Below are 57671 nucleotides of genomic sequence, written 5' to 3'. Positions count from 1 at the left end.
GGATGTGACCTTATTGAATGAGCTAGCGATTTCAGCACTCACCCGTGATGCGATACCCGTTTCACACGAGTTGATGGAAAATGGCCTGCCCAATACCTTCGTGCCCGGCCGTAATATTCTGTTTCTGACGCTTGCAGGAATTTATGCCTATCAATTAGGCGCACAGGCGATTATCACAGGGGTTTGTGAAACGGATTTTTCAGGCTACCCAGATTGTCGCAACGACTTTGTCAAAGCCATGGAGTCGGCCTTAGTCCAAGGTATGGATAAACAGCTTAATATTGTCACGCCGTTAATGTGGCTCAATAAGGCACAAACCTGGGCACTGGCGGATAAATATCAGCAACTCGATCTGGTTCGCCACCACACCCTCACCTGCTATAACGGCGTGATCGGCGATGGTTGTGGTGATTGCCCAGCCTGTCATCTTCGCAAACGGGGATTAGAGGATTATCTACAGGATAAGGCCGCAGTAATGGCCTCACTCGATGCCAGCGAGCCTAAAGCATGACACGTAGCCCCTATTGGGTCGCGCTGATTGTGAGTCTGATGTGTGCAGGTTTGTATGTCGCTGGCTTGGCAAATCCTGCTATCGACAACCTGCTCGCCTATCGCCGTAGCGCAATTGCAGAGGGTGAATGGTGGCGTTTGGTCAGCGGTAATTTACTGCACACCAACCATTGGCATCTGTTGATGAATTTAGCAGGGCTGTGGGTGGTGCTGTTTTTGCACCATTTCCACTACCATCTCAAAGGCTTGAGTGCGCTATTTCTCGTGTTATGTTTACTCGAAGGCATAGGCTTATATTTGGGCTATCCACAATTACTCGGTTATGTCGGTTTAAGCGGCATGTTGCACGGCTTATTCGCCTATGGCGCGCTGCAGGATATAACCCGTAAGATGCGCTCTGGGTATCTGCTGCTCGTTGGGGTTATGATTAAAGTCGGCCACGAACAGCTTTATGGTGCCAGCAGTGATGTCACCGCCATGATAGGTGCGCGCGTAGCAACCGAAGCGCATTTGGTCGGCTTAATCTGCGGGCTGATTTGCGCTTTAGCAATGTTCATCAAGCTTAAATTGGGTGACTCCAAAGTCACCGTTTAAACCAATCTGCAGACATTAAAAAGCCGTCACCACATTGAATGTTGGACGGCTTTTTATATTTAGCTCAACAATAAATCTACGCCTTGATCAACAAATCCCGTAGATGCTTCACTTCATCACGCATTGCCGCCGCTTGTTCAAACTCTAAGTTGCGCGCATGTTCATGCATTTTCTTCTCAAGCTGATCAATTTGATGACTGAGCTCTGCGGCGTCCGCATGGTGGTAATGGGACTTAGATTCCGCCACTTTGCCATAAACCGCTTTGCTTTCGCGGCCATCATCCACATCCATCACGTCGGTAATGCGTTTTACCACCCCCTTTGGCACTATGCCGTGCTTCAAGTTATGGGCACGCTGCCGCTCACGACGTCTATCTGTTTCACCTATCGCTTTTGCCATCGAATTGGTGATGCGATCGCCGTAGAGGATCACTTTACCATTGACGTTACGCGCTGCGCGACCGATGGTTTGGATAAGCGAACGTTCCGATCGCAAGAAGCCCTCTTTATCAGCATCTAAAATGCAGACCAGGGAGACTTCTGGCATATCTAAACCTTCACGCAATAGGTTGATACCAACCAAGACATCAAACTTGCCTAAGCGCAAATCGCGGATGATTTCGACCCGCTCAACCGTATCGATATCCGAGTGCAAATAACGCACCTTAACCCCATGCTCATCAAGGTATTCGGTTAAATCCTCCGACATCCGCTTGGTCAATGTGGTGACTAATACCCGCTCATTGACCGCGACACGTTTGGCGATTTCAGATAATAAATCATCGACCTGTGTCGCCACAGGGCGTACTTCCAGCTCGGGATCGAGCAATCCTGTGGGCCGGACAACTTGTTCAGCTATCTCTCCTTCACTCTTTTCCAGCTCATAGAGGCTAGGCGTCGCCGACACATAAATAGTTTGCGGCATTAACTGCTCAAACTCTTCAAATTTGAGCGGCCGATTATCTAATGCCGATGGCAATCTAAAGCCATATTCCACTAAGGTGGTTTTACGGGAACGATCGCCTTTATACATAGCGCCAATTTGCGGCACAGTCACATGGGACTCATCAATAATGAGCAAACCATCGGCGGGCAAATAGTCGAGTAAGGTTGGTGGCCCTTCCCCCGGCGCGCGGCCAGACAAATACCGCGAGTAGTTTTCAATCCCGGAGCAATAACCCAACTCAACCATCATTTCCACATCGTATTGTACCCGCTCATGGATACGCTGGGCTTCAATCAACTTATTGTTATCGAGCAGATACTGCTTACGCTCGCGCAGTTCTTCTTTAATAAACTCAGTGGCGGCGATGATTTTTTCCCGCGGCGTGACATAGTGCGTTTTAGGGTAAACCGTGGTGCGGGCGATACGTTTAATGATATGACCAGTTAATGAGTCAAACTCACTTAAACGCTCAATCTCATCGTCAAACAACTCAACTCGGATGGCATTACGCTCAGAATCAGCGGGGAAAATATCGATCACTTCACCACGAACGCGATAAGTACCACGCTGTAGTTCAATATCATTGCGCTTATATTGCAATTCACTGAGGCGAATTAATATATCACGTTGCCCCATCACATCGCCTTGGCGTAGATGCAGCAACATTTTCAAATAGGAGTCGGGATCGCCCAGGCCATAAATTGCCGATACAGAGGCAATTAACACCACATCTTTGCGCTCTAACAGCGCCTTAGTGGCGGATAAACGCATCTGTTCTATGTGGGCATTGACTGAGGCGTCTTTCTCAATAAAGGTATTTGATGCAGGTACATAGGCTTCAGGCTGATAATAATCGTAGTAAGAGACAAAATACTCGACCGCATTATGGGGAAAGAACTCTTTCATCTCTCCATAAAGCTGCGCTGCGAGGGTTTTATTGGGCGCCATGATAATCGTTGGCCGCCCGAGCTTAGCAATCACATTCGCAATCGTAAAAGTCTTACCTGATCCCGTTACCCCAAGCAATGTTTGGCAAGCAAGCCCCGACTCTAAACCATCAACCAGCTTTGCTATGGCCGTGGGCTGATCGCCCGCTGGGGCGAATTGCGATTCAAGCTGAAAAACAGATTCTGACACGCGTACATATCCTTTTGGTTAGTCGAACCATTCTAATCAAGTCGCGGACTAAGCTCCAGCACTTATCCAAGATCACCTTCGACCCAAATGCCATGGCTAACTTGCTAAGATGACAACTTGATGGACAAAATATGAAACTTTTTAACCACAGCAATTTAGGGCTAAATATGTCTATAAAATGCGCTAAAACTCAGTAGAAATGCCAATTTAATACACAAGACAGGTGTTTCACTATATTACAAAAATGCAACGACGTTGAGAGTGGATGAAAATCACAGTTGCTTTTAGTATTTTATTGATTTTATTGATTTTATTTTTTAATAGCCAAAATAGTGCAATTTAAGCCTATCGCCCATAGCACAAGGCTTTGCCGCTTGTTTTTTCATACCACCCACAGGGTTATCCACAGAATTTGTTGATAAGTCGAAATAACCTAGAGTTCATGCGGGATTGAGCCCTGTTGCATTGTTCAATAACAGCAAAGCAACATTTGGTAATAAAATTACATTTGATAAATGTTGCCACTTTCTCAATTTCACAATCTGAAACGATGTCGAGTTTCTATGTATTAACGCACCCCAAACTGCTATTGAGCAGCATGCTTGGCTATGACACTATGCCTGCCCAACTGAAGCTTATTGCTATCAATTCCATCGCGAGTCATCGCCGCTATTTTTTCATTAAATTTCATCATTTCGAAGCGCTATCTTCCGAAAAGATAAGTTATTTCTTTAGGAAAATGTCGATTTCTACACCACGATGCACATTAGATGAGCACTTAACAGCATAATTACACTTTTTTTAGTAACTCGAGTTGACTCATCCAACTGGGCGTTTTACTATGCGCTCCGTTCTCAACGAGTCAATATGATCGAGCGAAATGATTCCCCTGTAGTTCAGTCGGTAGAACGGCGGACTGTTAATCCGTATGTCACTGGTTCAAGTCCAGTCAGGGGAGCCAATTTAAGCACGTCATAAAAATAAGTAAGAACAAGCAGTAAAAGTAATTATAAACGATTCCCCTGTAGTTCAGTCGGTAGAACGGCGGACTGTTAATCCGTATGTCACTGGTTCAAGTCCAGTCAGGGGAGCCAATTACACTGCTTAGCTGTTGTATTAAAATGATTCCCCTGTAGTTCAGTCGGTAGAACGGCGGACTGTTAATCCGTATGTCACTGGTTCAAGTCCAGTCAGGGGAGCCAATTACACTGCTTAGCTATTGCATTAAAATGATTCCCCTGTAGTTCAGTCGGTAGAACGGCGGACTGTTAATCCGTATGTCACTGGTTCAAGTCCAGTCAGGGGAGCCAATTTTAATCATAATAAGTCGATAGTATATCGCATCCTCTACTCCCCTGTAGTTCAGTCGGTAGAACGGCGGACTGTTAATCCGTATGTCACTGGTTCAAGTCCAGTCAGGGGAGCCATTTTTATCCCCATATTCATTTAAAACAATCCCCTCTTTAGTTATCCACTTCCAGCAATTCAATTTTGTTTTAAACCAAATGCAGTTACACTGTGATCAGTTTGTTAAATAAAATCATGAGTATCTTCACACAGAGTGTGGTGTTGGACTAAAATTCACCCAATAGACTGTTGCAAGACTCGCCTGAATTGAGAGCGGATTTTTATGACCATGTCAAAATCATATCCAGTCTTTTTATTACTGATCTTTTTAGCGCTATTGGCAGGTGTTTATCAAAGTGAAAATAGCCAATTGCAAATCCAGCAACAGCAAGAACTCGATAGTTTTAAAGCGGATTTAACGGCTTACTCCCAATGGCAAGGCAATGGTAAAGAACTCTTTAACGCCTTATCAACCAAGTATCAATTTCAGTTTTTTCAGTATATTGATGATACTGATGGTGAACTGAATCATACCGAAGGTAAGCTTACCACTCAGAATACGCACCCACTGGCTGGATTGTTCTCCCTCGATTTATCCCATACTCAGAAATTAGCCACAGGCCGTTTACAGGTAAAACTCAGCGCCAACGAGCAAATAGAACAAACCATCTCAAATACTGAAAAACTAGGGTTAATGCTCCTGGTGACCTTCATCATTTTGCTGTTAATTTTTACGTTTTTAATGGCAAAGCTCAAAGCGGCTATTCGATATGCCGCCGATTATATTTCGCATATTCCCGATATGAGCTTTTCCGCCCTCGCCGCCTCTAAGCTCAATGGCGAATTAAATCCCATTAAACTGGCGTTAGAAGATTGCCGTAATCAACTTAAAGTACAGATCGACAAACTCACCCAAGAGAACGAGAAACTGCATAAAGTCGCCTATCAGGATCCAATAACAGGCTTTGGTAGTCGACCACGCTTCACCAATAAGTTAGAAGCCATCAGTAATCGTGATATCCCACAGCTTGGATTGATGGTCATGGTCAAAGCGACCGAACTTGCCAATATCAACCAACAACAGGGGCGTTCCGCGGGAGATGACTATTTAGCTCGCGTAGCCAACTGTATCCGCAAAGCATGCACCAAATACCCTGACGCCCAATGTTACCGAGTATCGAGCGCAGATTTTGCCATATTTATCCCAGATACTGTGCTTAAAGATGGGCCTAAGTTTTTAGACCAATTAAAAGTATATCTCGATGAATATCAACAAATGACCAAAACAGAATCAGTGGCTCATATTGGTTTAGTTCCCTATCAACAGGGGGTAGATGCAGTTCATTTACTGACTCTTGCCGACACGGCAGTGAGTATTGCACAAACATTGGGCCCTAATAGCTATCACATTCAAGAAAAGCTCAACGGCAACGAGCAATTTGGCGATGATCGTTGGAAACTCGCTATCCATGACTTAATTAGTCGTAAAGCACTTAAATTCTATCAACAACCGATTCAACCATGCAGAACAGAAGTTGAGGTTTACCGTGAGCTTTTAGCGCGTTTTTATAACAGTGAAGGTAAATTTCTGCCGACAACAACAGTCATTGCCATGGCTGAGCGCCATGGAATGAGCATTGAGTTAGATAAATTAGTTGTGATCAGTACATTAAAGATGCTTAAGGAAAATCCAACAATAAATGGTAATTTTGGGGTAAACATTAGCGCCTTTTCGGCCCATCAAGAACTCTTTGTCGGATGGCTAAAGGATATTTTAGGCAAGCAAAAGTATATCGCTTCACGGCTAATATTTGAGATCAACGAATCAGGCATGCAATCCAATTTAGGCGCTAGCCACAAGTTTGTTCGTGAGGTGCATAGCGTGGGTTCTCGAGTCTCAATTGAGCGCTTTGGTATGAGCTTTACCTCCTTTAAATTTTTCAGCGAGGTACGTCCAGACTACATTAAGCTCGATGGTAGCTACACTTCAAATATCGATGAAGACAGCAATAACAAATTTTTCGTGCGTATGATGGTGGATGTGGCGAGGCGAATAGGTATTCGCGTGATAGCAACTAGTGTTGAGCGCCAAGAAGAAAAACTGACCCTAGAAAAACTCTTAGTCGATGGTCTGCAAGGCTATTACATTGCTCAGCCTCAAGCGATGACGAACCTAGATCAAATTTAGTTAAGCAATGGGTGAATTCATCAGCATTCTTTACAGTAAAGATGCTTAACCCTGCATTCTATATGTTGTTTATGCAAACGGAAAAGTCGATAATACGGCCAAGATCCGTTTAAACAAGTATTGAGATGACTGAATATCTCCTGTTGTTGATCAGCACTGTACTGGTCAACAATTTCGTTTTAGTGAAATTCTTAGGTTTATGTCCTTTTATGGGGGTCTCCAGTAAATTGGAGTCCGCTATTGGCATGTCTATGGCAACCACCTTTGTGTTGACCTTAGCCTCCATTCTCAGTTACCTAGTGAATCAATACCTATTATTGCCCTTTGATCTGAGTTACTTACGCACCATGAGTTTTATTTTAGTGATTGCTGTTGTGGTGCAATTTACTGAAATGGTGGTACAAAAAACTAGTGCTGCCCTGCACCGAGCCTTAGGGATTTACCTGCCACTGATCACGACTAACTGTGCCGTACTCGGAGTCGCCCTGCTCAATGTCAATGAGAAGCATGATTTTATTCAATCGGCTATCTATGGCTTTGGCGCAGCTGTGGGTTTCTCACTCGTGTTAATCCTATTCTCAGCCATGCGCGAACGGTTAGCCGCCGATGTGCCTTTACCTTTCAAAGGCGGCGCCATTGCCATGATCACCGCAGGTTTAATGTCTCTCGCCTTTATGGGATTCACAGGATTGGTTAAGTAAGATGTCCACAATTTTAATTGCAGTCATATTGTTGACCCTGCTGGCATTGGTCTTTGGGGTATTACTCGGTTTTGCCGCCCTTAAATTTAAGGTTGAAGGTAACCCAATTGTTGATGAGCTCGAAGCCATACTGCCACAAACCCAATGTGGCCAATGTGGTTATCCTGGTTGTCGCCCCTATGCCCAAGCGATAGCCAATGGCGATAAAGTCAATAAATGCCCGCCTGGTGGCACTGCAACCATGGAGAAGCTTGCGGATCTGATGGGAGTCGAGCCTGAACCCCTCAATGCAGAGGCGCAATCGCAGGTCAAAAAAGTCGCCTTTATCCGTGAGGATGAGTGTATTGGCTGCACTAAGTGCATTCAGGCCTGCCCCGTGGATGCCATTATCGGTGCAGGTAAACTGATGCATACCGTACTCACCACAGATTGCACAGGTTGTGATCTCTGTGTTGAACCTTGCCCGGTCGATTGTATTGATATGCTCCCCGTAACCCAAAACCTTAAAAATTGGAACTGGCGTTTAAATGCTATCCCAGTGACTCTGCTCCAAGAGACTGGGGACAAAGAGACAATGTTAGAAGAGGATAAGCGGTGCTAACTTTATTAGATCAATTAGATAAAGGAACTCTTTGGCGCTCGCACGGTGGTATACACCCTCCAGAAGTCAAATTTCTCTCAAATGGCACTCCCATCGCAAAACTGCCATTAGCGAAGACCTACTTAGTCCCTGTACCTCAGGTGGGTGAAAACTGCACACTTGCGGTCAAGGTTGGCGATACAGTGCTAAAGGGCACACCATTAACCCAAGGCAACTCCATTTGGCATTTGCCAGTGCACGCCCCGACATCGGGCACTATCGTTGCCATTGAACCAAGGGTCAGCAACCATGCCTCAGCCCTTCCCGTTAACACATGTGTGATTGAAGCCGACGGCAAAGACACTTGGTGTGAATTAGTCCCCAATGAGCTAGATAGCCTAAGTCATCAGCAAATCATCGATAAGATCCATCATTCTGGCGTTGCTGGCATGGGCGGCGCGGCTTTTCCAAGCCATATCAAACTCAATCCCGCGAGCGAAATTGATTTAGTCATTATCAACGGCGTCGAATGTGAGCCTTATATCAGCTCAGATGACAGATTAATGCGTGAATACAGCCAAAATATTCTGGCAGGTATTGGGATTATTTATCGGTTATTAACACCAAAACGCATCGTTATTGCCATCGAGGATAATAAGCCTGAGGCGATCAAAGCCATGCAAGTGGCCGTAGCGCAAAGTGCTCTACCTGCAGGCAGTGTTCGAGTCACAGTTATCCCAACAAAATATCCTTCAGGCGGTGAAAAACAGCTTATTCAGATCATTACTGGCCGTGAAGTACCCTCTGGCGCTATTCCTGCCAAACTCGGCATTGTTGTCCATAACGTCGGCACTGCTTTTGCTATCTATCAAGCCGTTGTTCAAGGTAAACCGCTGGTTGAGCGCGTTGTCACTGTGACGGGTAAAAATGTTGGCAAACCCGGCAACTATTGGATCCCGATAGGTACGCCCGTTGCACATGTGCTAGCGGAAACTGAGTTTAAGCCTGATCCAGAGCAAAAAATAATTATTGGTGGCCCCATGATGGGTCATGCGCTAGCCAATATCCACGTGCCTATTTTAAAAGGCACAAACTGTGTGCTTGTGCCTAGCAACCAAGAAATTGATACCACTCCTGACGAAAAGGCCTGTATTCGCTGCGGCGAATGCGCCAATGTCTGTCCTGCACTGTTGCTACCACAGCAACTCTTTTGGCACGCAAAAGCTGAAGAATACGATAAAGCCGCCACTTTTAACTTAAAAGATTGTATTGAATGTGGCTGCTGTAGTTATGTTTGTCCGAGTGATATTCCCTTAGTGGAATACTACCGCATTGCCAAGTCGGCCTTAAAACAAGCTGCCGATGAGAAGCAACAGGCTGAACGCGCGAAACAGCGCTTTGAAGCACGTTTAGCCCGCCTCGAGGAAGAAAAACTCGCCCGAGAAGCCAAAGCTAGAGAGGCGGCTGAACGCCGTCAGGCAACCATGACGGGCACAGATAAAAATGCCGTAGCCGAAGCGATGGCACGTATCGCCGCGAAAAAGGCTGCAGTACAAGCATCAGATAACACTGCAAATGTTGTTACCACTGCCGAACTTAAAGACGCTCCTCAAGGTAAGGCGGCCGTTGCTGCTGCGATTGCGCGCGCTAAGGCGAAGAAAGCCGCGGCAGCGAATGCCGAAGATTCAGATACGAGTAATGTGGTCACAGTCAAGGTGAGTGACGCACCAAGCTCACCAACAGGTGCCATATCGCAAGATGAACCATTGTCCCAGAAAGACAAAGTTGCCGCCGCGATTGCGCGTGCTAAGGCGAAAAAAGCAGCTCAGCAGACAGATAAGGCACAACTTGAGACAACAGACACTGCAGACACAGCTGACAACGCATCAGAGTTAACGGCTGCCGATGATAAAAAGGCCAAAGTCGCTGCCGCAGTAGCACGCGCCAAGGCAAAAAAAGCAGCCCAGCAAGCTGAAACAAAGACTGAAGATTCTTTAAGCCAAACCACTACCACAGAAGCCGAATCGACTTCCTACACACTAGGTGAAGTTAATGCTGATGCTGCTATTGACGATGCTGAAGCGATTAAAAAGGCTAAAGTTGCAGCAGCCGTTGCCCGTGCTAAGGCAAAAAAAGCCGCGCAGGCAGTATTAACAACGGCTGAGCCTAACACTGCATCGAAGGTCGAGGTCGAGCCAGAACTTGAATCGGTTGAAGATAGTCAAACTCAATCCAGTTTGGCATTGCCATCGGCGAAAGAAACCGTTGATAGTGTGGCAACTGGATCCTTAGCCGATGTGCAATCGGCTAAGCCCACTTCCGAGCCCATTGAAACTGCGTCTTTATCAAGCGATGAGCTGAAAAAAGCCCGTATTGCAGCAACGATCGCCAAGGCCAAAGCCAAAAAAGCCGCACAAGAAGCCCATGCTTCAAGTGACTCGAGCGTTAATGACTGAAGATTAGAATGATTAAAAGGAATAACGATGGCGTTTAAAATAGCCTCATCACCCCATGTAACACAAAATCTGCATACTTCTACTGTTATGCAGCGGGTGATTTTATGTTTACTGCCAGGCCTTGTGGTGCAATGCGCCTTTTTTGGTTGGGGTACGCTCGTGCAAGTGCTGCTGGCGATTATCGTTGCATTAAGCGCTGAAGCCGCGGTAATGAAACTGCGTAACCGCAGTATCAAAGCCAGCTTAAGCGATAACAGTGCCATGCTGACCGCGATCTTGATTGGGGTGGCCATCCCGCCACTCGCCCCTTGGTGGATGATCGTTATCGGGACCACCTTTGCCATCATCGTAGTTAAGCACCTTTACGGGGGTCTAGGCCATAACCTGTTTAATCCAGCCATGGCGGCTTATGTATTACTGTTGATTTCGTTTCCGGTACAAATGACCACTTGGATAGCGCCTAGCACAGTTGTAATGCACTCCCCGAGTGTCCTTGATAGCTTGCAGCTTATCTTCAATATCGGCGCCCATGTGAATATGGATCAATTTCGTTTAGGGATTGATGGCGTTGCCATGGCGACACCGCTCGATACCTTAAAAACCGATTTATCCATGGGATTAACCCGCACTGAAAGTATGACAAAAGCCATTTTTGATGGCGCTACAGGTGTAGGTTGGTTCTGGGTAAATTTGGCCTATCTTGGCGGTGGCTTAGTGCTGCTTAAACTTAAAGCTATTCGTTGGCATATCAGTACTGGCGTGTTAGCAGGACTGTTTGTCGCTTCCAGTGTTGGTTTTTTACTGTCACCCGATACTCAAGGCAGTCCACTGTTTCATTTATTTTCTGGCGCAACCATGTTAGCGGCATTTTTTATTGCGACAGATCCTGTAACAGCCGCAACGAGTCCCCGTGGGCGTATTATCTTCGGTGCTTTAATTGGTGTATTGGTGTATATCATTCGCACTCAAGGTGGCTACCCTGATGCTTTTGCCTTTGCCGTATTACTGGCAAACCTTTGTGCTCCCTTTATTGACTATTACGTTCGTCCACGTAGCTATGGTCATTCTACAAGCTAGGGTCACTCTACAAGCTGGGATCATTCTGTAGGCTAGTTATGCTACGAAAGAAGACTATTCTGCGGGCAACGAGAGCTTGAGGAAAAGATGTTGAAAAATCCAATGATTAAAAATGGTTTTTTGTTAGCACTGTTTGCATTGATTTGTACGGGTTTAGTGGCCATGGTCAATCAGCAAACCTTTGACAAAATTAAGCAGCAAGAGCAGCAAGAGTTAATGAAGGTGCTGCACCAATTGATCCCAGATGAAATCCACGACAACGAGCTCACCGCCCAATGTACTTTGCTGCAAAATAGGGAGGCTTTAGGCACTGAAAATCCAATGCCAGCCTATATTGCAACCAATGCGGGTAAACCTGTAGCGATTGCGCTAGAGGCCATAGCTCCCGATGGGTACAACGGTAATATCAAATTGATTGTAGGGATTAATACCCAAGGAGAAGTCCTTGGTGTTCGCACCCTATCACACCAAGAAACGCCAGGGTTAGGTGACAAAATCGATCTACGAAAATCCGATTGGGTGATGCAGTTTGTGGGTAAACTGCTGGATTCTGAAGATGACAAACAATGGCTTGTGAAAAAAGACGGCGGCGACTTTGATCAATTTACCGGCGCCACAATCACTCCACGCGCCTATGTCAAAGCGGTTAAACGTGCGGTATGGTACTTTAACAACAACCAAGCGCAAATTTTCAGTCAGCCACTGAATTGTGAGATAAAACATGACTAATTATCGCGAAATTGCTTGGCAAGGTCTGTGGAAAAATAACCCAGGCTTAGTACAACTATTGGGCCTATGCCCGCTCCTTGCGGTTACTGCCACAATCACCAATGCCCTAGGGTTAGGTATAGCCACCCTGTTGGTACTAATTAGCTCTAACATTCTTGTGTCGCTGGTGCGCGACTATGTGCCTAAAGAAATCCGTATTCCGGTGTTTGTGATGATTATCGCAGCGCTGGTAACCACAGTGCAGTTGCTGATCAATGCCTATGCCTATGGTTTGTATTTATCCCTTGGGATTTTTCTGCCGTTAATCGTAACAAACTGCATCATCATTGGCCGTGCCGAAGCCTTTGCCTCACGCAATAATGCCTTTAGCGCTGCCTTTGATGGCTTAATGATGGGACTAGGTTTTACTTTAGTGCTGGCAGCATTAGGGGCAACACGGGAAATCTTAGGTCAAGGCACCCTATTTGATGGTGCCGATCAACTGCTCGGCCCTTGGGCTAAATCCTTAACTATCCATGTATGGCAAGTGGATACCCCATTTTTACTCGCCATGCTGCCACCAGGCGCCTTTATTGTGATGGGCTTATTGATTGCGTTAAAGAATGTGATTGATAAAAAGCTCAAGGAGCACCAACCTCAAGTTGCCACCGAGCCTAGTGTGACACGCGCACGGATCACTAAGGTCAGTTAGTATGAATCAAGCAAAACGCATCCAGATCCTCAGCCGTCTGCGGGATAACAATCCCAAACCCGAAACTGAGCTCAACTTTTCTAGCCCCTTTGAGTTGTTAGTCGCAGTAACCCTGTCGGCCCAAGCGACTGATGTGAGTGTCAATAAGGCCACCGACAAGCTTTTTCCGTTGGCTAATACTGCCCACAGTATTTATGCCCTTGGCGTGGATGGTTTAAAACAATATATCAAGACTATTGGCCTCTATAACAACAAAGCCATCAATGTGATCAAAGCCTGCGAAATCTTAATTGAGAAATACAATGGTGAAGTCCCTGAGGACAGAGAAGCCCTAGAAGCGCTACCCGGTGTGGGGAGAAAAACCGCGAACGTGGTACTCAATACCGCCTTTGGTTGGCCGACAATTGCCGTAGATACTCACATTTTTCGCCTTGCCAATCGCACTAAATTTGCACCGGGTAAAAACGTGGTTGAAGTAGAAGAACGGATGCTAAAAGTCGTGCCGGATGAGTTTAAAGTTGATGTACACCATTGGTTTATTCTGCACGGCCGCTACACTTGTTTAGCACGAAAACCCCGCTGCGGCAGTTGCATCATAGAAGATCTGTGTGAATTTAAAGAGAAGGTTTATCCCGAAGAGTAAACCTATTGAACAGACAATCCCACTACACATGGGATTGCCTGCTAAATACCAATCGTATTAAATATCTGTTCATTTAGCGGGAGTTCAAAGCGCTTTAGACAAGGCCAAGGCTTGAAGGCATAGTGGTGCTCTGTCGAAAGCCTTAAACGCAGTATAAAGCGCTTAGAAACCCGCCCTTCGGGAGCAACACAGGCATCCCACTCCCTTGTTACATTGACTTAAAAGGGAATGCCATTTCTGCGTCAATGCGCCTTGGATTGAGATGCCTGTGAGGCTCTGAACTGATTAGATATTTAATGTGATTGGTATAAAATGCTAGATCAACAATTCTTTAGGTATTGGCCACTTTGCCACCAGCCACTCCCCCTGCCAATTTTGAATAGAGACCCACAAACTATCACTCGATGACAGTTTCACCCCTGCGATAGCATGCACGTGTTGCCCATACTTACTGCCATGGAGCACACCGTTTTCCCCCTGTTGTAATTGGCTAAGTGGTAATGCGACAGGGCCAATATTGGCATAGCCTTGACGAATTTGTTCTGTATCCCCTTTCTCAAAAATCAACATAAAATCTTTCACATATTCATCATGATGTTGATAAGGTCCCTTCATATTTAATGGCATAGGTGCAATTTTAAACTCGCCTAACTCCTGCGCTTGCCATGCAGCCGGAAAACTAGGGGTTAATGACTGATACAAAAATAGAAAGGGTAATAATAGAATCAAGCCATTTAGCTTATATTTGTTTTTTTGCCAAAATACTGAGCGATTAAAAGCCATTAACGTATCTCCCCTAACATGTCAGCGGCTAAGTCATCTGATCCCGCTTTTTTAAAGGCTCGCACATTGCGTAATCCCCACATCATAAAACCCGTAATCGACATGCCCGATAAAATTAAGCCAAACACAAACCAAATAAACTTAGTCCAAATCCCCCCAATAGTGCCGTAGTGCAGCGGATCGGCAATGTGCATCAGGGTTTGGATACCTGTCATTGTTTCGGGTGATGATGCTTTAGCAATTTCACCCGTCCAAGGGTTAATGCTAAGGCTGTAGGAATATTCATCATAAAAAATATGATCCCCACTACCGCTTAGGTGATACATATCTCGGTTATGTTCAGGCAACATCACATAACTGGGTTGGAAATCGGGAAAGCGCGCCAGTGCAATAGTAAGAGCTTGATTAAGCGATACTGCTGGAATGGGTATATTTGTCTCTCCGTCTTTAAGTAAAGGGACTTGCTCCGCCACAATTAAAGGCGCGTGTGGCTCGATATCAATATCGGCATGCCAAAAAACCGCTTGGACTAAATACCATAAACCCGTTGCGCTCATAATAGCGATAAACCAAATCGACCAAACGCCGGATAATTTATGTAAATCGGCTAACAGGGTCTTTTTGCCTTGCGTGACACGCAGTTTAGGGACAAAAAAACTGCGCCAGAAACGCTTATAAACAATTAATCCTGTGATTAAAGATGCCAGCATCAATACCGCCATAGAGCAGACAAGGTAATACCCCACGCTATAGCTACCAGGCCATGGGAATAACAACCAACCGTGCAATGAACGCATAAAACCAATAAAAGTCAGTCCTTCATTGATCTGTTGGATCTCGCCCGTGTACTGATTAACGTAAGCAATAGCATAGGGTTTATCCACATCGGTAAACATCACCGCATTCACAAGATAAGGCTCGAGGGTCATAACCCCTGTCACCTGTGCCGTAGGATGGGCATTTTCTACTGTAGCCACTAATTCATCAACGGATTTGGCAGGCAAATTGTCAGGATTAACGGCACGGGATGCAGGATTGCTGAGCCATGTAAGTTCATGACTGAGTACCGCAATCGTGCCTGTTAAACAAACAAAACAAAATAACAACCAGATTGGGAGCGATACCCAACCATGCAACATAAACCAAAATCGGTTACTAACCTTCGCCATATGTGATTACCCCAACACTTTTACAATTTGGTGAGTGTAAAGGTAATACGAATTGTTATCAATACAGTGTATTGATAATAGTTTTCAATTAGAATGCAGCTCACAAAAAAACACAGATGGGGAATCATGATGCAAAAATCGCTGTTAGCTACACTCATTTCAAGTCTTTTATTAGCGCCAAGCTCCTACGCCGATGAGACTCAGTCCGATGCCAATATTGAGGTCATCAGTATCAAGGGTAGTCGTTTAGATAAAGCCGCTACCGCAACGGGATTACCCCTAACGCTGCGGGAAACGCCGCAATCAGTGACCATTATAGATCAAGAGTTTATTCAAAGTTTCTCACTCAATAATGTAGCTGATTTAATGTTTTTAACCCCGGGGGTTTATGCACAAAAAGCAGAAACCAACCGCTATTTCTTTAGCTCTCGTGGCAATCCAATTACCAATTTTCAGTTTGATGGTGTGCCCGTTAACTATTCCAGTTTCTTTAACGATGCCTCAACCGACACCATCCTATTCGATCGCGTCGAAGTCGTACGTGGCGCAACGGGACTCTTAACAGGTGCAGGTGAACCCTCGGCGGCGATTAACCTTATCCGTAAACGTCCTAAAGCCACACCCGGCGGTTATGTCAGCGCAAAAGTGGGCTCATGGGATAGCTATCGCGTCGAAGGCGATGCCTCTGTGGATGTCACTAATGATGGTGATGTGCAGGCTCGCTTTGCCGCAGCCTATGAAAAATCAGATAGTTATGTTGATCTTGCCGAAGATGAAAACCTGCAAGTTTATGGCGTCATCACAGCAAAACTCAGTGACAATACCCTTTTCACCCTAGGCGCCGATTACAGTGACCGCGATCCTAAAGGTTCAACTTGGGGCGGCATACCTCTATTTTACGCCGATGGCAGCTTAGCCAGTGATTTGTCCCGCTCGACCACGACGGCTGCTTCTTGGTCAAGCTGGCAACGCAATGGCGCTAACGTCTTTGCAACACTTGAACATGGTTTTGATAATAATTGGGATGTTAAATTTGACGTTGAGCATCGCGAAGATGAGATGGACGGACACTTGCTCTATCTCTATGGTGCGCCGGATAAAACCACAGGGTTAGGTATGGGGGCATCGGCGATGATCTATCAATCAACCCGTAAACAAGATGCGGCGCGGCTATTTGCCTCTGGGCCATTCGAGCTCTTTGGTCGCGAGCATAAACTCACCGCAGGTCTACTCTACTCTAAGCAAGATATCACTGCTGACTCCTATTACCCATTGGATACGGTCACTGTTGGCAACTTCTTCGAATGGGATGGCTCAATTGCTGAACCGAGTTATCCGTCAACGCCAATAACACAAGAAGGTGAAGAAATCCAAAAAGGCGCTTATCTCGCCACACAAATTAATCTGCACGATCAATGGATGCTGTTACTCGGCGGTCGTATTAGCCAATATAAATATGAATCAAGTGCAGACGATGACTACAACAATAGCGATGTCATTACGCCCTATGCTGGCCTAGTGTACGATGTGACCGATAGCATCTCGATTTACACCAGTTATACCGAAATATTTCTGCCACAGGATGCAAAAGATGCTAACAATAAGCGCTTAGATCCCATGACGGGGAATAATATTGAACTGGGCGCTAAAGGCGATTTCTTCGATGAGAAACTGACCGCCAGTATCGCCGTATTTAAAGTGCAAAAAGAAAATGTGGCAGAACGCGATGATAACGCCCTTCCCTTACCTGGTGGCAATTATCCAATGCACTTGGTGGATGGGACCAGTAACCAAGGTTATGAAGTTGAGTTAAACGGTAGACCAACAGAAGACTGGGATCTGTTTTTCAGCTATACCCATAGTGAATCAGAAGATCAAGATGGTTCAGCCTTTAGCACCTATCTACCAAAGGATTTAGTTCGTTTATCCTCACTCTATCACTTTGATGGTGCACTAGAGCATCTGACAGTCGGCGGTAACTTAAGCTGGCAGAGTAAAATTTACAAAGATGATGCAGGTCCAAATGGCGAGCGCTCCGAGCAAGACAGCTATTACCTAGTGAATCTGATGACAAGCTATCAACTGACAGATGACGCAAAAATTCAATTAAATATTAGTAATTTATTCGATGAGAAATATTACTCCAGCATTGATTTTTACAACCAAGGTTTCTTCGGTGAACCGCGAAATATTGAGTTAAGCCTAAGCTATAATTTCTAGGACATGTTTCTAGCAAGTTAATCTCAATAATGCCGTGTCGTAACAGACACGGCATTTTTATGCTGAGTGAAATGATGACGTCTCACAATTTAGCTCACAGATAGCAGCCAGTTAGTGTACATATCGCCTAAGGCCGATATTGCAATTAAGGCTTTCGCAGCATGCATCATCGAATACACAAGAATTAGCGGCTTATTTTGCCAGCGCTATTCCCAGAGGTTCAAAATAATCGATCAACGCCGTAAAAATCCTCTGCCGATGTGACTCATCTGGATATGCGCCCTCCTTCGCCATTGCTGAAAAAGACGTTCCAGAGACTAAATAGGGATTTGAAATATCCCGATAGGATTCAATACAAGCTTCAAATGCCCTTGCCATCATTTCCGTCGGCCGTGAAAAATACTGTGTGCCATAGCGCTTATCCAAAGCTAATGCGTGGCGAACATAATCGCTCGGCTCTTTACCATCAGGGCTCAATAGGGTCACCTTAAAGATCTCCGCTAACCTTAAATTTAGCGGATGCTTAATCGGAGGTGCGTCGGCAAGCCAAAGATCGCTGCCACACAAAAATCGCCCGGCGGTAGCGTTAAACGCCTTAGGCGCAATGTAATGGTCAAACGCATGCCAAAACTCGTGGGCTAATGCGCCCGCCCCTGCATTTTTAGCTAACGCAAGTTCCCTTACCGCCGGAGCATAATGGGCCTGAACACCCTTTTGGCCGCCATGACCAAAGGCAAGGCTTAAGGTTTGTCGCAATCCTAAGGTTAACGGTGGCAATTTAAGGATAAAGGCAAGATCGGCAAGCGAGTCAAACACCAGATTAGCAGCAATACGGGACTCTTCCCGCGTTACCCAGCGGCCGACGCGAACATGGCTAAAGCCAAAGGTTTGTTTAATATCCAAAAAAGAAACCTGCTCACCAAAACGGTAATCAGGACCACTGCGGATATATTGTTGACGGATTAACACGGCTTTCCTTCAACCAGTTATAATGAGGTCATTAAGGCCGTCATTCTATGCGAAAAAGCGACGGAACAACACGCGATATCATTTCATACCAACTTACTTAAAAACAAATCCATATTAAAAGGCTTTTGCATAAAGCTCACTTCGGGGAATTGGTCAAACTCAGGGATTTCATGACTATCGTTAGCCGATAATAAAAAGAACCGACAAGTAGGCTCGCGCTCTGGACTACTCCTATTATCCTGCAAGAGTTGTTGCATTTGGCGGATAAGTTGTAAACCATTCGTTTCCCGTAAACGATAATCCACTATAACGATTTGCGGTAATTGCCGCCTGAATAAATCCAGCGCCTGTGCCGCATTATCCACGCAGAGAGTCTTAAAACCATCATGGCTTAGCATGGCTTTGCACACCTCAAGACTAAACAGATTGTCATCCACAATCAAAATATCTTGTTGAGCATATTCAATTGCTAAACGCATTTTTGTTTTGGCAAGCTGACAGGGAAAATGCAGCATCACTGTCGTACCTTTCCCCGGCTGACTTCGCAGCATAAATTGACCGCCGATCTGCTCAAGTAAGCGTTTACAGGTATAAAGCCCCAATCCTATGCCAGAGCTCGATGCCTGAGATGACGATGCATGGGGTGAATAGGCATCAAGCACAAAAGGATCCACTAAGGCACGTTTGGCGCTAACTGACATACCCTGACCAAAATCGCGGATCAATACCCGCAAAACCGGGCGATTTACCCCTTTAAAAGGTTTTAGGCGTAGATCGATATAACAATGCACTTCACTGCCTGTACTGTATTTAAAGGCGTTATTAATAATGTTGGTCATGAGTTGAAATAACTTGGTGCCATCGAGTTCAATAAATTTAGGCAATGTTTTGCTAACAACAATCTGTAAACTTTTACCCGATGTTGCACTAAACGCACGGTAATAATCCTGAATATTGCTCACATACTCGTGTAGATTGACTGAATACTGATTTAGCCGCAGTTGACCGACTTCAGCCTTGCTGTAGTTGAGGGTATTTTCCGCGACCGAATAGAGTAGATTTGCCGACCACATCATTTTGTCGATTAGTTTGTCGAATGCGAGCGGATCAGGCTGCGCCTCTTTTAGCATTCGGCTATAACCTAATATCGCATTAATTGGAGTTCTTATCTCATGGTTGATACTGGCAAGTACGGCTAATTTTGAGCGATTCTCTAACTGGATTTTTTGTACTATATGTTGATTTTTAACCTTAAAGTATAAAAGCGCAGAAAATGCCCCCCCAAGACCAGCGATCAATAACATAATAACAATTAGCTCAATCACATCCTTTTGGGGTACTTGATAGCTTATTTGTAAGTTAAAGCGAATTTGATGTTCGGCAATGTCCACATAACGGCTATCACTATCGCTAAACCAAGTAAAAGGCCAATGGGATGACATTAGCTCACAGGAGGCACTTTGTAGCAGTACGTGCTCAAATTGATAGCGGATGCATATTCCCTGCTCTTGTTCAATCCGCGCCATGACTTGCTCATGTGAAATGGCATAGACTAAATAGGGCATATTTGGCTCATCTATTGTGACAAAAGCCAAAGTATAACCCGCAAGACTGGCGTGCACATCTCCACTACTGGTACGGATTAATTTGAGCTGACTAAGCTCATCTTTCATTGTTGAATCAGATAAATAAGCTAATTGAAGCTCGGGCGTCAGCGTAAAAGCGACGGCGGATTTAATTTTAAGGAGATCCTTTCCGAAGAACTCAAATTCTGCTGGCGTAACTATCTCGGAGGCCTGAAAAAACGATTGCAACGAGTCCAACATGATCCTATGTTGCAAAAACATGTCCCGCGAGGAGGAAAATGCCGCCTCCGCTTTCTTGTTATAAATAGAATCAAACTCATAGAGTGAATGGGACAAGGTCAGCCAGAGCACCAGCATTGTCACTAACAGCCCACCCATCACATTAAAACACATACTGTATTTAAGGCGCATCGTAATGCTCGACTACAACATTGAGTAAGGATCTGACTTGAGATCTTAACAGCGCGGGATCGTCACTATCATGCTGCAACAGCACTTCCCTTAGCTGTAAATAGCCTGTAATCCCTATAAATTCATGTTTTAATCTCGAAAAATGATCATTGGACTTATGATCGCTGAGCTTAAGTTGTTCCAGCTCAAGTAAGATGCGCTGCAACTCTGCCAACAGGGTTTGGCGTAAATGCCGTTGCTGCTCTGGGTTATATTGATGTAAAAAAGTCACCAACGCCTCCTGCATGACTTTATTCATCAGTAACTTAGATTCCATCTTCTGGCCTGTTTTAGGAGCGATCATAGATACTCTCGATGATAATCGGGTTTGATATGTTGAGCCGAATATTCGGTTATCCAATCAATAAGATAACGCCCTTCTATTGGTGGGCTATACAGATAACCTTGGGCGATATCACAACCAAGATCCGATAAAATGGACTCTATCGCACTGGTTTCTACGCCTTCGGCCACCACTTTTACCTGCATCTTTTGGGCGAGCGCTATGGTCGATTCCACAATAAAATAGTGTTGATGGTTGATATCCATATCGGACACAAAACTCTTATCAATTTTGATTTCCTTAAAAGGAATGGCATCTAAGCGATCATAGGTGGAATAACTTTTACCAAAGTCATCGAGGGAAATATCAATATTGTTGATAATGAGCCGAGCTATTGAATTGAGGACTCGGTCTTGGTTGATGATTTCCTGCGATTCGGTTAATTCTAAAATAAGATGGATGTCAGCATATTCCCGGCGACACTGGATCAGATATTCAATAAGCTCATCGCAAGTAAGATCATCGGCAGTGATATTAATGGAGAGTGCAAATGTCATTAACAAGGGTTGGCGCGACCAACATTGCAACGCTTGGGAGATCACCAAGCGTGAAAACAGGGTATTGAGCCCATATTGATTGATTAAGGGCAAAAATACATCGGGATAAATATAGCCGTTGGATTGATCGCACAGGCGCGATAACACCTCGAAACCGACAATTTCCTTAGTATTAAGGTCTATCTTAGGTTGGTAACAGAGGATGAGTTGCTCATCTTTAAGTAACTGGTGAATATTCACGCTTGCTGCCATCCCCTGTGATACTGGTGGCAACTCAAGTGCAGCATTCCCCTTGATATTGGCTGCCAATAGCGGGGTTAAAATATCACTCACATTAATAGGTTTAGAAAACATCCCCACTAAATTTAGGCGTAAACTCGTGATAATACCGCCCACTAGCTCTAAGGTGCGTTTATCCGACGAACTGATCACCGCAATAGGAATATGGGCATAGCGCGTATCCGAAGCCAGCATATTGATCACCGCGATACCATCGCCCTGCTCCATTTTTAAATCGATAACGACCAAATTGAGCTTTTCCCCTAACTCAATAATTAATGCCATTCCCTCATTACCATTACAGGCCTCATTAATCGTCAATTCACTTTCAGTGAAACGTTTATGGATATCGGCCTTCATGGCTTCTCGAATAAATCGCTGATCATCAATGATAAGAATATTCATATATTGGTCTCTAACTGCATAAAAAAAATCGGATCGATCATCTGAGATTTTGATGATGGAATAACGGAAAGCTTAAGCAGATTACGGTTCGCCATCACTTCCGTGCGGCTACAGAAAAACGAGTAATTTTTGATAGGTTTATGGCCATCATCTAAGGTTCTCACCTTAAAGATCGGCAACTTAAAATGGGTCAGTTTTCGCTTAAGTGATTCATCACAAATATTAAAACTTAAAAACTTGAGTGAACGACTCTTTGCCAGTTCATTTAGATAAACGGACATCATATAGTTTTCGATATGGGGCGTGACCCCAAATGAAGAAAATACCATTAAGGTATCGGGTAAGGATTGGCTTTTGTGGTTAATGACTTCGAATAAATCCGCTTCATCATTCATAAATTCAAGGGCAATTTTCGCCTGAGTACGGCAAAACAAACTGTGCCCAACAATCTGATCCCCAAAGCTAAAAGCAACGACGAGTGAAAGTCCACAGAACAACGGCTGAGTTAATTTACGACTGACAAAGGATAAACGTGGGTTACTTTCATACACCAAACTCAGTTGTAGTAAGGTCATAAAGTTTTGGTGATGACTATCAATAAACTCGACGCGATAAGGTTTATTCCGATAGTAAGGGTGTTCGCTGCGATCTAGGTTCGATTCAAAGAGGTTGATCAGCGCCAAACCTTCGTTGATAAACTTTTTATCCTCACGATAAATATCAAACAGTTCAGAACCAAATATTTCGACAACTTCAGATTGTTTTGCCAAGGAAGGAATATTTACGCCCCGCTCCCAACGGCTGATCGTAATCGAATCTAAGGCGTCGAATAGGTAACTCTTTTGCCTAAGTAAGCCACAAAGATCTTCTTGGGAAAGATTATTTTCAGTGCGGGTATGTTTTAAAAAATTGGAAAATGTCTGTGGGCTTGTTTTGTTTGGATAAGAGGTAGGTGTACACATGATATCGCGTTCCATCGGTATTTTTTATTTGCTCTAGCAGCTCCATATACGTCTCATGGTCGATGTCATCTACCTGCTCTGGATGTCTAAATGGTTAAATAATCCAAATGCACTTCAGTTTTTCGATGGAGCAAACCCCAGTGATTTTATTGCCAACCACTACTGCGAGTTTTCACACCAACCTTGTATTCACCACGTTCTTGCTATAAGGAGGACCAGTATAATTGACATGGCGAAAATGAAACCATGGCACTCTTAAAGTACCATAGGTTAAAAAGTGCCTAGGAAGGTAAACCGAGCGCAGAACATAAAATTTATCAGCCACACAGATATATTAGTATTCAAGCTGCAATATTCCGAGCTAGACATCCCCTCAATATCAATAGACAGCAAATTGATTACTTATGCACTTGATATGCAAAATTAAAAATATAAACCCGAGATATTTTTAACAAAAATTCATTTTATAGAGTAATTATTCAAAATAAGCTTTATGGCGGCAAGAAGATAATTTCAATAGCAGGAAAATGGGGGATTAATAGGCGGCGAAATTAAGCTAGCCAGAAGCGGAAATAGGTAGGTAATTGTCCAGTCCAGCGTTTAAAGGAACGTCTAAAATTACTGGCATCACTGAAGGATAAGGACGTCGCAATACTGTGCGCATCCTGTTGCGGCGCAGCTAAATAATAGAGCGCTTTAATCAAGCGGGTTTCATCGGCAAGTTGGCCAAAGTTTAAGCCCATTTCCGCCAAACGGCGTTTTAAGGTAGCGGGACTCATGCCGAGTTTTTCTGCCATCTGCGGCAAACTCATGTTATTGTGCATTAAACACAATCGCACACCCGCTGCGAGCCCAAACTGAGACTCACTGGCGAGTAAGGCATATCGTGGTGACTGAAACTGATATCCCCCTTGGGCTTGGGCTGCAAATAATAAGGCTTGTTGCATAAAATCCTTTGCCATCGATACCCGGCACAGCGGCGCATCAAAGCTGATATCAGTGCCAAAGTATTTATAATACTGGGCCACATTGCTCGGTTCTTGATAGGGAAAACGCACACTGCCACACCAACTTCTCCCCATCAGTTGCTTACAACTGGCGGTAAGGGAAGACAAACTTAACTCGATAAAAAACTGGGCATGACGCTCAGCACCTAAATCGAGACTCAGTAAAAAATGCCACTCACTATCACCCTGCCAACGCCAACATTGTAACCAAGGTTGAGTTAACCAATGGTACTTATACCAAAAGCGGCCAAGCTCATTCAGATCCCGCGCGCAAAACAGCCCTGCGGTTAACACCCCACTTTGTGACGGCAGCCATAGTTGCCCTAATAGAAAGCCGAGATCGCCACTTGGCCACATGGTTAATGCATTATCCACCAGCTTAATCAATTGTTTAGGACTGATATAATGCCCGGGCTTGCGGATATCTGTGATAAAAATGCCCGTACCGCGCAGCAACTTGTCGCAATCCATTCCCCTTTGCTTAAACAAGCCCACTAGACTGGCCACCAGCAATTGGCTATCGATACATTTATCCTGCCAAGTAGCTAGGGGTTTCATCTATCTAGGCTCAGAAAAGCTGTGGATAGGGGGTGATGGCTGATGCAGAGTTCCTGCGGCAGACTGCGCCATTGTTTGGCTGCTTGGGACGGTTGCTGTCGCCCGCTGTGATTTTTGCTGTGATATTTTTTCATTAAGTGACTTGAGCAGGATCTGCGCCTCCCCTTTGAGTTGTTGCTGGCTTTGGTTAGCACAAACCGTTTTGGGTGAAGGTAATACCCAAGCCACGCAGGCCTCACAGCCAAAAGCACTCATCCCTTGTTGTAACTGCTCTGCCATGGTACTCACCAATGACGCAATCGCGCCATTAAGCAAGATCACAAAGCGGTCACCGGCATAGCGGCACACTAAGTCTTGGCTTCTAAGCTGCGAGCTTAGCCACTGGGCAACCTCTGAAAGCAGACGGTCGCCTTCTTCTGCCCCCTTAAGTTGATTAAATTGATGAAAATAATCGATATCAAGCATGATGAGCCCTAGGGGTTGCTGCCTAGCCAACTGTTTCACTAAATGGTGCTCAAACGCGTTGGCATCATTAAGCAAGGTTAAACTGTCGGTTAACTGGTGCTGGCGGTAAAATTGCTCGCGGGTTTGCAACTGACGATTCACCACATTTTGCTCATCCCGCCACTGCCAAAGTCCAGTGGTTAATATAACCAGTCCTATTGGGGTTGGCAGTTTTTCAAACCAGTTATATATGGGGAGGGTTTTAACGATAAAAATCTCATCGAGTAGGTCTAAGTAACACCCCAAACAATAACTGCTAAGGCCAATGACCAATAGGTGTGTAACCCGTCCCGAAGGTCGTACCGACACTATCACCATCAGCCAGCACATGCCCATGATAAAGAGTGCCCCTTCGGCGGCGATATCTAACCAATCGACTTGGGTAAAAACCTTGGCCGAGGTGTTCTGCCAGAGCAATAGCGGCACTAAAAACATCAGCAGCAAACTGAGGCCATAAACGATAGCCAGGCGAAATGATTTGGCTGGGTGTTCTAAGATGTTATGCAAAGTGTTTGCCCCTTTTAGCAATCAATAACTGCCTTAATGGCATTGAACGCTAACCCTGTTTGATGACAAATGAGTGACATAGCATTCGAGGATCAGGGCGGCATATTAGCTCAGCTATTGTGCTTAATAGCGGGCATAAATTTGATCTTTGTAGTCAAAATACGTCACACATTTTGCTTATAAACTCGATTTTATATTTTCAACTTTTTGTTTTAACTTAATTTATTCTAAAGCGAGCGATTCGATAAGTGGCTATCCACTAAAGGTCCTAAGCCAGTCAAGATACAAAAACCTCGGCGATGGTAAGAGTCATTTGGGCTCACCACAGCGCAAAAATGCCGATTTTAGAGGGCTATTTACATTCATCCAAACTTCTGGTCACAAATCTGACATTAACCTCCCCTAACGTGGCTGCAATTCAATCAGTCTCTTGATCCTTAATAGCTTCAAGGGACGAGCAATAAAACTGACGAAAACCCTTTAGCTTGTACTCTACATAGGAACTTAACATGCAATTTCGCACTCCCTTATCGGCCATTACCCTCGCGATTATGGCTGCTGGATTTAGCGCTAACGCCCTCGCTGTTGGCAAGCTCGAAGGCCATGTTCGCGATATAAGCAGCCAACAGCCCTTGCCTGGTGCGAGCGTCACCATTAAAGAACTGAATTTAAGTCAGCAGGCAGGACGGGATGGGCGCTTCTTTTTCGTTGGGATTGCCGATGGTCAGTACACCTTAGTGGTCAATTATCTTGGCGCGGCGCCGATGGAGCAGAAGGTTCAGATTGAGGACAAACAAACAACCCAAGTGGATATGAGCCTGAGTAGCCAAGATCTTGAACATATTAAAGTCGTCGGTCAGCAAGGTGCGCTGAGTAAATCCATGAACCGCCAACGGGGCGCCGATAATGTGCTTAGCGTAGTCAGTGCCGATGTACTGGGTAACTTCCCCGATAGCAATATCAGCGAATCACTGCAGCGCGTACCTGGGCTTTCAATTGAGCGCGATCAAGGCGAAGGTCGCTTTGTACGTGTGCGCGGTATGGCGCCGGATTACAACTCAGTGTCGATGAATGGCGCGCGTTTACCTTCCCCCGAGAGCGATCGTCGCGCCGTAGCACTTGATGTCGTGCCATCGGATCTATTGCAATCGGTGGAAGTCAGTAAAACCTTAACCCCGGATATGGACGCAGATGCCTTGGGCGGCGCAATCGAAGTCAAAAGCCTGTCGGCATTCGACCGAGATGACACTTACCTAAACCTCAGCGCCGAGGCCAGCCAAGACTCATTAACGGATAACACTAATCCCAAATTGGCGGCAAGCTACAGCGATATCTTTGGCGACAATTTTGGGGTAGCGATAGGCACCAGTTGGTATAACCGCGACTTTGGCTCAGATAACGTCGAAACCGGTGGCGACTGGGATTTTGCCGATGACTCAGGCTTTGACAACGCAGGCCTCAACTCGGTCGACCAACGGGATTATGAAATTAACCGTGAGCGTTTAGGCATAGGCGTTAACTTCGATTACCGCCCAACGGATGACACCGACCTTTACCTGCGCACCCTTTACAGCGAGTTCGATGATACCGAAACCCGCAACAGCGCCAAAACCAAATGGGGTTCAGCGCAACAGGAGGGCGAGTTAAGCCAAGGTAAAACCACCCGCTCACTTAAATCGCGCACCGAAAATCAAAACATCACCTCTTTTGTGCTTGGCGGTGAAACCCGATTCGAACGCTGGACCTTGGACTATCAAGCGAGCCACAGCACCGCCAGCGCCGAAAAACCGCAGGACATTGCTGGCGCAAAGTTTGTCGCTAAGATAAATGACACTGGCTTTACCGATAGCAAGACGCCACAACTCATCGCCCCAGAGAGCTATTATCAAGCGGAAAACTTTGAGCTAGATGAAATTGAAATTGCCGATTCTAAAGCCAAAGATACTCTCAACAGCGCGCAACTTGATTTTACGCGCCAACTGAGCCTTGGGGACTATCCTGCACAGGTGAAAACTGGGGTAAAAATCAGTCGTCGCGACAAAACCAATCGTGAAGATATCTGGATTTACAGCGACTTTAGCGATCAAGGCGTGAGTGACGATGCCCTTATCCTAAGCCAATACACTGGCAATGAAGTGGATTACAGCCTTGGGAGTTTTGGCCCAGGCATCAATGCCGCATCGATATGGCAACTGCTCAACGGCCTCGATGCCGATAGCAATCGAGATGAGATTGAATCTACTATCAATGACTTTGATATTACAGAAGATGTGAACGCCGGCTATTTAATGGGCCATGTGGATATCGACAAACTGCGCATTCTCACGGGTCTACGTTTTGAGCAAAATAAATGGGATTCCAAAGGTTATGGTTATGATGGCGTGAACGACGAGTTTATCAATATCGAAAATGATCGAGATGAAGACCACTGGCTGCCAGCACTGCACCTAACCTATCGCTACACAGATAACACAGTGCTACGCGGCGCGTGGACTAACACCTTAGTACGCCCGACATTTGGCCAATTAGCCCCCGGGTATTTGCGCGAGGAAGATGATGGAGATATCGATTTAACCTTTGGTAATCCTGATCTTAAATCGTTAGAGTCAATGAACTTTGACTTAAGTCTCGAGCATTACTTTGGCAATATAGGTTTGGTTTCTGCCGGATTGTTTTATAAGGATATAGATAACTTTATCTACAAAGCGGACTTAGCGGGACGGGGGGATTATATTGATGCCCATAGCGCCGTAACCTTTGTCAATGGCAACAGTGCCCACATTTTTGGCATCGAGCTCAGTTATGTGCAGGAGTTTAGCTTCTTACCTGAGCCCTTCAATGGTTTAGTGCTGAACTCTAACCTCACCTATACCGATTCTGAGGCCAATATTAGTTGGATAGACGAAGGTAGCGAACTGAGTCGTGACATCCCCATGCCAAGCCAGTCGGATATTACGGCGAACTTGTCCTTAGGCTATGAAAACAGCTACGCCAGCGTGTGGTTATCGGCGGCCTATAAATCTGAATATTTACAGGAAGTCACCGAACTGGATGATGCACGTTATGATCTGTACGAAGACAGTCATCTCCAGTGGGACTTTGTGGCTAAAGCCCATTTAACCACCCAGCTCACCTTATACTTTAAAGGCGTGAATCTTACCGATGAGCCGTATTACAGCTATGCGGGCAACAGTGACTATAACGCCCAGTACGAAGCCTATGGCCGTACCTTTCAACTCGGCGTGCAATACACTAACTACTAACTCATTAATTCACATATAAAAAGATAAACTAATAATGAAGATGAATATGAAAATAACCCCAATATTTTCCGCCGCTACAGTGCGCTGTGCCGCAATCTGTACCACCACAGCACTCTACCTTATGGCAAGTCAAGTGCACGCCAACATAGCCAAAGAGGATCACAGCTCAACAGATCATCGGCCTCGGACGGTTGCAGCCCATAAGGGCAGTCAGGCACAGCCACTGGTGTTTACCCATTCAGCCACTCAGGCTAGCAACTTGAACACAAACAGCATTAGCAAGCAGGATGCAAATCCCCCCACGAGCACTTGGCTACTAGCCAGTGAACGACAAGGGCTCTTGTTGCAAAGCGTACCCAGCTCAGGCAGCTTGCCAGCCCCTAAGGTATTGGTAAAAGGAGAATTCGAGCTGCTCGCCTTTAGCGATCCCTATGTACTGACACTCGACCGCAGGGCCGATCGCATTCGCCCTATTATGCTCAAACAAGTGAATGGCGAACCCACCACCAATGTGTTGCCTTTATTACCCATGGGATCCTTTGAGATCCATTGGATCTGTATTCAACCCCGCCAACAAGATGGCCATATCTATGCTTGGTTTGGGGGTGAGAATGGCCAGAGTGAACAATGGCTGCTGGGCAATGCGGGCAATTGGTCACCCAAACTCATGCGCCGCCAAGCAATCCCAGTAAACAGCACGGATTGCGCCATCGAAGGCGATAAACTCTATGTCAGTGAGCCAGAAGCTGGCGTATGGCAATTCGATGCCAGCCCCTTTGCCGACACCAGCGCACACTTAGTGTTAGCCGCAATCGACAATAAGATCACCGGGCTAAACCTTGTCAACGGCACGCTGCTGTTGACGGATAAAAAGGGCAAGATTACCGACACATCAGGCAATCAGCTTACAACGCTTTCAGCGAATAAAGCCAAGCGGTTAAGCTTGGCGGCAACTCACAATAAGCAAAATCAATCTGTGGCAACCCTAGCGGTATTTGACGATCAAACAGATCACTATCTGTTTGCCCAAGCATCATTACCCAGCGAAATCATCCGCACAGAGGCAACTCACACCGTCGATGATCAGATTGTTGAAATTCCCGCTTGGGTTGAAAGTGCGCCCTCAGACCGACCCTACGATACCATGGACGATCCCGCTATTTGGGTGCATCCCACAGCACCCGAAAAAAGCCTGATCTTAGGGACCAATAAGCGTTGGGGATTAGTCAGTTTTAATATGCAAGGTGAGCAAGTCCAAGGCCTGCCATCGGGACGAATTAATAACGTCGACTTGCGCCAGCAGGTGCAACTTGGCGGTAAAAAACGTGATATCGTCGTTGCCACCCTGCGCGATAACGAGAGTTTGGCATTCTATGAAATCGACAGCGCAGGCAAGATCACCGAATATCCTAACCAAGCCACTAATATGGTGGATATTTATGGCATGTGCCTCTATCAAGATGGACAAGACTTGTATGTGTTCGCCAATCAAAAATCTGGCCGCATTGCCCAGTACCACGTCGATTGGCACAACAATGCCCCTAGCATTGACTTAGTGCGGAACATTAACACCCCAAGCCAAGTTGAAGGCTGCGTAACCGATGAATCACAGCATGCGCTGTTTATCGGCGAAGAAGATAAAGGTATTTGGCGTTTCGATGCGAACCCTAAGGCCAGCCCTGAGGGCAAGCTTATCATCAAAGTTGAGGGCGATTTAGTCGCCGATGTCGAGGGGATCTCACTCTATCAAGGCGCAGAGATTAAGGGCAAAAAGCAGGATTTACTGGTGGTCTCAAGCCAAGGCAATAATAGCTACATACTTTATCAAACTAAGCCACCCTACGCCCAAGTCGGCCGATTTAGGATTGGAGTTAACTTACAGGGTATTGAAAATGGCCGTGAAACCAGTATCGATGGCAGCGCCGAAACCGATGGCCTAGCCGTAACCCATCTGCCCGTAGGTAAAGGCGCGTGGCAACAGGGTATGCTGGTGGTGCAGGATGGACACAACCATCTACCCGATGCGAATCAATCCTTTAAATGGCTACCTTGGAGTAGCATTGCGCAGCAATTACAGCTTAACTAACGTCTATTTTACCAATATCAATAGCAGCAGAGACTAGTTAGCGATAGGCATTAGCCCGTTCCTCCCTAAACTTGGGAGGAACGTATTCCCCCAAAAGACAAACACACGCAAACCCAAGCGTTTGTCTACTCGCATCTTACGCGGTTAATCTGTATACTCCGCGGCCTTATTATGTTGGCTTTGCGCTTAGTCATCTTGTTGTCTTAAGCTCGTTTATTGGTCTACAGCCCTTTACCTTTTTACCAAAACTAGGAACGCTCCTTTTGATCTCTACCGCAAATATCACAATGCAATTCGGCCCCGAGCCTTTGTTTGAAAACATCTCGGCAAAATTTGGCAACGGCAACCGCTACGGTTTGATCGGCGCTAATGGCTGCGGCAAATCAACCTTTATGAAAATCTTAAGCGGCGCACTCGCCCCTACCTCAGGCAATGTGTCTATCACACCGGGATTAAAGGTCGGCACCTTAAGCCAAGATCAATTTGCCTTTGAGCAATATACAGTGATCGATGCGGTGATCATGGGCGACGTTCAGCTTTGGAAAGTGAAACAAGAGCGTGACGCAATTTACGCCAAAGCCGACATGACCGAAGAAGACGGTATGCGGGTTGGCGATCTCGAAAGTGAATTCGCCGAAATGGATGGCTACAGCGCCGAAAGCCGCGCTGGTGAAATCCTGATCGAAGCGGGCATCGAAGAATCTTTCCATTACGGCTTGATGCAGCAAGTCGCACCTGGCTGGAAACTGCGGGTACTATTAGCCCAAGCCCTTTTTGCGAACCCTGATATTTTGCTACTCGATGAACCGACCAACAACTTGGATATCCATACCATTAGCTGGTTAGAAGCCGAGTTGAATAAACGCAAATGCACCATGATCATCATCTCCCATGATAGGCATTTCTTGAATGCCGTATGTACCCACATGGCCGATATCGACTACGGTGAACTGCGCATTTACCCTGGCAACTACGAATACTTCCTTGCCCAATCATCTTTGCTCCGCGAGCAACTATTATCGGGTAACGCTAAGAAAAGCGCCGAGATCGAAGAGTTACAAGACTTCGTAAACCGCTTCGGTGCCAACGCATCTAAGGCGAAACAAGCCAGCTCGCGCGCCAAAAAGATGGACAAGATCAAGCTCGATGAAGTGAAGTCATCCAGCCGTATCCACCCTTCTATTCGTTTCGACGCGGGCAAGAAAATGCATCGCCAAGCACTGATCTTAGAAGATTTAGCCCACGGTTTTGATGGTGAGCTGTTATTCCAAGGCGGCGACTTGATTTTAGAAGCGGGCGCTAAATTGGCGATTATTGGCGAAAACGGCGTCGGTAAAACCACTTTCCTACGCTGCTTAGTGAATGATTTAGAACATAATAAAGGCGTGATTAAGTGGTCCGAAAACGCCTCAATCGGCTACTGCCCGCAAGACAGCAGCGACGAGTTCGACAATGACTACAGCTTAATGGATTGGATGTCGCAGTGGCGCCAACCTAAGCACAACGATCTTATGGTGCGCGCCATGTTAGGTCGACTGCTGTTCACCGAAGACGATGCCAACAAGAAAGCCCGTAACTGTTCAGGTGGTGAGAAAAACCGCTTGTTATTCGGTAAGTTAATGATGCAAGACATTAACGTGCTGATCATGGATGAGCCGACCAACCACATGGATATGGAAGCCATCGAAGCACTGAACAATGCGTTGAAAGACTTTGAAGGCACCTTGATATTTGTCAGCCATGACCGTGAGTTTGTTTCATCACTGGCAACACGAATTATTGATATTAAAGACAAAAAGCTGATTAACTTCCAAGGTACATTTGATGAATACCTTTCAAGCCAAGCTGAAATGGAAGCGAGAAAGAGCGCCTAATGCTGTGCTTAGATAAGCCTTAATCGGCTATGTCAGCTTGATAAGCACAGTTTGATTAACAGCATTATCGAATTAAAAAAGTCGTCATTGGAGATCCCAATGACGACTTTTTTATCGATACCTAAAGAGCGATATGATTGGTAAAACATGAAGTGTTGCTGCTTTTTGGCTGGATACACAGCTGTCTATTCGCTATCTAGAGTGCTATAATTCATGCACTTAATTGAGGTTGATCCTATGAAAACTAAATCAAAAAACACAAATGTGACTCAAAGTCGACTCTATCGCGCCGTAGCCAGTTCAACCGCTATTGAGACGGGTAAAACAACGGCTGAAGTTGAAGCAAAATTGAAGGCCCAAAAAAGCCGTTTCAGTCATTTGACCTTAGCCTAAACTTCATTCGTTTTTAGCGCTGAGCACATCGTTTACCAAACGAGCCATATGTTGATAATCCCCACCCAACCCCGCTTGAATTGACTTAAAATAAAAATCTCTATGTTGTTCCCAAATCCCATAATCAAGTGGAAGATAACCCGCTTTTACTGCCATCACATCGAGCATCAAACGTGACAAACGGCCGTTTCCCTCTCTAAATGGGTGAATTAAGATAAATTCCACATGACTTTCAGCCAAGTAACTCACAACTTCGTCTCTAGAAAGTGAATTTAAGCTATTGAACTTGCTTAAATACTCCAACTCAAATTGAGCGAGGCACTTAGGTATTTGAGACGCTGCCGTAAATTCGAAACCACCTTTTCCCATATTAACTGTGCGTAACTCACCAGCCCAGTAATAAACATTACCGAGCCATTTTCGATGCCACTCAATGAGCATACCAACGGAGAGATGTTCACTTTCAACCACACCAGATTGAAACACGTACTCATAGAGCTTTAGTAGCAACTGAGTCTCTACCTCTGCCATATCCTCTTCATCGGTTATCGCGAGTTTGTTACGCAGTATATGACCGCCGGAACCTAGTTCGAATTCATCCTCTGTGGTACCAATATGATATTTCGACATAGCGTTCGGCTCGTTGATTGAATAAAGATAACTGCCAGCAATGCTAGGGATTTTTGTGTAGCATTAGGCTAAAGGTTACACCAACCCCCTGTGTCAAGATAGTTGTCACCCCTTAAAAGTGCATCAGGAGCTAAAAGTGCTTATCCATTCTTTAAACGATAAAGCCAGTCATCATTTTACGTTTCGAGATCTCATCGAATGCGGTGACACGGTAGAGACACTTCAATTATTTAACATCCCCAAACAGGCTAAAACTTGGTTGGCACTGAGCCAGCTTGCAAGCCAAATACTTGACCCAGTAGTAGAACAATTCGGCCCTATCACCCTCTCCTACGGTTTTTGTTCACCTGAACTCGCACGCAAGATAGCCAAAAATCGTCATCCACATATTGCACCGAGCCTCGATCAGCACTGCTCCCATGAAGTGAATCAAAACCAAAAAATCATTTGCGAGCGTCGTGGTGCCGCCAGCGACTTTACCGTTAACGATAAATCCTTCGACATGCAACAAGTGGGAGTTTGGATTTGCCGAAATCTAACGTTTGACCGCCTATATTACTATGGTAAAACATCCCCCATACACATTAGTTATGGGCCTGATATGAATCAATTTGTGCAATTGATGAAAAGTAATTTACTGACCAATCAAAGAGTCCCATCCCTTAAAGGGCGAATGGATAAAGCCACTCATATCATTGAACATGCGACGTTTTAGTCAGTAGGCAATTATTACACATGAACGACAACCAACCGACAACACGCAATGATAGTCAACGATGGCCCAGCAGTAAAACCACCATGGAATTGCTCAATATCAGCACCTATGAACTAATGCATCAGCGGCAAGCAGGTAAACTTGAGTATGAGAAACACGGAAATACTTATTTCTACTTAATCCCGCATAAAGTCAATTCCGCTGAAACTGAATCAAAGTAGAAAAACGCGTTAGGAGTTAAAGATGAATGCCACACAGTTTCAAGAGCTGGTCTCTAAGATGCCTATTGGAAAAAAACTGCCGGACGCAAACTATCTCCATAAAACGGGCTTCTGCGAAATCGCGCCTGAGCTAGCTCGATTCATTCATGCTGTTGCTAATGCACTAAAAATAGATGAAAACGACTGGCACATTGTCAAACTCAGCAAACATGAATTTAAGTTATCGCTGCTTTCTTATCCTAGCTTTTTTGACGAATCCTACCCAGCATTGACCCAAAGTGTCACTGTCGATCTGACTAAACTCAGCCATCGCGTAACCCAATATCAAGCGAGCGATAATCCGCCAATATTGCACCGCAAAGAGACCATGATCCCGGCGAATCATGAAGCCTATGAAATTAAGATTTATCCGTTAGGGATCTCAGGTTCAACTAGCCTCGCAAGCTACTCGAGTGACTCTTGCCAGCCTAAGTAACACATCTCCTCAGGGATCACAGAGGGGATACCTTGCTGAACAATACTCATACTAGTACCACAACAGACTGTCTTTAATTCGATAGAAACAAGCATTTCACCAGAGAGACTAGGGTCATCAAATTGGTCCGTATGTTGGATACGCTCACCGGGGATAAGCTCAGTAAATATTACGCGAAAGGAATGGCTGCCCCCACGACTAAAGTTTGTAAATGACATTCGATAGCCCCCGCCAACCTTTACATCGAACTCGTGGATCGTTCCTACACATCCATAGGGTGGCAACCAACGTTCAAGCGCATTTTTATCCGTAAAAGCGTTATGCACTCGAGAGGTGGGAGCGCGCAGAACTCTATGTAATCAAACCGTCCCTGTTTTATCTGACATATCATAATCTCCATGTTTAAAAATTTAGCGTGTATTAGGATGGTGAAAATAACAAGCTAACTCGCTGTTCTGTTTAAACAATCAAACCATTAACTTGTTTAGGCCTACTAATCTAGATAGAATATTCTGAAGCCATATTAAGGATCAGAAATGTCCACACTGCAATATTATGATGAAAATGCTCAAGACTTTTTTCTATCAACGATAGATGCGGATTTATCTGAACTCTATGCCCACTTTCTCCCTAGACTCAAAGCCAACTCACTGATCCTTGATGCAGGTTGTGGTTCAGGACGCGATAGCAAAGTATTTTTAGACAAAGGTTTTAACGTTGTCGCAAACGATGCGAGCCCTAAATTAGCCAACTCAGCAAACCAATATACTGGTCTTGAGATTCAAGTTTGCGATTTCCACAATATTCAAACGACAATACCATTTGATGCAATATGGGCTTGTGCTTCATTACTGCATGTAACGGCAATCGACTTACCTTCAACCTTTCAGGTTTTAGCCGCACAATTAGTTAGTAACGGTATTTTTTATTGCTCTTTTAAATATGGTACATCGAGTGGTATGAGAAATGGCCGTTATTTCACCGATGCCAATGAAGCATATTTAAAAGAGTGGTTAAAACACACCCCATTAAAAGTTGATGAAACTTGGATAACTAGCGATGTACGTTCTGGTAGAGAGACTGAAAAATGGTTAAATGCTATCTTGATAAAAGTTGCTTAATATGAAGTTATTACAATCACTTTCGAACGGTAAAAAATTAACCAGTGGTGGCGAATCTGATCCATTTTTACCCAAGCTAATCAATGCAATTAATCGCGCTACTTCTATACAAATTTCTGTTTCTTTTATTCAACAATCCGGCCTAAAACTCATTTTTGATGCATTGACAGATGCATTAAATAGAAATGTGAGTATTTCTATCTTAACCTCTGATTATCTCGGGATCACTGACCCTGTCGCTTTACGCGAGTTATCAGTATTACAAAATAGAGGTGCTAACACTAGAGTCTATGTTTGCAAGCAGGGACAAAGTTTTCATATGAAAACTTATATCTTTGTTCATCAAAAAAATGAAACTATTTCCCAAGGTTGTGCCTTTATCGGTTCTAATAATATCAGCAGAGCTGCGCTAACCCATGCTGTTGAGTGGTGTTTAAGACATGACTATAGCCATACTGGGGATAATAGTGATTTTGAACATATACAATCTGAGTTCAGTAAAATATTCAGTCATCCACAAGTACAAGCACTGACTTCAACATGGATCGATGAATATATCGAAAGACGTAAACCAGTCAGACATGCTTTAACACTATTAGATATGGAGTCGGATACCGAAAGGCCAGTACAGCCAATCCCCAACTCTGCGCAATTAGAAGCCCTTGATGCTCTCAATAATGCGCGAGATTTAAAGATGCAACGAGCTTTAGTTGTGCTTGCAACAGGTATGGGGAAAACTTGGTTAGCGGCCTTTGATGTTTTACAAACACAATCAGAAAAAATATTATTTGTCGCTCATAGAGAAGAAATATTATTACAAGCGGAAAGAACTTTCTTAACTCTTATCCCCAATACATCAACAGGCCATTATAATGGTCAAAGTAAGCAGTTAGATGCCAAGATGATTTTTGCCTCAATTCAAACTCTTGGTAGAACTAGTCACCTGAGAAAATTTGCGCCTGACTATTTTGATTATATTATTGTTGACGAATTTCATCATGCTGGTGCAATCAGTTATAAAAAATTACTCAATTATTTCACCCCAAAATTTCTACTAGGTCTAACTGCAACACCAGAACGGACAGATCAAGCTGATATTTTGTCACTTTGCGATAACAACCTGATCTATGAAAAGCGTATTACCGATGGCATAGAAAGTGGTATTCTCGTACCGTTCAAGTATTACGGTATTAATGATAAAACCATTAACTACCAAGATTTACCTTGGCGAAATGGCAAATTTGATCCAACTGCATTAGATAATGTATTTGCCACAGAGAACCGTGCAAAACATATATTAAAATACTGGCGTCAGCACAAGCAAACAAGAACCTTAGCATTTTGTACTTCACAAAAACATGCTGAATATATGGCAAAGTATTTTAGTCAACATGGTATCAAGGCTATCGCTGTACATAGTCATTCTGAAATCCGTCGTGCAGAAGCACTACAATTGCTATCGATGAATGAAGTAGATATTCTTTTTTCAGTGGATCTATTTAATGAAGGCACAGATCTCCCTGCCATAGATACGATACTAATCATTCGGCCCACTGAATCAAAAATTCTCTTTCTTCAGCAATTGGGGCGAGGATTGAGACAATCCAGGACAACGGGAAAATCCTATTTAACTGTTATCGATTTTATTGGTAATCATATTAGCTTCTTAAATCGGCCCATGGCATTACAAGGATTAGATACACCAGAAGAAGCATTGAAAAATATCACTATCCCATTAATAAATGTCAACTGTTTTATTAATATTGCGCCTGAATTGGTTGATTTTTGGCGTAAGCTAAGCCTGAGTTATAAAACTGCTGCCGATGTTTACCATGAGTTAAAAAACCAAATTGGTCGAAGACCAACAGCAACTGAGTTTTTCTACTCTAAGTATGATCTCACTAAGTTAAATAGGCAATATGGTAGCTGGTTTAATCTAGTGCTTTCCGAGGAGGAAGATCAAGAGTTAAACCTGGTTGCAACGTCATATTTGGACTTCCTTAATGAAGGAATTTCAAGCACTAAAATGACTAAATGTTTTAAAGCAATCTTATTAGAAGCTTTTATTTCACTTGATGGTTTTAATTTTCCACCCAATATCGATACTCTTTGTGAACAAAGTTGGCATGTTTTTAAACGCTACCCCATACTTTGGCAGCAAGATGTTTTATCTGAATTACTGAATGTCAGCTCAACGGATCCTAAATGGCATCAATATTGGAAAAGAAACCCTATTAATTTTTTGTGCAAAAAGGATACAAAGGATACAAAGGATACAAAGCCTTGGTTTAGAGTTGAGCAAAATAAACTAATGGCCAATATTACAATCATACCTGAGCATAGGGATTTATTAACTGAACTCGTAATGGAAATCACTGATCTACTACTTGCACGTTACAGTAATAGAAGTAAAACAATAACTACATCATTGCCAAAAATATTGAATAATGTGGTCACATCTGAGCAAGTAAATGTGATCAATCTTATTGAGAAGCAAGATCAAAATACTCAAATTGAACTTAGCTACTACCAAAATTTAAAAATTGCCTGCGGTCATTTTAAATCAGGATATTGTGATCAATCACTGACCAAAGAAATTCCCGATATTTATGGTAAGATTAACCCTGAAATTCATTTCCTCGCGCCAGCTAGCGGTAACTCAATGAATGGAGGGAAACAAGCCGTTTGCGATGGTGATCTCTTATTATTAGAGAAAATATCACCGACCAATGCTGGCTCTATTAATGGACTTACGTTGGCAATAGAAATCCAAGATGATAGTGGTGATAATCAATATTTATTACGAAAAGTGAGTAAGCAAATAGATGGCGGTTATTTATTAATTGCAAATAATCCTGATTATGCCCCTATAGTTGCCAGTGAAGAAATGCATACATTTGCACGTCTTAAATCAATCGTAAAGTAGCGTAAATTATGTCACTGAGCACACTATATCCTCAGTGACTGATTTCCTCTTATTGGTGTATTTAATGATGATATTCGTAGTACTTTATCTTACAGATACATAAACTTAGCTGTGCAGTTTTTAAGCCCTAGGTTACACTCAGAAGGTCATTGATTGGGATGGGATCGTTTATGAGTCAACGTACATTAAATTCCTTATTTAAACCGACCTCCGTTGCCATTATTGGCGCCTCGAATACTGAAAAACGTGCGGGTAATGTGTTGATGAAAAATCTGCTTTCAAGCGGTTTTTCTGGGCCGATTATGCCTGTAACACCAAAGTATCGCGCCGTAATGGGCGTGCTCGCCTATCCCAATATTGAAGCACTACCGATAAAGCCCGATTTGGCCGTCATTTGTACCCGTGCCTGCCGTGTGCCCGCCATCGTCGAAACCCTTGCACAATTTGGCTGCAAAGTCGCCATTATTATGGCCTCAGGTATGGCACAGGAGTTTAACGAGGATGGTGTGAGTCTGCTTGAGCAAACGATGCAAAATGCTAAGCGTTATGGCATGCGTATCCTTGGGCCAAATAGTTTAGGTATGTTATTGCCGCCATTGGGATTAAACGCTAGTTTGGCCCATGCCAGCGCCCTACCCGGTAAGATTGCCTTCGTGTCTCAATCCGCCGCCATTTGCACAACCGTACTCGATTGGGCCAATAATAAGGGTATAGGGTTTTCCTCTTTTATTTCTCTAGGGGACGCCACCGATATTAACTTCGATGAATTGCTCGATTATCTTGGCCGCGATAGCCGCACCAGCGCCATTATGCTTTATATTGATTCAGTCAATGAAAAACGCCATTTCTTATCTGCCGCCCGCGCCGCCTCTCGCAATAAACCCATCCTAGTCATTAAGTCGGGCCGAAGCCCTGAAGGTGCACGCGCAGCTAAATTGCATACGGGTGGTGTAGGTGGTAATGATGCCGTGTATGAAGCGGCATTTCGCCGCGCAGGTATGTTACGAGTTAATGATTTAATTGAACTTTTTGCAGCGGTAGAAAGCCTTGCCCATTCTAACCCACTCCAAGGCGAACGCTTAGGCATTATCAGTAATGGCGGCGGCCCTGCAGTATTAGCGGTCGATGAGTTAATTTTACGTGGTGGAAAACTAGCCGAACTCACAGAGGAAACCATTGCCCAGCTTGAGGCCGTGTTGCCCAGTACTTGGTCACGGCAAAATCCGGTCGATATTATCGGCGATGCTGATGCGACTCGTTATGCTAAAGCATTAACTATTTTGATGAATTGTAATGAGTTAGATGCCATATTAGTTTTACATTCACCCTCAGCCCTCGGTGAAAGTGTTGAAATTGCTGACGCATTAATCAAGACCATTCACACCCATCCCAAAAAGAATCGTTTGAATATTCTCACCAACTGGAGCGGTGAAGACTCGGCCTATCAGGCTCGAAAGCGTTTTACTAAGGGTGGCATCCCGACCTATCGCACTCCTGAAGGTGCCGTGGGTGCTTTTATGCATATGGTTGAATATCGCCGTAACCAAAAATTACTGCAGGAAGTCCCCCAATCCATTCCCGATAATATTCCAACCGATAGCCAAACCGCGCGAAAATTACTGCAAGCCGCTCAAGCTAAAGGAAAATCGGTACTCGAAACCCATGAGGCGATCCCCATTTTGCGCGCTTACGGCCTTAACACTATTGATACTTGGTTTGTTAAAGATGCCGATGAAGCCGTTGCTATCGCCAATGAGGCGGGTTATCCCTTGGCTTTAAAAGTCCAATCCCCCAATATTTTGCATAAATCCGATGTGCATGGGGTAATGCTCAATTTAACGTCGGCTGAAGATATCCGTCATGCGGCAAACGCGATTACGCAAAGGGTGCATCAGGCGAATCCCGACGCCATTATCGAAGGTATGATAGTGCAAAAAATGGCGCTAACGGCGGGTGCACAGGAGATCCGCGTGGCCGTGATAAGCGATCCGGTATTTGGCCCTGCCATTTGTTTAGGTGAAGGCGGCTCAGAATGGGATCCCACAAACGATGCCGCCGTTGCCCTGCCACCGCTAAATATGGCATTAGCGCGCTATATGGTGATCCAAGCATTAAAGACCCATAAGTTAAAGGACAGGCATCTGCCACTGGGCCTAGACATGAATGCCCTGTGTGTGATGCTGACGCAAATTTCCCACATTATTATCGACTGCCCCGAAATTGCCTCATTAGATTTAAATCCCGTATTAGCGGCGGGAGAAAAGATCACCCTGCTCGATGTCAATATTCGCCTACATGATGCCAATACCGACAGCGCATCGCGTCTCGCGATCATGCCCTATCCTAAGGAATTAGAAGAAGAAGCCGAACTTAAAAATGGCCTTAAGGTGATGCTACGGCCGATTTTGCCCGAGGATGAACCTAAGCATTTAGCCTTCGATAACTCGCTATCCGATGAAGACAGATACAAACGCTATTTCGGTGTCCGTTCTAAAATGACCCATGAGGAAATGGCGGTATTAACCCAAATCGATTACGCCCGAGAAATGGCGTTTATCGCTACCGCAAAAGGCCCTGATGGAGATGATATCACCCTAGGTGCAGTAAGGGCCTCTATCGACCCCGATAATACCGAAGCCGAATTTGCCATGGCGGTGCGCGGCGATCATCAAGGCATAGGTTTGGGTAAGCTATTGCTCGAAAAACTCATTAAGTATTATCAAGCTAACGATACGGCGGTGCTCACAGGTTTTACTATGTTTGAAAACCGTAATATGGCAAGTCTGGCAAAAAGCTTAGGATTTAAAGTGTCCTTCGATATGGAGGAGCATTTGATTAAGATGCATATGGATCTTAAACCAAATGTGGTAATAAACTGATTTACAATGATATTAGCAACTAGAATATCGTCAACAATTCAGCTTACCCCATATTTATAGTCGTAAAACAGCTACGGCAGATTAAATGGCGCGCACTAACGCTCGCCATTTAATCCCCATAACCTGACGAACATCAAAGAATCATTTCTCGATTTGTATCACACTTAACATTAGCGTAACCAAATTAACGATCGACCCATAATAATTATGGTGACAGGGTAAGTTAAATGTCCAAGGGTCATCATAATGCCTAAAGGAGTGATAACACTATGTGTAAAGACTGCGGCTGCTCTCTTACCCGCCACGAACATGATCATCTCGGCGCGCATTCACATAACCATGAGCACCACCACCCTGAACTGCACACGAATCCCCAGTTAAACGATAAAAAAACCCTCTCGGTGATCCACAAAATTCTCGACAAAAATGATGTTGAAGCGGGCCATAACCGTGCTCATTTCGAGGCGCATAATATTACCGCCTTTAATTTGATGAGTAGCCCTGGCAGTGGTAAAACCACGTTATTGGAAAATCTGAAAGAATACACCACACTCAACTACGCGGTGATTGAAGGCGACCTAGAAACCTCGCGGGATGCCGATCGCCTAATCGCGAAAGGCATTAAAGCCTACCAAATTCAAACCGGATCAGCTTGTCACCTTGATGCCTTTATGGTTCACGGCGCCCTGCATCATTTACCCCTTGAAGGCTTAGATATTTGTTTTGTGGAAAACGTCGGCAACCTCGTTTGTCCTGCAAGCTATGATGTGGGCACCCATAAAAATATCGTGCTGCTATCCGTACCAGAGGGCGATGATAAGATTGAAAAATATCCGGTAATGTTCCGCCGCGCCGATGTCGTTTTTATCACTAAGTGCGATCTACTGCCCTATTTTGATTTCAATCTAGCCGAAGCCAGAGCACAGCTTAAAAAACTCAATCCAGATACCCAAATTATTGAAGTCTCAATTAAAGATGGCGACTCAATCCATGCGGTTGCCGCTTGGCTTAAGGATAATCTTCGAGGTGCACAATAATGTGCTTATCCATACCTTCCCAAGTCGTGGCAATTGATGCCGAGCGTCAAAGCGTTACCGTCGATACCTTAGGCGTACGCCGGGATGTAAGCAGCCATTTGATGACTGAGCCGCTCGAAATTGGTGACTATGTGCTTATTCATATTGGCTTTGTGATGAATAAAATCGATAAAGAAGATGCGCAGCAAAGTCTTGAGCTCTATCAAGAGATTGTTACAAAGCTTGAAAATGAAGCCATGCACTAATCAACACCGAACCCCTTTTCGATAAAAGGCGTGCGCTCAATCAGTGCACCAAGGAAAGAGAATGCTTGAACTAAAACACCTCTATCAAGGCTTTCGCGATCCCCACACTATCGCCAAGTTAGCGCGGGACATTCAGCTAACCGCTAAAACGATTAAGCAACAAATCAATATCATGGAGGTGTGTGGTGGTCATACCCACACAATCATGAAATACGGTTTACTGGATTTACTGCCTGATAATATTGAATTTATCCACGGCCCAGGTTGTCCAGTATGCGTGATGCCCAAGGAACGTATTGACCAAGCTGCCGCGCTTGCCTCCCAAGAAAATGTGATCCTTGTGACCCTAGGCGATATGATCCGCGTGCCCGGTTCCCAAGGTTCCTTAGCCAGTTTTAGGGCTAAAGGCTGCGATATCCGCCCGATTTACGATCCCTTAGATACGCTCAAAATTGCCCGTGATAATCCCGATAAAATCGTTGTTTTTTTCGCCATAGGTTTTGAAACCTCAACGCCAATGACGGCGATTCTGCTTCAACTCGCCGAACATGAAAAACTGGATAACCTGCTGTTTCATATCAACCATGTACTAGTGCCTCCAGCAATTGATGCCGTCATGCACGATCCTAATGTGAGGGTCAACGCCTTTATTGGCCCAGCCCATGTCAGTGTGATAAGTGGCGCTAAGATCTACCGTCCAGCGGTAGAGCAATATGGTACACCAGTTGTCGTATCAGGCTTTGAACCTGTCGATGTGATGGAATCAATCCTACGTATTGTGCGCCAAAAAGCGGCTGGTAAAGCCGAGCTTGATATCCAATACAGCCGCGCCGTATCGGAAGACGGTAATCTCACGGCACAGGCAAAAGTGAACCAATTCTTTAGTGTTAGACCCCAATTTCGCTGGCGTGGCCTAGGCCCTATCCCAAATTCAGCGCTGCAACTCAAGCCTGAGTATGCCCATAGGGATGCCGAACTACGGTTTAAGGACCGTTTGCCCGTAAAAGAGATTGACGATCATAAGGCCTGTCAGTGCGGCGATATTCTTCGCGGTCTCGCTAAGCCTAAAGACTGCAAAGTGTTTGGCCGAGGTTGCAACCCTGAAACGCCATTAGGGAGCTGTATGGTCAGCTCTGAAGGCGCCTGTAATGCCTATTACCGCTACCAAGGTGTCGATATCAAGGAGCCACATCATGGCTGATTCTCCAAAGGATAAATCCATTCAACTTAGCCACGGCGGTGGTGGCAAAGAGATGAACAAACTCATTCGCGAGCTGTTTTTTGTCGAGTTTGATAATCCAATTCTGCGTAATGAAGAGGACGCTGCAAAACTCGACTTACATGGCGCCAATGCTTTTACCACAGACTCTTTTACCGTATCACCGTTGTTTTTTGCTGGCGGTGATATCGGCAAGCTTGCTATCGCGGGCACTGTTAACGATCTCGCCATGATGGGCGCTGAACCTCAGTATTTAAGCTGCAGTGTGATTATAGAAGAAGGCTTTTCTATCAATGAATTAACGACTATTGTCCGCAGTATGGCAAAGGAGTTAAAACAAAGTGGCGCGCGGATTGTCTGTGGCGACACTAAGGTTGTGCCCAAGGGCTGCGCCGATGGTTTATTTATTAATACTTCAGGCATTGGTCGCATTTTACGTCCCAATATCTCGGCAGCAAATCTCACACCGGGCGATGCCATTATCGTCTCACGTGATATCGGTTGCCACGGCGCGGCAATTTTAATGGCCCGCGAAGGTTTAGTGCTCGAATCTGCGCTTCAAAGCGATTGCGCAACCCTCTGGCCCGTCGTGGAGCAGTTGATTGCCGCCAATATTCAAATTCATGCGATGCGTGATGCAACCCGCGGTGGTTTATCTGCTGTATTAAATGAATGGGCTGTTGCATCCAATGTTGGTATCACAGTGAATGAAGCCAGTATTCCTGTTTGTGATGAAGTCAAAGGCTTATGTGAACTCTATGGCTTTGAAGCCATGGATCTCGCCAACGAAGGCACTTTTATCATGGCAGTGCCTAACGAGATCGCCTTAGGCGCGCTCGAGATTATGCAGCGTTTTGGTCACTGTGAACACGCAGCCATTATCGGCACGGTAACAGAAGAAATACCGGGGAAAGTTATTTTAAAAACCCCTTGGAATACCAAGCGTTATCTCGACCTTCCCCAAGGTGAACTGCTGCCAAGGATTTGCTGATGCACGAATATTCCATTGTCAGTGCCTTAATTGAGCAATGTGAGCAGCACGCTCTAGCCAATCAGGCAAATAAGATCACTCGGGTGGATATCAAGCTTGGGGTGATGAGTGGGGTTGAGCCCGCATTACTGCAAACGGCCTTTGATACGTTTAAACTCGATAGTATTTGCAAAGAAGCTCAGCTAAATATGCAATTACAGCCCTTGGTGATCCAATGCCTCGACTGTCAAACTTCGTCTGAACTCAATGAGCGCTCTATTGTTTGCCCTGCTTGTCAAAGTTATCGAACCCGCGTTCTCGACGGCGAAGATATGTTACTGATGCAACTTGAAATGGAGCAAGAATAAGCATCTGCATCATTGATTGTATCGAGATTTAAAACATGTCGATGTTTGGTGCTGATGTTTCTAGATCCTTCCCCAAAATACAAAAGGCTTTGAGTTAACCGCCTCAAAGCCTTTTTAGATCATCAAAAGTTTTTAGTTACCGTAAATAGAAGCCTCTCCCTCAGGGCGAGTTTTTAACAAGCGCAGAAACCACATATATTGCTCTGGATAGGCTAAGATCACCTGCTCCACCACCTTATTCAGTGCCAAAGCTTCATTCTCTTTGCCTTGCATATCTTCCGGTGCAATAGCGGGCATCACAGTAAGTTCAAACTGATATTTAGCTTGGTTGTAGCCAATCTTCACCGGTAATACTTGGGCATTGCCCGCCTGAGCTAAACGCCCAACCACAGGAAGAGTCGCTTTCACTGTGCCAAGGAAAGGCGTAAACACACTTTGTTCTGGGCCTAAGTCTTCATCGGGCAAATAAAAAAAGCTGTTATTCTGCTTAAGCTCGGCCAATAAGGCCCGAATACCCGCCTCACGCATATACACATGGCCGCCACAGCTACTGCGCACGCGATTACTAAACCAATTAAACAAACCGTTTTTATGGGCTTTTGCCATAGTCACCAGAGGCATCTCACTATTGATGCGTAATCCGGCATAATCTATCGGCCAGACATGGGGCATGATAAAAATAATCGGTTGTCCCGCTGCCTGCGCTTTTTCCACATGCTCAAACCCACTCAGGCTAACTCGGCGGCGCAAATGGGCTTTCGAGCGCACCAACAACTCGCCTTGTGCCAACAGCACTAAGACAAAGTTTTGCACGTTCTCACGGATTAATGCTTCTATTTCAGCGGCGGATTTTTCAGGGAAACATGTCTTCAAGTTGGCTCTTGCCACTCGGATAGGCTTTTTGGCAATCGGTATAACCCATTTTGCCAATAATCTTGCGATAGGATCACGCAGCCGTGCGGGCATAAGTCCAAAAATAACGAGTAAACCAATCGCCAACCATGAAACCCAGTGTCTAGGGTGTAGCAATGCTAGCGGAAAGCGACGGTCAAAATATTTGGGCTGTCTTGACAACGAAATCACCTCAGACAGTGGATAGAATGATATTGCGAAAAAACAAATGGGAAAGCCACTCGCAAAGGAGTGGCTTTCCCATCAAACAAACGAAATTACTTACCCGTATTTGCGGCTTCTACACGAGTTTTCAGCTTCTGGCCGGGACGAAAAGTCACGACACGACGAGCAGAAATTGGGATATCTTCGCCTGTTTTTGGGTTCCTTCCCGGTCTTTGATTCTTGTCCCTAAGGTCAAAGTTGCCAAAGCCAGATAACTTGACCTGCTCACCACTTTCAAGTGCGCCCCGAATTTCTTCAAAGAACGACTCAACCATCTCTTTGGCGACACGCTTGTTCATTCCCAGTGTTTCAAAAAGATGTTCTGCCATTTCGGCTTTGGTAAGTGCCATACTTTAATCCCTCAACGATGCGTTGAACTCGGTCTTAAGGGCGGAAACAACTGATTCAACCGTCTCAGCTATCTCTTTTTCCTCAAGTGTACGAGTAGTGTCTTGTAATGTAAGTGCTATCGCCAGGCTCTTCTTGCCGGGTTCAACACCTTTACCTAAGTATACATCGAACAAGTTTATGCCAACCAACTGATTTTCGCCAACTTTTCTTATCACTTTCATTATATCGCCTGCAGATACACTCTCATCTACTACTACTGCGATATCACGACGATTAGCTGGAAACTTAGATACAGCTTGGGCTAGCGGTAAACTGGTATGCAATAAAGCATCCAATTCCAACTCAAAAACGATGGTTTTACCATTGAGTCCAAAAGGCTTCTCCAAACGAGGATGGATTGCACCTAGATGACCGATCACTCGATCATTTCTCAATATTTCAGCACATTGCCCCGGATGGAGAGCAGAATGCGTCGCTACTCTAAAGCTAAATTCAGACGCGGAAACTGTCAAGCCGATAATTGCTTCTAAATCACCTTTAAGGTCGAAAAAATCAACAGTTTTCGATTCCATAGCCCAATGTTCATCATTTTGGAGCCCAGTAATGACACAAGCGAGCATTGCTTGCTGTCTTACACCGGATTCTGCATTGATATCAGGAACAAAGCGCAGGCCAGTTTCAAAAAGTCTCACGCGACTCTGTTGACGACTTTGGTTGTAGCCAACGGCGGCCAATAAACCGGTGAACATTGACAGGCGCATGGCCGACATTTCACTGGAAATTGGGTTTGGTAACACCATGGCATCGCATTCTGGGTGAACCAGATTTTGCAATTTCGGATCGACAAAGCTATAAGTCACCGCTTCTTGGAAGCCACGAGCAACCAATAAGGCACGAACGCGTTTTAAGCTTAAGTTAGATTCTTTATGATCAGACATGCGTAGCGCAGCCACAGGCGCCGTATTCGGAATATTGTTATAACCGTAGATACGCGCCACTTCTTCGATCAGATCTTCTTCAATCGCCATATCGAAGCGATACGTGGCCGTGGTCACCTGCCAGCTATCTTGGCTAGCAACCACACTAAAGCCTAGACGTTGCAGGATCTCAACCACATCAGTGTCTGGCACATGGTGACCCAAAATTCTATCTAACTTGCTACGGCGTAATACAATTTGTGCAGGTTTTGGTAAATCAGCATCGGATTTAGCTTCAACCACAGGGCCCGCTTCACCACCACAGATATCGAGTACTAAACGCGTAGCACGGTCGATAACCTTGTGTTGCATCTCAGGGTCAACACCACGCTCAAAACGGTGTGATGAGTCTGTATGCAGGCCTAAACGACGTGATTTACCCATAATGGCAAGCGGTGCGAAGAACGCACATTCAAGCAATATGTCTTGAGTGGTATCACTCACGCCTGAATATTCGCCGCCAAACACACCTGCAAGAGCTAATGGACGCGCATCATCGGCGATCACTAAGGTATCGCTTGGAATCGTCACTTCGCTGCCATCAAGCAGAGTGATTTTCTCTTCGCCAGTGCCTAAACGTACTTGGATGTCGCCGGTTAACTTGGCAAGATCGAAAGCGTGCATAGGTTGACCGAATTCAATCAACACGAAGTTAGTGATATCGACGATAGGATCGATAGAGCGAATACCGCTACGGCGCAGTTTTTCCTGCATCCATAATGGTGTTGGCGCTTTAACATTGACGTTTTTAACCACACGGCCTAAATAACGTGGACAAGCAGCTGGCACGTTAACGTTAATCGTCACCTGTGCATCTGTTGTTGGCGTTACCGCCTGCCACTGCGGCTCAACCACTGTTTGGCGATTTAACACGCCCACTTCACGGGCAAGGCCTACCATGCCTAAACAATCGGCGCGGTTAGCGGTTAAATCCACTTCGATCACTGCGTCATTAAGCTGCAGATATTCACGGATATCAGTGCCTAATGGTGCGTCCTGTGGTAATTCGATAATGCCATCGCTTTCGACGTTAATGCCAAGCTCGCTGTAGGAACACAACATGCCTTCTGATGGCATGCCACGCAGCTTGGCTTTCTTGATTTTGAAATCGCCAGGTAATACGGCGCCAACCATAGCCACGGCCACTTTTAAGCCTTGGCGGCAGTTTGGAGCTCCGCAGACGATATCGATAAGTTCACTACCGCCAACGTTCACTTTAGTCACACGCAGTTTATCGGCATCGGGGTGCTGAGCACACTCAACCACTTCGCCCACTACCACGCCATTAAAATCGGCGGCAACAGGATCAACGCCATCAACTTCGAGACCGGCCATAGTGATCTGGTGGGATAATGCTTCACGACTCACTGAAGGGTTGACCCATTCTCGAAGCCAAGATTCGCTAAATTTCATGCTATTACAGCTCCGTTATTTAAATTGCTTCAGGAAACGTAGGTCGTTTTCAAAAAACGCACGTAAATCGTTTACGCCGTAACGCAACATAGTTAAGCGCTCGACACCCATACCAAAAGCAAAACCAGAGTATTTTTCTGGATCTATGCCAACGCTGCGCAGCACATTCGGGTGCACCATACCGCAACCTAGCACTTCTAGCCATTTGCCGTTTTTGCCCATCACATCCACTTCCGCTGAAGGTTCAGTGAATGGGAAATAAGAAGGACGGAAACGCACTTGCAGATCTTCTTCGAAGAAGTTACGCAGGAAGTCATGCAAAATGCCTTTAAGCTCAGCAAAGTTCACATGTTCATCCACCAACAGACCTTCCACTTGGTGGAACATTGGCGTGTGAGTTTGATCGTAATCGTTACGATAAACACGACCCGGAGAAATAATGCGCAGTGGCGGCTTTTCCGTTTCCATAGTACGGATTTGCACACCGGAGGTTTGGGTACGCAACATCAGCTTAGGATTGAAATAAAAGGTATCATGATCGGCACGCGCTGGGTGGTGCTCGGAAATATTCAATGCATCAAAATTGTGAAAATCATCTTCAATTTCAGGCCCCTGCTTTACAGAGAACCCTAATTCCCCGAAGAAGGTTTCGATACGCTCAATGGTGCGAGTCACAGGATGTAGGCCACCGATTTCGATGGTACGGCCCGGTAAAGTCACATCAATCTTCTCGGCGATTAATTTGGCTTCCAGTTCCGAACTCTTCAGACCATCAATGCGCTCAGTTAATTTTTGTTGAATCGCCTGTTTAGCATCATTGACCGCTTGGCCAAAGGCTGGCTTTTCTTCTGGGCTTAAGCTACCCATCATCTTCATCATGTCGGTGATCTTACCTTTCTTACCAAGGTAATCGACACGGATATCATCCAGTGCTTTTAGATCACTGGCCTGGTCAATAATGACTAAGGCTTGTTCTACGATCTCTGTTAACTGCTGCATTTTCTCTTCCACTGCATAGTCGCGCTTGATAAACAAGTGCTATGGGCGCCAAACTTTCAGGCTATTTGGGTGCTCAGGTTATCGGGCGTTAATGCCAGACGCTTTGCTAGTTATAACGCTAGCTATAACGAAATAAAAGGATAGAAATTTTACGCGAGCGAACGCCATATTACTAGGGCTTATTCGGGGTTTTTATCATGCAAATTCATGCGTTACCCCAACACAGTGGGTGAGTTTTATTCAAGTTGAAATCCAACAGATGCTTTTTAAGCCAAAATTTTCCTTTTCTACGCCACTAGCCGAAAATGTAACTAAACTGTAAACTCCCGGCTGTACCTTGCCAAAATTGCAGCAATTCATACAAAACGACTGTAATTGGACAACATTAATACAAGCAAATGCTTACAAAGCAGAAAACTATAAAGTCTATGGCAAACTGACCGATACAGATTCGGTTCCAGCCTAATTTAATGAGGCGCTAATGAAAGAAGTAAAATTTCGTTGGATAGATCAGTATCTTATCCACATGACCTTAAAAACTAAATTCGCTATTCTCGCCCTTGTTCCCATGGTTATGATTGTGGGATTAGCGGTTTTTCTTAATAACCAGTTTCAACAAACCCTTATCGATGCACATCTCAACGCTCTGCAAAACTCATCACAAAAAATTAATCAGGTGACCTCCCTACTCTATAGCAAATTACCAGAGCAAGAACGTCAAGCACTACAAAGCCAGCTTAGCAGCGCTAATGTTAGTATCATGGCACTGAATAATGCCGACAGTAAGGCACAGTCTATTGCCCGCAGTGGCGGCGGCATTGATGATAGTCAATCGCAAAGAGCGATCAGTGGTGTAAATGATCAAAATCAGATCACTATTATTCCCGTCGATAATCGGGAGATTGATGCCCTACTCGCCAAGGATAACCTGCTGGTTTATGGTCTGATGGCGGCATTACTGTTTGTGCTATTTTTATTCAGTTATTACATCTCAACCTTCGTTGGTGGTGCACTTTACACCACGGTAATGGCATTAAAACGGGCTGCATCGGGGGATTTAACCGGACGGTTGAACTTTTTTGAGGTGAAGGATGAATTTAGTATCTTAGCCATTAGCATAGATACCCTGGTGGAACGTCAGCATACCTTAGTCAAACAAATTGCCGAGTCGACCAGCAAAATTCGCGAGGTCGTCTCATCATTTCGAAACACGGCCCAACAAGGTCAATCCCTCGCGGTGAATCAGAGACAACATCTTGATTCCTTAGCGACCGCGATGGAAGAAATGACCGCCGCGGTAAAAGAAGTGGCGCGCAATGCCGAGCAATCCTCAGCAGAAACCCAAGAGACTAATCAGCAAGTCAGTAATGGTGCTAGGGATATTGAAACCACAGTACATGCCATTGATCTGCTATCTGATGAAATTTCCGATGCCTCCGATGCAGTCAATATTCTTAATGAAAATGCCAGCAAAATTGATGAGGTTGTTTCAACCATCAATGCCATTTCCCAGCAAACTAACCTGCTTGCCCTCAACGCTGCAATTGAAGCGGCGCGCGCTGGTGAGCAAGGCAGAGGCTTTGCCGTCGTTGCCGATGAGGTAAGAACACTGGCTGGCCGCACCCAAGCGGCAACGGTTGAAATTAAAACCATGATCGAATCTCTGCAAACGGGTACACGCAACCTGACCCAAGTGATGTCACGCACGGTAAGTCAAGCCAGTGAAGGCAAGCATCATGTATTGCAAACGGGCAAAGATTTAGGTTCGATTGCCCATCACAGCAATAAAGTGCTTGAGATGAGCGTCTTGATTGCCACTTCCGCCGAGGAACAGTCGGCGGTAGCCAATGAGATTGCGACTAACCTGATGGAAATTCGCAATCAATCCCATGATGTTGAACAATCGGCGAATCAATCTGTTTCAGGTTGCGACGAACTGCAAGCGACAGCAGGACAACTCGATCAACTTATGGTTGGTTTAAAAATCTAATCGTTGAAGTGCTAAGCAACAAGGGAGCCAAAGCTCACTTGTTGCTTAAATAACGAATCTCCATCGGATTAATCCCTAATTAATTCATTTCTATAATTTAGAATTCCTAAATAAATTAAAATAAAATAAAAATTTTAAAAGTTAGATTTGGATTATCGAATTTAGCGGCCCCACAACACAATCTTGATCATACTTTTAAACTAAAAAAGCATTCATCCATTCACCTTTGATAACGATCAACGTTTTGTCATCTTAAAAATCTATTATACGTTCGCAAAGCCAAGTATAAACCTCTGGATTATTATTAATTTAAGCTTAATAAACCCTGTTAAACCCTAGTGTATTTCAGTACACATTAATAATAAAACAGCGGTATAAGCTTCAAGGCAAATGCTATTTAGACCTTTAAAAAAAGCAATAATTGCGCATTACCTATATTGCGCCACTAGCTCTTTATTACCGGATAAGAGCTTATTTTATTGAATATTTAATAACTGAATAGCTTATTTGCTGGCTTGAGAATGATGATTTAACCCAACAATAAAAGAAGGAAAATAACATGCTTAAAAAGATGATGCTAATGTGTGCACTGTGTTTCTCTACTAGTTTGATGGCGGCATCACTTGCTGACAGCCATTCTGAAAGATCTGACTGTGAATCATGCCATAAGGATAAAACACCTTCTGCGGATTATGTTTTTGAAAATGAGCAATGTGTATCATGCCATGGTGAAATGAAAACACTCGCAGGTGAAGCTCATACTAAGCATGATGGCGTTTTAACATGCACTAATTGCCATATCGCTCATGAAGAAAAAGCCCCTGCAGATGCCTGCAAAGAATGCCATTAATTTGCTGCAAATCTAAAGCCAAAGAGCCGAAGAACAAATTGTTTTGAATGGACCCATTAGGCAGGATGCCACTTAACCCAACCTCCAAGGGTGTTTGCCATCTATTGCTCACAGGTGGCAATTTTTATCCCCGTTTGTATAGCCTTAATGTATATCTAACGGCTAAATACTTCGCTCATATTCCATAGAAATAAGACAAATTTAAGCATCCCAAGTAAACCATAAGACGAGTGTCAGGGTATTGTTCTCAAGAACGCCAAGGCTTTTTCTAAGTCGCGGGTGCGCGCCATTGGCGGCAATGAGTTTAAGAAGGCTTGGCCGTAATAGCGATTCACGATGCGATTATCGCAAAGGATCAGCACACCACGATCTTTTTCATCGCGAATAAGTCGTCCAACCCCTTGTTTAAGCGCAATAATCGCCTGAGGTAATGACACTTCAGTAAAAGGATCGAGTCCCTGACGGCTCACGTTGTCGGCTCTGGCGCGATACAGGGGCTCATCGGGCGATACAAAAGGTAATTTATCGATAATCACGCAGCTTAAGAGTTTGCCGCGCACATCCACCCCTTCCCAAAAACTACTGGTGCCGAGTAACACCGCATTGCCAAGTTGGCGAAACTTAGTCAACAGGCTCTGTTTACCCGCTTGGCCTTGTACCAGCAGCGGATACTGAGTGCGAGTTCGTAGTGCCAGCGCCGCTTGTTCGAGCATTTTATGGCTGGTAAATAAAATAAAAGTGCGCCCCTGCGCCGCATCTATCGCTTGCACGCACACATCCACCAGCTGATTTAACGCTTGCTGTTGATTGGTCACGCTACCAAGTTGTCTCGGCACACAAAATACCGCTTGGCGGGGATAATCGAAGGGACTGTCGAGAATGCTCTGCTGCGCATCGACGATACCCATTTCACGGGCAAAATGGGCAAGACTGCGGTTTACCTGCAAAGTGGCCGAGGTAAATATCCAGCTAGTTTCCGGCACAAATAACTGCTGGCACTCGCGGGCAATATTGATCGGTGAAATTCGCAGCACCACAAAGCGACTGCCAAATTCTATGCTGTAGGCGGCCTGATTATTATCGCAGTGAAAAAATACGCTGAGCTTATTATTCAGCTCCGTCAACTTGATGGCGATATCATCTAATAATTCACTGCGGCCAATATGGGCCATTAATAAATTCTGCAGCGCGGTTAATTCAGCCAGTAAATCCCATGACGCACCCGCGAGCACTTTATTGCCCAGCACTAAACGCCAGTCGGATTCGCCGCAGGAATATAACTGATTATGCCAATCACTTAATTTAGCGAGGCAACGCTGGCAAAATTGGGCAATTTGCCCCGTATCACTAAGTTCTGTTTGATAAATGGCAAGTAGCTTTTGAATAAAATCATCGATAGTACGACTCGAACATTGCTGACCAAAATAGTTAACGCAAATATCAGGTAATAAATGGGCCTCATCGAAAATAACCACATCGGGATCGGGTAATAATTCGGCAAAGCCCGTGTCCTTCAATACGCTATCGGCGAAAAATAAATGGTGGTTAACCACAATGATTTTGGCATCCATGGCTCGGCTGCGCGCCTTGCGGGTAAAGCAGGCATCGTAAAAGTCACAGCGCTTACCTAAGCAGGTTTCCTTGGTGCTGACAACCAGTGGCAGCGCGGAAGAATTTTCAGGAACGGAGGTGATCGCACCAATATCGCCATCCTTACTCGTACCCGCCCACTGATTGATTTTTAACAAATCATCCAATAAACGCGCTTCAATATGGCTTGCCTCACTCATTTGCTTATCGAGTCGCCACTGACACAGATAATTATTGCGACCTTTAAGCAGTGCCAGTTTGGGCTCGATCCCCAACATGGCGACTAGGGCGGGTAAATCTTTAAAAAACAACTGCTCTTGCAGATTTTTACTGCCGGTACTGACGATGACTTGCTTGCCGCTCAATATCGCGGGGATCAAATACGCAAAGGTTTTACCAACACCTGTGCCCGCCTCAATCACCACATTGCCCTTAGATGCTATCGCCTCACTCACTTCCTGCGCCATCTGCATTTGGCTTGTCCGCGCACTAAACCCTTGAATATGCTTAGACAACACTCCATCTGGCAAAAATGCGCGTTGCACTTCGGTCGCGAGTCGACTCACCGCAGCGACGCCTTTTAAGGCAGCAGGCTTAGCGACGGATTGCTTACCCACTGCTGGTTTAGCGACGGCTCCTTTAGAGAAAGCAGGCTTAGTGGTCGGTTGGCGGGAGCGAGTCAAAGGTAGAATCAATCCTTTATCAAGGTGTTAGGAAGCGTTATTGAAAACAATGCAGTAAGGCCACACAATAAGCTGCTGAGCGAGTGCATAGTGATGACTTTATTAGCACATGCACTAGTTAGTGCCGCAAACCGCTGCGTAAACTATAGCGTTAAGCTTAAAGACTCGATGCATTATGCTGATTTAAGATAAGACTACAAGTTAGCAAGGATAATTTCACGAGTTCTTTCCCTCGCGCCATACGGAGTCGGCATTAAGTCCGTTCATTATGGGTATGTCAGTTTTTGACACAAAGCACCCAAAGCAAGATAGTTGAGTTACACGCATTACGCATTAATTGCCATTGTTTCCCCCAGTGACACGCCCCTTTATTTAACAAGAAGCGTCCCTGAGGGCTCTACTAAAACATATATGTTTTAGAAGGTCACTGTTGCAACAATGACAATCTTGACTACCCCTTATACTGTTCATTCAGCTAAAAAGCTATTGCCCCAAAGCTTGTTTAAAAGTTAAAAATGCAAGTAGGGCGAATAAAGCTGTGGCTATAGAAAAGCTAATATCATGAGGTTACTTTCAACCTAGAAGTCATGCCCGTCCAATCTTTCACTTTTATCCTTATCGAGTTTGGATCAAGTTACTTACCAAATAGTTTAGGAGATATTTTTTCTAAATTTTCAAGGCTAATGCTAGATAAGTTGTCCCCATCAGGTTTAATGAATAGATGTGCTTTTTGGTCAAAATAAACGAAAGGCACTGCGTTAGTTGGCGAAGCTGGAACAAAATAGTAAAACTCACCTAACTTACTTACAGATGGGATGTTTTTTGCTGCACGGAAAAAAGTTTGGTAGCTCATTTTTTCTAGGCCAAATACTAAATACTTTCCTGTAGTGCCATTTGGTGTGGTAGTTGTTTTGGCAAGAAGTATAGGGGTTGTATGCCCTGCGGCTACACAATCAAGAGGGTCTGCAATTCCTAATTCTACTTGATCTTTTTTAAACATATTTTGACGTCTTAAACATTCATCGCCATGATAGGTATAGAGGTCGAAAGTTTTATATTTCACTTTCTTTGTATATTTAATGTTAAATGTGTTCGAAGCACCAACCGAGACAATATTTTCTAGTGAAGATAAAGCCTTATCCATATTAACTTGGTCAAATGACTCAACTGATATGTAAGCTATGCCGTAAGCGTGGTTGAGAAGTGCATTACTTATATTGGTACCTAACATGCTCAAAAATGCCCCGCCTAAGCCACCGCCGTTACCGAAACCAATAATTGCATCTGCGGCGTAAGAACCTGCACCTGGGCTTGTATCTGCATCCCGTGGTCAGGGCGGGATCATACTTTGTTAACTAACGGAAACTTTTAGGCTTAAACAGGATCAGAGCAAGCATGTTATGCTAACGACCTATTCCCTATGTCACTGTTTGAACACTTGA

General features: G+C 44.8%; 46 protein-coding genes and 5 tRNA genes (1 of these 51 running past the window's edge). 33 read left to right on the top strand and 18 right to left on the bottom strand.

What is annotated here, in order from left to right; all coding sequences use genetic code 11:
* Together queC and rrtA are read left to right on the top strand one after the other, a co-directional pair.
* Positions 1-511, top strand: the 3' portion of a protein-coding gene (gene queC / locus L2744_RS07285; protein WP_248991291.1) for a 7-cyano-7-deazaguanine synthase QueC. 212 nt of this gene lie to the left of the window's left edge; 511 of the gene's 723 nt are visible here — the last part of the coding sequence; its start codon lies off the left edge, out of view; the stop codon is at positions 509-511.
* Complete coding sequence (rrtA, locus tag L2744_RS07280) at positions 508-1104, top strand: rhombosortase (protein ID WP_248991290.1); 597 nt, start codon at positions 508-510, stop codon at positions 1102-1104. Before queC ends, rrtA begins: the two co-directional genes overlap by 4 nt.
* Before the next feature lie 76 nt (positions 1105-1180).
* Here rrtA and uvrB read toward each other — a convergent pair whose 3' ends face one another.
* A complete protein-coding gene (uvrB, locus tag L2744_RS07275; protein WP_248991289.1) occupies positions 1181-3187 on the bottom strand; it encodes an excinuclease ABC subunit UvrB in 2007 nt (668 codons plus the stop codon).
* An 885-nt stretch (positions 3188-4072) separates the two neighbouring features.
* Between uvrB and L2744_RS07270 the strand changes: the two genes are divergently transcribed.
* The 13 genes from L2744_RS07270 to nth all read left to right on the top strand — a co-directional run bounded on the left by L2744_RS07270 (position 4073) and on the right by nth (position 13599).
* Positions 4073-4148 (top strand) — tRNA-Asn (locus L2744_RS07270).
* Between the two features lie 57 nt (positions 4149-4205).
* Positions 4206-4281, top strand: a tRNA-Asn gene (locus L2744_RS07265).
* Between the two features lie 32 nt (positions 4282-4313).
* A tRNA-Asn gene (locus L2744_RS07260) sits at positions 4314-4389 on the top strand.
* A 32-nt stretch (positions 4390-4421) separates the two neighbouring features.
* Positions 4422-4497, top strand: a tRNA-Asn gene (locus tag L2744_RS07255).
* A gap of 41 nt (positions 4498-4538) precedes the next feature.
* Positions 4539-4614 (top strand) — tRNA-Asn (locus L2744_RS07250).
* A gap of 203 nt (positions 4615-4817) precedes the next feature.
* Positions 4818-6722, top strand: coding sequence for an EAL domain-containing protein (locus L2744_RS07245; RefSeq protein WP_248991288.1), 1905 nt, complete (start codon positions 4818-4820; stop codon positions 6720-6722).
* A gap of 125 nt (positions 6723-6847) precedes the next feature.
* The gene (gene rsxA, locus L2744_RS07240) at positions 6848-7423 is read left to right on the top strand and encodes an electron transport complex subunit RsxA (protein WP_248991287.1); all 576 of its coding nucleotides are present in this window, start codon (positions 6848-6850) and stop codon (positions 7421-7423) included.
* Position 7424: 1 nt separating this feature from the next.
* Entirely contained in the window at positions 7425-8024 is a 600-nt protein-coding gene (gene rsxB, locus L2744_RS07235) for an electron transport complex subunit RsxB (protein ID WP_248991286.1), read from the top strand.
* Entirely contained in the window at positions 8018-10459 is a 2442-nt protein-coding gene (gene rsxC / locus L2744_RS07230) for an electron transport complex subunit RsxC (RefSeq protein WP_248991285.1), read from the top strand. The genes rsxB and rsxC overlap by 7 nt, the downstream gene beginning before the upstream one ends.
* A 27-nt stretch (positions 10460-10486) precedes the next feature.
* Positions 10487-11536 (top strand): electron transport complex subunit RsxD, encoded by a 1050-nt coding sequence (rsxD, locus tag L2744_RS07225; protein ID WP_248991284.1) that lies wholly within the window; start codon positions 10487-10489, stop codon positions 11534-11536.
* Positions 11537-11626: 90 nt separating this feature from the next.
* Positions 11627-12265, top strand: a complete 639-nt coding sequence (rsxG, locus tag L2744_RS07220; protein WP_248991335.1) for an electron transport complex subunit RsxG — start codon at positions 11627-11629, stop codon at positions 12263-12265.
* Positions 12258-12956 carry an electron transport complex subunit E gene (locus tag L2744_RS07215; protein ID WP_248991283.1) on the top strand — a complete coding sequence of 233 codons (699 nt, stop codon included), beginning with the start codon at positions 12258-12260 and terminating at the stop codon, positions 12954-12956. Before rsxG ends, L2744_RS07215 begins: the two co-directional genes overlap by 8 nt.
* Position 12957: 1 nt before the next feature.
* Positions 12958-13599 (top strand): endonuclease III, encoded by a 642-nt coding sequence (gene nth, locus L2744_RS07210; RefSeq protein ID WP_248991282.1) that lies wholly within the window; start codon positions 12958-12960, stop codon positions 13597-13599.
* A 315-nt stretch (positions 13600-13914) separates the two neighbouring features.
* Here the strand turns inward: nth and L2744_RS07205 are convergent, their stop codons facing one another.
* Entirely contained in the window at positions 13915-14382 is a 468-nt protein-coding gene (locus L2744_RS07205) for a PA2404 family protein (protein ID WP_248991281.1), read from the bottom strand.
* Positions 14382-15551 carry a PepSY-associated TM helix domain-containing protein gene (locus tag L2744_RS07200; protein WP_248991280.1) on the bottom strand — a complete coding sequence of 390 codons (1170 nt, stop codon included), beginning with the start codon at positions 15549-15551 and terminating at the stop codon, positions 14382-14384. Before L2744_RS07200 ends, L2744_RS07205 begins: the two co-directional genes overlap by 1 nt.
* A 129-nt stretch (positions 15552-15680) precedes the next feature.
* On the opposite strand from L2744_RS07200, the gene L2744_RS07195 reads away from it, so the two are divergent.
* Positions 15681-17771 (top strand): TonB-dependent siderophore receptor, encoded by a 2091-nt coding sequence (locus L2744_RS07195; RefSeq protein WP_312018324.1) that lies wholly within the window; start codon positions 15681-15683, stop codon positions 17769-17771.
* A gap of 192 nt (positions 17772-17963) precedes the next feature.
* On the opposite strand, the gene L2744_RS07190 is transcribed toward L2744_RS07195, so the two are convergent.
* The 7 genes from L2744_RS07190 to L2744_RS07160 all read right to left on the bottom strand — a co-directional run bounded on the left by L2744_RS07190 (position 17964) and on the right by L2744_RS07160 (position 25838).
* A complete protein-coding gene (locus tag L2744_RS07190; protein WP_248991278.1) occupies positions 17964-18740 on the bottom strand; it encodes a CLCA_X family protein in 777 nt (258 codons plus the stop codon).
* An 83-nt stretch (positions 18741-18823) separates the two neighbouring features.
* Positions 18824-20737: an ATP-binding response regulator gene (locus L2744_RS07185; protein ID WP_248991277.1), complete on the bottom strand. Its 1914-nt coding sequence runs from the start codon at positions 20735-20737 to the stop codon at positions 18824-18826.
* Positions 20727-21080: a hypothetical protein gene (locus L2744_RS07180; RefSeq protein WP_248991276.1), complete on the bottom strand. Its 354-nt coding sequence runs from the start codon at positions 21078-21080 to the stop codon at positions 20727-20729. The genes L2744_RS07185 and L2744_RS07180 overlap by 11 nt, the downstream gene beginning before the upstream one ends.
* On the bottom strand, positions 21077-22300 hold the full coding sequence (locus L2744_RS07175; RefSeq protein WP_248991275.1) for an EAL domain-containing response regulator: 1224 nt from the start codon (positions 22298-22300) through the stop codon (positions 21077-21079). The genes L2744_RS07180 and L2744_RS07175 overlap by 4 nt, the downstream gene beginning before the upstream one ends.
* The gene (locus L2744_RS07170) at positions 22297-23277 is read right to left on the bottom strand and encodes a helix-turn-helix transcriptional regulator (RefSeq protein WP_312018323.1); all 981 of its coding nucleotides are present in this window, start codon (positions 23275-23277) and stop codon (positions 22297-22299) included. The genes L2744_RS07175 and L2744_RS07170 overlap by 4 nt, the downstream gene beginning before the upstream one ends.
* Positions 23278-23813: 536 nt before the next feature.
* On the bottom strand, positions 23814-24827 hold the full coding sequence (locus L2744_RS07165; RefSeq protein ID WP_248991273.1) for a helix-turn-helix transcriptional regulator: 1014 nt from the start codon (positions 24825-24827) through the stop codon (positions 23814-23816).
* Positions 24828-25838, bottom strand: a complete 1011-nt coding sequence (locus L2744_RS07160) for a GGDEF domain-containing protein (protein WP_248991272.1) — start codon at positions 25836-25838, stop codon at positions 24828-24830.
* A gap of 509 nt (positions 25839-26347) precedes the next feature.
* Here L2744_RS07160 and L2744_RS07155 point away from each other — a divergent pair.
* The 4 genes from L2744_RS07155 to L2744_RS07140 all read left to right on the top strand — a co-directional run bounded on the left by L2744_RS07155 (position 26348) and on the right by L2744_RS07140 (position 33454).
* The gene (locus L2744_RS07155) at positions 26348-29101 is read left to right on the top strand and encodes a TonB-dependent receptor (protein ID WP_248991271.1); all 2754 of its coding nucleotides are present in this window, start codon (positions 26348-26350) and stop codon (positions 29099-29101) included.
* Between the two features lie 46 nt (positions 29102-29147).
* The gene (locus tag L2744_RS07150; protein ID WP_248991270.1) at positions 29148-31187 is read left to right on the top strand and encodes a phytase; all 2040 of its coding nucleotides are present in this window, start codon (positions 29148-29150) and stop codon (positions 31185-31187) included.
* Between the two features lie 263 nt (positions 31188-31450).
* Positions 31451-33061, top strand: a complete 1611-nt coding sequence (locus tag L2744_RS07145) for an ABC-F family ATPase (RefSeq protein WP_248991269.1) — start codon at positions 31451-31453, stop codon at positions 33059-33061.
* 237 nt (positions 33062-33298) lie between these two features.
* The gene (locus tag L2744_RS07140; protein ID WP_248991268.1) at positions 33299-33454 is read left to right on the top strand and encodes a hypothetical protein; all 156 of its coding nucleotides are present in this window, start codon (positions 33299-33301) and stop codon (positions 33452-33454) included.
* Positions 33455-33457: 3 nt separating this feature from the next.
* Here the strand turns inward: L2744_RS07140 and L2744_RS07135 are convergent, their stop codons facing one another.
* Entirely contained in the window at positions 33458-34084 is a 627-nt protein-coding gene (locus tag L2744_RS07135; RefSeq protein WP_248991267.1) for a Fic/DOC family protein, read from the bottom strand.
* 136 nt (positions 34085-34220) lie between these two features.
* Between L2744_RS07135 and L2744_RS07130 the strand changes: the two genes are divergently transcribed.
* The 3 genes from L2744_RS07130 to L2744_RS07120 are packed head-to-tail and all read left to right on the top strand — an operon-like array spanning position 34221 to position 35495.
* Positions 34221-34799 carry a hypothetical protein gene (locus L2744_RS07130; RefSeq protein ID WP_248991266.1) on the top strand — a complete coding sequence of 193 codons (579 nt, stop codon included), beginning with the start codon at positions 34221-34223 and terminating at the stop codon, positions 34797-34799.
* Between the two features lie 20 nt (positions 34800-34819).
* Positions 34820-35020, top strand: a complete 201-nt coding sequence (locus tag L2744_RS07125) for a hypothetical protein (protein WP_248991265.1) — start codon at positions 34820-34822, stop codon at positions 35018-35020.
* Between the two features lie 22 nt (positions 35021-35042).
* Complete coding sequence (locus L2744_RS07120) at positions 35043-35495, top strand: class I SAM-dependent methyltransferase (RefSeq protein WP_248991264.1); 453 nt, start codon at positions 35043-35045, stop codon at positions 35493-35495.
* Here L2744_RS07120 and L2744_RS07115 read toward each other — a convergent pair.
* Positions 35465-35821, bottom strand: a complete 357-nt coding sequence (locus L2744_RS07115) for an SRPBCC domain-containing protein (RefSeq protein ID WP_248991263.1) — start codon at positions 35819-35821, stop codon at positions 35465-35467. The genes L2744_RS07120 and L2744_RS07115 overlap by 31 nt on opposite strands.
* 210 nt (positions 35822-36031) lie before the next feature.
* Between L2744_RS07115 and L2744_RS07110 the strand changes: the two genes are divergently transcribed.
* The 8 genes from L2744_RS07110 (at position 36032) to hypA (ending at position 46260) form a co-directional block, all read left to right on the top strand.
* Positions 36032-36616, top strand: coding sequence for a class I SAM-dependent methyltransferase (locus L2744_RS07110; protein ID WP_248991262.1), 585 nt, complete (start codon positions 36032-36034; stop codon positions 36614-36616).
* Position 36617: 1 nt separating this feature from the next.
* Positions 36618-39542 carry a DEAD/DEAH box helicase family protein gene (locus L2744_RS07105; protein WP_248991261.1) on the top strand — a complete coding sequence of 975 codons (2925 nt, stop codon included), beginning with the start codon at positions 36618-36620 and terminating at the stop codon, positions 39540-39542.
* Positions 39543-39712: 170 nt separating this feature from the next.
* A complete protein-coding gene (locus L2744_RS07100; RefSeq protein WP_248991260.1) occupies positions 39713-42421 on the top strand; it encodes an acetate--CoA ligase family protein in 2709 nt (902 codons plus the stop codon).
* Between the two features lie 269 nt (positions 42422-42690).
* A complete protein-coding gene (gene hypB / locus L2744_RS07095; RefSeq protein ID WP_248991259.1) occupies positions 42691-43458 on the top strand; it encodes a hydrogenase nickel incorporation protein HypB in 768 nt (255 codons plus the stop codon).
* Positions 43458-43703, top strand: a complete 246-nt coding sequence (locus L2744_RS07090) for a HypC/HybG/HupF family hydrogenase formation chaperone (RefSeq protein ID WP_011789470.1) — start codon at positions 43458-43460, stop codon at positions 43701-43703. Before hypB ends, L2744_RS07090 begins: the two co-directional genes overlap by 1 nt.
* A 61-nt stretch (positions 43704-43764) precedes the next feature.
* On the top strand, positions 43765-44904 hold the full coding sequence (gene hypD, locus L2744_RS07085) for a hydrogenase formation protein HypD (protein ID WP_248991258.1): 1140 nt from the start codon (positions 43765-43767) through the stop codon (positions 44902-44904).
* The gene (hypE, locus tag L2744_RS07080; protein ID WP_248991257.1) at positions 44897-45913 is read left to right on the top strand and encodes a hydrogenase expression/formation protein HypE; all 1017 of its coding nucleotides are present in this window, start codon (positions 44897-44899) and stop codon (positions 45911-45913) included. The genes hypD and hypE overlap by 8 nt, the downstream gene beginning before the upstream one ends.
* Entirely contained in the window at positions 45913-46260 is a 348-nt protein-coding gene (hypA, locus tag L2744_RS07075; RefSeq protein WP_248991256.1) for a hydrogenase/urease nickel incorporation protein HypA, read from the top strand. Before hypE ends, hypA begins: the two co-directional genes overlap by 1 nt.
* Before the next feature lie 132 nt (positions 46261-46392).
* On the opposite strand, the gene lpxM is transcribed toward hypA, so the two are convergent.
* The 4 genes from lpxM to pheS form a co-directional block, all read right to left on the bottom strand.
* Entirely contained in the window at positions 46393-47334 is a 942-nt protein-coding gene (gene lpxM / locus L2744_RS07070) for a lauroyl-Kdo(2)-lipid IV(A) myristoyltransferase (RefSeq protein WP_248991255.1), read from the bottom strand.
* Positions 47335-47429: 95 nt separating this feature from the next.
* On the bottom strand, positions 47430-47726 hold the full coding sequence (gene ihfA, locus L2744_RS07065; protein ID WP_006081370.1) for an integration host factor subunit alpha: 297 nt from the start codon (positions 47724-47726) through the stop codon (positions 47430-47432).
* Positions 47727-47729: 3 nt separating this feature from the next.
* On the bottom strand, positions 47730-50117 hold the full coding sequence (pheT, locus tag L2744_RS07060) for a phenylalanine--tRNA ligase subunit beta (RefSeq protein ID WP_248991254.1): 2388 nt from the start codon (positions 50115-50117) through the stop codon (positions 47730-47732).
* A gap of 15 nt (positions 50118-50132) precedes the next feature.
* Positions 50133-51116 carry a phenylalanine--tRNA ligase subunit alpha gene (pheS, locus tag L2744_RS07055; RefSeq protein WP_248991253.1) on the bottom strand — a complete coding sequence of 328 codons (984 nt, stop codon included), beginning with the start codon at positions 51114-51116 and terminating at the stop codon, positions 50133-50135.
* A gap of 481 nt (positions 51117-51597) precedes the next feature.
* On the opposite strand from pheS, the gene L2744_RS07050 reads away from it, so the two are divergent.
* Together L2744_RS07050 and L2744_RS07045 are read left to right on the top strand one after the other, a co-directional pair.
* Complete coding sequence (locus L2744_RS07050; RefSeq protein ID WP_248991252.1) at positions 51598-53106, top strand: methyl-accepting chemotaxis protein; 1509 nt, start codon at positions 51598-51600, stop codon at positions 53104-53106.
* A 559-nt stretch (positions 53107-53665) separates the two neighbouring features.
* Positions 53666-53956: a cytochrome c3 family protein gene (locus L2744_RS07045; protein WP_198780124.1), complete on the top strand. Its 291-nt coding sequence runs from the start codon at positions 53666-53668 to the stop codon at positions 53954-53956.
* Between the two features lie 233 nt (positions 53957-54189).
* Here the strand turns inward: L2744_RS07045 and yoaA are convergent, their stop codons facing one another.
* Both yoaA and L2744_RS07035 read right to left on the bottom strand, forming a co-directional pair.
* Complete coding sequence (gene yoaA, locus L2744_RS07040) at positions 54190-56229, bottom strand: DNA repair helicase YoaA (protein WP_248991251.1); 2040 nt, start codon at positions 56227-56229, stop codon at positions 54190-54192.
* Between the two features lie 634 nt (positions 56230-56863).
* Entirely contained in the window at positions 56864-57466 is a 603-nt protein-coding gene (locus L2744_RS07035; protein ID WP_248991250.1) for a hypothetical protein, read from the bottom strand.
* Between the last annotated feature and the right edge of the window lie 205 nt (positions 57467-57671).

The organism is Shewanella profunda (genome assembly GCF_023283765.1).
Taxonomy (GTDB): domain Bacteria; phylum Pseudomonadota; class Gammaproteobacteria; order Enterobacterales; family Shewanellaceae; genus Shewanella; species Shewanella profunda.
This window is presented reverse-complemented; position numbering and strand designations above follow the sequence as displayed.

Bases quoted from the DNA above. Each gene is read 5' to 3' on its own strand.
- L2744_RS07110 (WP_248991262.1), top strand. From the start codon at position 36,032: ATGTCCACACTGCAATATTATGATGAAAATGCTCAAGACTTTTTTCTA.
- L2744_RS07135 (WP_248991267.1), bottom strand. From the start codon at position 34,084: ATGTCGAAATATCATATTGGTACCACAGAGGATGAATTCGAACTAGGT.
- rsxB (WP_248991286.1), top strand. From the start codon at position 7,425: ATGTCCACAATTTTAATTGCAGTCATATTGTTGACCCTGCTGGCATTG.
- rrtA (WP_248991290.1), top strand. From the start codon at position 508: ATGACACGTAGCCCCTATTGGGTCGCGCTGATTGTGAGTCTGATGTGT.
- L2744_RS07045 (WP_198780124.1), top strand. From the start codon at position 53,666: ATGCTTAAAAAGATGATGCTAATGTGTGCACTGTGTTTCTCTACTAGT.
- nth (WP_248991282.1), top strand. From the start codon at position 12,958: ATGAATCAAGCAAAACGCATCCAGATCCTCAGCCGTCTGCGGGATAAC.
- L2744_RS07155 (WP_248991271.1), top strand. From the start codon at position 26,348: ATGCAATTTCGCACTCCCTTATCGGCCATTACCCTCGCGATTATGGCT.
- L2744_RS07200 (WP_248991280.1), bottom strand. From the start codon at position 15,551: ATGGCGAAGGTTAGTAACCGATTTTGGTTTATGTTGCATGGTTGGGTA.
- L2744_RS07105 (WP_248991261.1), top strand. From the start codon at position 36,618: ATGAAGTTATTACAATCACTTTCGAACGGTAAAAAATTAACCAGTGGT.
- L2744_RS07170 (WP_312018323.1), bottom strand. From the start codon at position 23,277: ATGGAACGCGATATCATGTGTACACCTACCTCTTATCCAAACAAAACA.
- L2744_RS07150 (WP_248991270.1), top strand. From the start codon at position 29,148: ATGAAAATAACCCCAATATTTTCCGCCGCTACAGTGCGCTGTGCCGCA.
- L2744_RS07175 (WP_248991275.1), bottom strand. From the start codon at position 22,300: ATGAATATTCTTATCATTGATGATCAGCGATTTATTCGAGAAGCCATG.
- L2744_RS07090 (WP_011789470.1), top strand. From the start codon at position 43,458: ATGTGCTTATCCATACCTTCCCAAGTCGTGGCAATTGATGCCGAGCGT.
- L2744_RS07120 (WP_248991264.1), top strand. From the start codon at position 35,043: ATGAATGCCACACAGTTTCAAGAGCTGGTCTCTAAGATGCCTATTGGA.
- L2744_RS07165 (WP_248991273.1), bottom strand. From the start codon at position 24,827: ATGAAACCCCTAGCTACTTGGCAGGATAAATGTATCGATAGCCAATTG.
- hypD (WP_248991258.1), top strand. From the start codon at position 43,765: ATGCTTGAACTAAAACACCTCTATCAAGGCTTTCGCGATCCCCACACT.
- pheS (WP_248991253.1), bottom strand. From the start codon at position 51,116: ATGCAGCAGTTAACAGAGATCGTAGAACAAGCCTTAGTCATTATTGAC.
- L2744_RS07100 (WP_248991260.1), top strand. From the start codon at position 39,713: ATGAGTCAACGTACATTAAATTCCTTATTTAAACCGACCTCCGTTGCC.
- L2744_RS07195 (WP_312018324.1), top strand. From the start codon at position 15,681: ATGCAAAAATCGCTGTTAGCTACACTCATTTCAAGTCTTTTATTAGCG.
- L2744_RS07050 (WP_248991252.1), top strand. From the start codon at position 51,598: ATGAAAGAAGTAAAATTTCGTTGGATAGATCAGTATCTTATCCACATG.
- rsxD (WP_248991284.1), top strand. From the start codon at position 10,487: ATGGCGTTTAAAATAGCCTCATCACCCCATGTAACACAAAATCTGCAT.
- L2744_RS07205 (WP_248991281.1), bottom strand. From the start codon at position 14,382: ATGGCTTTTAATCGCTCAGTATTTTGGCAAAAAAACAAATATAAGCTA.
- hypB (WP_248991259.1), top strand. From the start codon at position 42,691: ATGTGTAAAGACTGCGGCTGCTCTCTTACCCGCCACGAACATGATCAT.
- L2744_RS07245 (WP_248991288.1), top strand. From the start codon at position 4,818: ATGACCATGTCAAAATCATATCCAGTCTTTTTATTACTGATCTTTTTA.
- L2744_RS07185 (WP_248991277.1), bottom strand. From the start codon at position 20,737: ATGCGCCTTAAATACAGTATGTGTTTTAATGTGATGGGTGGGCTGTTA.
- L2744_RS07140 (WP_248991268.1), top strand. From the start codon at position 33,299: ATGAAAACTAAATCAAAAAACACAAATGTGACTCAAAGTCGACTCTAT.
- ihfA (WP_006081370.1), bottom strand. From the start codon at position 47,726: ATGGCACTTACCAAAGCCGAAATGGCAGAACATCTTTTTGAAACACTG.
- hypE (WP_248991257.1), top strand. From the start codon at position 44,897: ATGGCTGATTCTCCAAAGGATAAATCCATTCAACTTAGCCACGGCGGT.
- L2744_RS07125 (WP_248991265.1), top strand. From the start codon at position 34,820: ATGAACGACAACCAACCGACAACACGCAATGATAGTCAACGATGGCCC.
- hypA (WP_248991256.1), top strand. From the start codon at position 45,913: ATGCACGAATATTCCATTGTCAGTGCCTTAATTGAGCAATGTGAGCAG.
- rsxA (WP_248991287.1), top strand. From the start codon at position 6,848: ATGACTGAATATCTCCTGTTGTTGATCAGCACTGTACTGGTCAACAAT.
- L2744_RS07180 (WP_248991276.1), bottom strand. From the start codon at position 21,080: ATGATCGCTCCTAAAACAGGCCAGAAGATGGAATCTAAGTTACTGATG.
- pheT (WP_248991254.1), bottom strand. From the start codon at position 50,117: ATGAAATTTAGCGAATCTTGGCTTCGAGAATGGGTCAACCCTTCAGTG.
- L2744_RS07215 (WP_248991283.1), top strand. From the start codon at position 12,258: ATGACTAATTATCGCGAAATTGCTTGGCAAGGTCTGTGGAAAAATAAC.